This is a genomic window from Kitasatospora sp. NPDC001547, assembly GCF_042894165.1.
Classification (GTDB): Bacteria; Actinomycetota; Actinomycetes; order Streptomycetales; family Streptomycetaceae; genus Kitasatospora.
On record NZ_JBIAVL010000037.1, the window covers coordinates 1 to 52,342 of the forward strand.

A 52,342-nucleotide genomic window follows, 5' to 3' on the forward strand; every position below is an offset into this window, starting at 1 on the left:
GCCCTGCCGTCCTCCCCCACCCCGCCCCCCCCCCCGGGCCCGCCCGGCGGCCGCGGCGGCCCCGCCCCCCCCCCCCCGCCCCGCCGCCCCCCCCCCGGGGGGGGGGCCCCCCCGGGGGGGGGCCCCCCCGCCGCCGTCGTCGTTCCGTCGGCTCCTAGAAGGGCCGCAGCGCCGGCTCCTTGCGCCCGCCGCCCAGCAGCCGCTCCAGCGCCCCCTCCACGTCGCCCCGCCAGGAGAGCGTGGTCCTGGCCTCCAGCCGCAGCCGCGGATAGCGCGGGTGCGGCCGGACGGTCTTGAAGCCGACCGCGAGCAGGTGGTCGGCCGGCAGCACGCAGCCGGTCGGCACCCGCCCGGCCGAGCCGAAGGCCTCGATCGCCCGCACCCCGCGCCCGATCAGGTCCTTGGCCACGGTCTGCACCAGCACCCGGCCGAGCCCCTGGCGCTGGTAGCCCGGCAGCACCCGGCTGACCATCAGCTGGACGGCGTCCGGCGAGACCGGGCTGGTCGGGAAGGACTGCGAGCGGGGGACGTAGGCGGGCGGCGCGTACAGCACGCACCCGGCGGGCCGGTCGTCCACGTAGACGATCCGGCCGCAGGAGCCCCACTCCAGCAGCACCGTGGAGATCCACCCCTCCTTCTCCAGCTCCGGCTTGCCCGACTCCACCGCCTCCTTCGCGCTCACCGGGTCCAGCTCCCAGAACACGCAGGAACGACAGCCGGTCGGCAGGTCCCCGAGGTTGTCCAGCGTCAGCGGAGCGATCCGCCGTCCCATGGCCGCACCTCCTCCTCCCTCTCACGGTCGAGCATTCCCCCACGAACGCCGAAGGGTGCATGTTTCACGTGAAACAGCGCTCACGTGGAACACGCACCCTCGGGTCGTCGCCCTCGGCCGCGCCGGTCCGGCTCAGCCCTGCGACAGCCGCAGACCGTCCTCGCCGGGCGCCATGCTGTCCAGGATCCGGTTCAGGTCCTCCACCGAACCGAACTCCAGCACCACCTTGCCCTTGCCCAGCTTGCCGCCGCGCTGCGACACCTCGACCTTGACCCGGGTGTCGAAGCGGTCGGACAGCCGGCTCGCCAGGTCGGTGAAGGCCGGGGAGTTCAGCTTGCCCGCCTTGGGCGCCTGGCGCCTGGGCTTCTCCTCCAGCTTCATCACCTTGACGATCTCCTCGATGTTGCGCACCGTGAGACCCTCCGCGATGATCCGCTTGGCCAGCCGCTCCTGCTCGTCGGCGTCCGGCACCCCGAGCAGCGCCCGCGCGTGGCCGGCCATCAGCGTTCCGGCCACCAGCCGGCGCTGGACGGACGGCGTGAGCTTCATCAGCCGCAGGGTGTTGGAGACGTACTCGCGCGAGCGGCCGATCCGGTCGGCCAGCTCCTCGTGGGTGCAGGAGAAGTCGCGCAGCAGCTGGTCGTAGGCGGCCGCCTCCTCCAGCGGGTTCAGCGCGGCGCGGTGCAGGTTCTCCAGGAGGGCGTCCAGCAGCAGCTTGTCGTCCTCGGTGGCCCGGACGATCGCCGGGATCCGCTCCAGCCCGGCCTCCCGGGAGGCGCGCCAGCGGCGCTCACCCATGATCAGCTCGAAGCTGTCGATGCCGACCTGGCGCACCACGATCGGCTGGAGCAGACCGACCTCCTTGATGGAGGTGACCAGCTCGGCCAGCTTGTCCTCGTCGAAGACCTCACGCGGCTGGCGCGGGTTGGGCGTGATCGCGTCCAGCGGCAGTTCCGCGAACCGCGCACCGGTGCCCTCGACCGCCTCGGCCGCGCGGGACGCCCGGGCGGCGACCGTCCCCCGTCCGTTCGGCAGCACCGGTACCGCGGTCGGCGAGACCGCGCCGGTCGTCACCACCGAGGCCGGTGCGGGCGCGGCCGTCGCGGGCTGCGCCGCCGCCCCGCCGACCGTCGGCGGGGCCGACGGGAGCAGTGCCCCGAGCCCCTTCCCCAGACCCCTGCGACCACTCACTGATGACCCTCCGTCGTGCCGTGCTGTGCCGCCTGGGCGCCGTGCCCCTGCTGGCCGTCCCGCTGCTGACCCACCAGCGATCCGTTCTGGCCCACCGCGCGCAGCGCGAGCTCGCGGGCGGCCTCCAGGTAGGAGAGCGCCCCGGTCGAACCCGGGTCGTAGGTGAGCACCGTCTGCCCGTAACTGGGCGCCTCCGAGATGCGCACCGAGCGCGGGATCGCCGTGCTCAGCACCTCTTGCTGGAAGTGGGTCCGGACCTCCTCGGCGACCTGGGCGGCCAGCCTGGTCCGGGCGTCGTACATGGTGAGCAGGATGGTCGACACGTGCAGCTCGGGGTTGAGGTGCGCACGCACCAGCTCGACGTTGCGCAGCAGCTGGCCGAGGCCCTCCAGCGCGTAGTACTCGCACTGGATCGGGATCAGCACCTCCCGGCCGGCGACCAGGGCGTTGACCGTCAGCAGGCCCAGCGAGGGCGGACAGTCGATCAGGATGTAGTCGAGCGGCTGCTCGTAGGCGGCGATGGCGCGCTGGAGCCGGCTCTCCCGGGCCACCAGGGAGACCAGCTCGATCTCGGCGCCGGCCAGGTCGATGGTGGCGGGGACGCAGAACAGCCCCTCGACGTCGCGCACCGGCTGCACCACGTCGGCCAGCGGCTTGCCCTCCACCAGGACGTCGTAGACGGACGGCACCTCGGCGTGGTGGTCGATGCCGAGCGCGGTGGAGGCGTTGCCCTGGGGGTCGAGGTCGACGACCAGGACGCGCAGGCCGTGCATGGCGAGCGAGGCGGCCATGTTGACGGTGGTGGTGGTCTTGCCGACCCCACCCTTCTGGTTGGCGACCACGATCACCCGGGCGGCGGCCGGCCGGGGCAGTCCCTCACCCGCTCGGCCGATCGCCCGGACCGCGGCCTGGGCAGCCCGTGCGATGGGCGTGTCGTCGATCTGGTCGACGGTCTCCGAGTCCTGCATGGGGGTCAGTGTTTCACGTGAAACCGGAGCGGCAACAGTCACCGCCCGGTCGCGGCGGAGGATGCCCGGGAGCAATGAGCGACGTTTCACGTGAAACACCATGCCCGCTATGTCGGAAATCTGACGTTGCGACACTCCGGTGTCCCCCCGTCGGCCCGGCCGTCACCTGAACGACAGCGGGCGGACGCTCCTCCCGTTCAGGAGGCCCGTCCGCCCGTCGTCGTCAGGTATCCGGCGTCACCCGGGATCAGCGGCTACGGCGCCGCCCGCCCCGGCCGCGCTCGCCGTTGCGGACGGTCGCGTTGCGGCCCGCCCGGGCCGCCTTGGCGCGCCGGGTGGCCGCCTTCACCCCGCCGGGGCTCTCCCCCGCCTTCACTTGGACCACCCGGGTCGAGGTCTCCAGGGTGCCCTCGCCGACGGCGATGACGGTCCACTCGACCGCGCCCAGCTTGGTCAGTCCGGCCCGCGAGTCGGCCAGCTCCTGCTCGGCGCTGTCCCCCTTGAGCGCCAGCATCTGCCCGTGCGGGCGCAGCAGCGGCATGCCCCAGCCCGCCAGCCGGTCCAGCGGCGCCACCGCCCGGGCGGTCACCACGTCCACCGCGAGCTTGCCGACCATCTCCTCGGCGCGGCCGCGCAGCACCGTGACGTTGTCCAGCCCCAGCTCCCGGACGACCTCCTCCAGGAAGGTGGTCCGGCGCAGCAGCGGCTCCAGCAGCGTCACCGAGACGTCCGGACGGGCCAGCGCCACCGGGATGCCCGGCAGGCCGGCCCCGGAGCCGACGTCGCACAGGGTGGTCCCGGCGGGCAGCAGCTCGGCCAGCACCGCGCAGTTCAGCACGTGGCGGTCCCAGAGCCGGGGCACCTCGCGGGGCCCGATCAGCCCGCGCTGCACGCCCGCCGAGGCCAGCAGCTCGGTGTAGCGGACCGCTGCGTCGTAGCGCTCCCCGAAGACCTCCCGGGCGACCGCCGGCGCCTCGGGCAGCTGCCCCAGCTCGCCGGCCCGCCCCTCAGCGGCCGGGTCCACGTCCGCCCCCGGCCGGCCGGCAGCCGCGTTCTCCGTGTCCATCTCGACCTCTCCGATCCCCGGATCCACCGACCCGCTCAACGCACTGTTTCACGTGAAACAACCCAGAAGGGACGACGACCCCGCCCGCACGAGGCGGACGGGGTCGCGTCCGGTGAAGCTCTCCGGCCGCCGCGGCGACCGGTCGTCGGCCTGTCGGCCTCAGACCGGCAGCACGACCACGAACCGCTGGGGCTCTTCGCCCTCGGACTCACTGCGCAGACCGGCCGCGGCGACCGCGTCGTGGACCACCTTGCGCTCGAAGGGCGTCATCGGCCGCAGCTTGACCTGCTCGCCGGTGCTCCTGGCCTGCTCGGCGGCCTTGGCACCGAGCACCGCCAGTTCCTCGCGCTTGCGGGCCCGGAAGCCGGCAATGTCCAGCATGAGGCGGCTGCGCTCGCCGGTCTCCCGGTGGACAGCCAACCGGGTCAGCTCCTGGAGCGCCTCCAGCACCTCGCCGTCCTGGCCGACCAGGCGCTGGAGCGCGCGGTCGTTGCCGTCACTGACGATGGAGACCAGGGCACGGTCGCCCTCGACGTCCATGTCGATGTCACCGTCGAGGTCCGCGATGTCGAGCAGACCCTCCAGGTAGTCCGCCGCGATGTCGCCCTCCTGCTCCAGGCGGGAGATGAGGCTCTCGTCGGCGCTGGCGGCGACCTCGGCCTCGACGGCGGAGGTGGTGCCTTCCGTCACTGATGGACTCCTTCGGAGATGGGCCCGTCTGTCGGGCCGGGGACGAAGCTCTTCGCGGCTGTCACAACGGGCTCGGGACCGGTCAGGACTTCTTCTTCGGCCGCTGGCCACCGCGCTTCGGCTGCTGCCTGGTGCCCTGGCGGGTGGCGGCGGGCTTGGCCGCGGCCTGCTTGGCGGCCGGCCGGCCCGTGGACTCGGCGGGGGCGGAGTCGGCCGGAGCGGTGTCGGCGGGCTCCTCGGCCGGGGCCCCGTCCTTGCTCAGCTCGGTCGGCTGACCGGCACCGCCCTGCTGACGCTGCGACTTGCTCTGCCGACGGGGCTGCTGGCGGCGCGTCTGCACCGACTCCTCGACCACCGCGGCGGCGCTGGCAGCATCGCTGACGGCCGTCTTGGACGGGGGCAGCATGCCCCAGAGCGCGCCCTTGATCTCCGTACCGTCCGGACGCAGCCGACCGGCCTTCTTCAGGCGGGCCTGCCGCTCCTCGAAGGCCTTGCTGCCCGGGGTCGGGTTGTTGTGGATGACGATCAGCTGCTGGCCCATCGACCAGACGTTGGTGGTCAGCCAGTAGACCAGGACACCGACCGGGAAGTTGATGCCCATCACGGCGAACATGATCGGGAAGACGTACATCAGCATCTTCTGCTGCTGCATGAACGGCGTCTTCACCGTGAGGTCGACGTTCTTGGTCATCAGCTGGCGCTGGGTGATGAACTGCGACAGCGACATCAGGATGATCATCACCGCGGTGACGATCTTGACGCTGGTCTCGGGGCTGCCGACGAAGGTCGCGGAGAGCGGGGCACCGAAGATGTGCGCCTTGCCGGCGCTCACCAGCAGGTCGCCGTGGATGACGCCGATGTCCTCGCCCTTGGCGACCTTGGCGAGCACGCCGTAGAGGGCGGTGAAGAACGGCGCCTGCACGAGGATGGGAAGGCAGCTGGAGAACGGGTTGGTGCCCGCCTCCTTGTACAGCTTCATCATCTCTTCGGACTGGCGCTGCCGGTCGTTCTTGTAGCGCTCCTGGATGGCCTTCATCTTCGGCTGGATCGCCTGCATGGCCCGGGTCGCCTTGATCTGCTTCACGAAGAGCGGGATCAGGCAGATCCGGATGACGACCACCATCGAGGCGATGGCGAGACCCCAGGCCCAGCCACCGTCCGGGTCGAAGATGTTGCTGTACAGCGAGTGGAACTGGACGATGATCCAGGACACCGCTGTGTACAGGGGATTCAGGAAGGAGAAGGTCACCGGTCAGGCTCCTTGGACAGGTGGATCGGCCGCACGGGGCCAATGGTCGCCGGGCCCTCGGGGTCCGGACCGGCGGAAGTGGCGGTCACCGGGTCTCCGGTGGCGGACCGGCTCTTCAGCCAGTCTCGCAACCGCCGGTGCCATACCGGATGCTTGCGCGGCGGGACGTGATCGACCCCGCCGGGCGTCCACGGATTGCAGCGCAGGATTCGCCACGCGGTCAGTCCGCCGCCCTTGACCGCCCCGTGCACCTTCACGGCCTCGTAGCCGTAGTGCGAGCAGGAGGGGTAATAACGGCAGACCGGACCGAGCAGTGGGCTGATCGTCCACTGGTAGACCCTGATCAGGCCCATCAGCAGGTACTTCATCGCCCTGCTCCCGTCGGCGCCGTGGCGGCGGGCTCCGTCCTCAGCAACCGTTTCAGTGCCGCGTCCAGGTCACGTTCGAGGTCCTGGTACGAGGCGGTCGCGGCCTGGGGCAGCGCACGCACCACTATCAGGCTACCGGCGGGCAGCCTGGACAGACGATCACGAACGAGGTGGCGCAACCGGCGCTTGACCAGGTTGCGGACGACCGCCGGGCCAACGGCCTTGCTCACGACGAAACCCGCACGCGCCGAAGGAGTCCCCTCGGCGACGTGCGGGCGGAAGTCGCTGGTCCCGTCGGTCTGCCCCTGCGGGTCACCGTCTCTGCTGAGATGGACGACCAGAAGGGGCCGGCCGGCCCGGCGACCGCGTTTCACCGCGGTCGCGAAGTCCTGGCGCCGCCGCAGCCGATTCTCGGAGGGCAGCACAACAGACTCTGGCGCGGATCAGGCGGACAGGCTGGCGCGGCCCTTGCCACGGCGGGCGGCCAGGATGGCGCGGCCGGCGCGGGTACGCATACGCAGCCGGAAGCCGTGGGTCTTCGCGCGACGACGGTTGTTCGGCTGGAAGGTGCGCTTGCTCACTCGGGGGCTCCTGAGGTGAATCGTAGGATGACGGGGGGTCGCTTGGCCGTCACCGTGCGTCCGCGTGATCTCCCCTGATTCGGAAATCCGGCCCATCGCCCCAGTTCGGCTGGGGTCTGAGGCAATCCACGGCGCCCGTGCTGCGCGCCTTATGGAGCGGGTGGACCCGCGGACATGCGGCAGCGGCCATCGACAACTCGACCTGGTTACGGTACGCGGGACGGGGCGCGAGGGTCAAACCAGCCCCTCCCGGCCCCCGGTTGCCCACAGCCTGTGGACAACGACTTGATCCGGCTCTGTTCGCTGACTACCGTTGCAGAACTTGTCTGGTTTGTTCTTGGAAAGCGTGCACCAGTGGCTGATGTCAACAGCGACCTCGTCCCGGTCTGGGCCAGGGTCGTCGAGCGGCTGGTCAGCGACCCCGATGTCGGGGAGATGGACAAGCAGTGGGTGCAGCGCACCCAGCCGATGTGGATGATGCACGACACCGCCCTGCTGGCGACCCCGAACGAGCGGGCCAAGCAGGTGCTGGAGGGCCGGCTGCTGCCACAGCTGACCGACGCCCTCAGCCGTGAACTCAGCCGCCCGGTGCGGATCGCCGTGATGGTCGACGCCAACGCGGTGCCGACCACCCCCGCGGCCGCCGCCCAGGCCCCCGCCGAGCCCTACCCCGGCCCGGCCGAGGAGGACGCCCCCGACTACGGCGGCCAGGGCTACCAGCAGCCGTACGAGCACGGCCGGCCCTACGAGCAGGACTACGAGCGCCCCCGCTACGACACCGGCGGCTACGAGCAGCGCCAGGCCCCGTACGGCGGCCCCGGCGGCGGACCGGGCTGGCCGGGCTACCAGGAACAGGGCGGGTACCAGGAGCAGAGCGGGTACCAGGAGCAGAGCGGGTACCAGGAGCAGCCGCCCGGCTACCGCGATCCGGAGGAGGCCGCGCCCCGTCCGGCGCCGCGGCCCGTCCCCGGCCCGCCCGCGACCACCCAGGGTGACCTCTTCGGCGGCGCCTACGGCCCCGGCCCGAACGAGCAGCCCCGCGCCGGTGCCGGCCGCCGGACCGGCGGCTCCCGCCCCTCCGGCGGCCGACCCGCGGAGAAGTCGGCCCCGGAGCGCTCCGCCGAACGCCCCGGCGTCCCCGGGGTGCCGGCCCCGCCCGGCGCTCCCCCGGCCGGCGGCTCCCGCAAGGACGAGCCGGCCGCCCGGCTGAACCCCAAGTACCTGTTCGACACCTTCGTCATCGGCGCCAGCAACCGCTTCGCGCACGCGGCGGCGGTGGCGGTCGCCGAGGCCCCGGCCAAGGCGTACAACCCGCTCTTCATCTACGGCGAGTCCGGGCTGGGCAAGACCCACCTGCTGCACGCCATCGGGCACTACTCGCGCAGCCTCTTCCCGGGCACCCGGGTGCGCTACGTGTCCTCCGAGGAGTTCACCAACGAGTTCATCAACTCGATCCGGGACGGCAAGGCGGACACCTTCCGCCGCCGCTACCGGGACATGGACATCCTGCTCGTGGACGACGTCCAGTTCCTCGCGAGCAAGGAGTCCACCCAGGAGGAGTTCTTCCACACCTTCAACACCCTGCACAACGCGAACAAGCAGATCGTCCTCTCCTCGGACCGGCCGCCCAAGCTGCTGACCACGCTGGAGGACCGGCTGCGCAACCGCTTCGAGTGGGGTCTGATCACCGACGTCACCCCGCCGGAGCTGGAGACCCGGATCGCGATCCTGCGCAAGAAGGCGATCCAGGAGCAACTGAACGCTCCCGCCGACGTGTTGGAGTTCATCGCGTCCCGGATCACCCGCAACATCCGGGAGCTGGAGGGCGCGCTGATCCGGGTCACCGCCTTCGCCAACCTCAACCGGGCCCCGGTGGACCTGGAGTTGGCCGGGATCGTCCTCAAGGACCTGATCCCGGGCGGGGACGAGGACGCCGGCCCGGAGATCACCGCGCAGGTCATCATGCAGCAGACCGCCGCGTACTTCGGCCTGGGCGTGGACGACCTCTGCGGATCCTCGCGCAGCCGGGTGCTGGTGACGGCCCGGCAGATCGCGATGTACCTCTGCCGGGAGCTCACCGACCTCTCGCTGCCGAAGATCGGCGCGCAGTTCGGCGGCCGCGACCACACCACGGTGATGCACGCGGACCGCAAGATCCGCTCGCTGATGGCCGAGCGGCGATCGATCTACAACCAGGTCACCGAACTCACCAACCGCATCAAGAGCTAGCGGCACCGCGCGGACCGCGTCGAGCCCGCGGCACCGCACAGCGCGGCCCCGGGGCAGGCCCTTCAGGGCGTCAGGAGCGATCCTGACGCCCTTTTCGCGTCTCCACAGGTGTGCGGCGCGCGCCGGCTGGGCAGGGATGCCGTCGACGGACGGACCGCCAGTCCACAACCCGCGCCGAACAACTGACCGGTGATTCGAAACCCGGGGGCGCGCAAGGCCGTTGTCCACAGGACCGGCACCTTCTCCACCGTCCACAGGGTGGGGAGTGCGGAGTTATCCAGAATTCGTCCACAGGCCCGTCACCGCTACGCTCTTCGGCGCAGGTCAGGTGCCTGTGGACTTGTGCACAACGGTTATCCACAGGGTGTGGACAATTGACGGGCCGCCACTGGGCCGTCCGGGTTGTCCACCGGTTGTCCCCAGGCGGAGGGCGGTTATCCCCAGGTTGTCCACAGCGGCATCCACAGTTCGACAACCGTGGGCTGGCGTTCATACCCTGGTGTGAAAGGCGTCACGAAAAGTTGACCGGCGCCCGTGGATAACCGGGCCCGGATCTGGGGACAGCCCTGGGGATAACCTGTGGATACCCTGCGTGCCCTGTGGGTAACGCTCGGCTGTCCACAGCGCGGCCTGCCCGTCCACAGCCGCCGTCCACAGTCCCTGTGGACAAAATTCGGGCTCTGACCTGCGGAAACGGGGTTATCCACGGTTTCCACAGGCCCTACTACTACCACTACACATTTAGACCCGGGACTTGCTTTCAAAGTGGGTGGGCCCCGAATCTGTGGACAACCGGTCTCCGACAACCGTTCGAGTCGCTTCCGCCCGTCTGCCCCGTCTGTCGGCGGAGTACGTCAGACTGTCCTTGCGACTGGAAGCGGAGCGACCCAGCTCGGCGGACAGCCCGAACCGACGATCAAGACCAGACGAACCAGAGTGCGAGCGGGAGCGCTCGATCCAGGAGGCGGTTACCGGTGAAGTTCCGGGTGGAGCGTGACGTCCTCGCGGAGGCGGTGGCCTGGGCTGCCCGCAGCCTCCCGGCACGGCCGCCGGTGCCGGTGCTGGCCGGCCTGCTGCTGACCGCGCAGGAGGGCAGCCTGGCGCTGTCCGGCTTCGACTACGAGGTCTCGGCCCGGGTCGAGCTGGAGGCGGACGTCGAGGAGGCCGGCACCGTCCTGGTCTCCGGCCGGCTGCTGAACGACATCTCCCGCAACCTCCCCAACCGCCCGGTGGAGATCTCCACCGACGGCCAGCGGGTCAGCGTGGTCTGCGGCAGCTCCCGCTTCACCCTCCCCACCCTCCCGGTGGACGAGTACCCCGCGCTCCCCCAGATGCCGACCGCCACCGGCACCGTCGCCGGCGACGTCTTCGCCTCGGCCGTCAGCCAGGCCGCGGTCGCCGCCGGCCGCGACGACACTCTCCCGGTGCTCACCGGCGTCCGGGTCGAGATCGAGGGCGACCGGATCACCCTGGCCGCCACCGACCGCTACCGCTTCGCCGTCCGCGAGCTGCTGTGGAAGCCCGAGCAGTCGGACATCTCCGCCGTCGCGCTGGTCCCGGCCAAGACCCTCCAGGACATCGCCAAGTCCCTGGGCAGCGGCGACACCGTCTCCATCGCGCTCTCCTCGGGCGGCGCGGGCGAGGGCCTGATCGGTTTCGAGGGCGCCGGCCGCCGGACGACCACCCGGCTGCTGGAGGGCGAGTTCCCCAAGTTCCGCAGCCTGTTCCCGACCGAGTTCAACGCGGTCGCCGCGATCCAGACCCAGCCCTTCCTGGAGGCGCTCAAGCGCGTCTCGCTGGTCGCCGAGCGCAACACCCCGGTCCGCCTGAACTTCGAGGAGGGCGTGCTCACCCTGGAGGCCGGCTCGGGCGACGACGCCCAGGCCACCGAGCGGATCGAGGCCTCCCTGGAGGGCGACGCCATCTCGATCGCCTTCAACCCGGGCTACCTGGAGGAGGGCCTCAAGGCCATCGACTCCCCCTACGCCCAGCTCAGCTTCACCACCCCGACCAAGCCGGCGCTGCTCAGCGGCAAGGTCTCGGTGGACGCCGAGGAGGACAAGGCCTACCAGTACCTGATCATGCCGGTCCGCCTCTCCGGCTGATCCCCCGGATCCGACCGTCCACAGGCTGTGCACACCCGCTGTGCACAGCCTGTGGACGTCTCCCCCGTCCGGCCCGACCGCCGACGGGTGGGCCCGCTCCAGCGCGTAGGCTCAAGGAGCGCGGCAACGGCGCCGCCGGCAGGCACGTCACCACAGGTAAGGACTTGGTCATGGAGCTCGGCCTCATCGGTCTCGGCAAGATGGGCGGCAACATGCGCGAGCGGATCCGCCGCGCCGGCCACACCGTCATCGGCTACGACCGCAACCCGGACATCTCCGACGTCGAGAGCCTCCAGGAGCTCGTCACCAAGCTCCAGGGCCCGCGCGTGGTCTGGGTCATGGTGCCGGCGGGCGCCGCCACCCAGGCGACCGTCGACGAGCTCGCCGAGCTGCTCTCCCCCGGCGACGTGGTGGTCGACGGCGGCAACTCCCGCTGGACCGACGACATCAAGCACGCCGAGGCGCTGGCCGCCAAGAACATCGGCTTCGTGGACTGCGGCGTCTCGGGCGGCGTCTGGGGCCTGGAGAACGGCTACGCGCTGATGTACGGCGGCGACGCCGAGCACGTCGCGAAGGTCCAGCCGGTCTTCGACGCCCTCAAGCCCGAGGGCGACTTCGGCTCGGTGCACGCGGGCGCGGTGGGCGCCGGCCACTTCGCCAAGATGGTCCACAACGGCATCGAGTACGCGATGATGCAGGCCTTCGCCGAGGGCTGGGAGCTGCTGGAGGCCGCCCCCGAGGTCACCGACGTGCGCGAGGTCTTCCGCAGCTGGCAGGAGGGCACCGTCATCCGCTCCTGGCTGCTGGACCTGGCCGTCCGCGCCCTGGACGAGGACGAGCACCTGGCCAAGCTGCGCGGCTGGGCCGCCGACTCCGGCGAGGGCCGCTGGACCGTCGAGGCCGCGATCGACCACGCCGTGCCGCTGCCGGCGATCACCGCCTCGCTGTTCGCCCGCTTCGCGTCCCGCCAGGACGACTCGCCGCAGATGAAGATGATCGCCGCGCTGCGCAACCAGTTCGGCGGCCACGCGGTCGAGTCCAAGTAACCAGCAGGTCCTCCACAAGAAGGCGGGCGCAGTCCACAGCCATGCACGTCGCGCATCTGTCGCTCGCCGACTTCCGGTCGTACGCCCGGGCCGAGGTTCCCCTCGACCCGGGCGTGACGGCGTTCGTGGGGCCCAACGGCCAGGGCAAGACCAACCTGGTCGAGGCGATCGGCTACGTCGCCACCCTGGGCAGCCACCGGGTCGCCACCGACGCCCCGCTGATCCGGCTGGGCGCCGAGCGGGCCGTGGTCCGCACCTCGGTGGTGGACCGCGGCCGCTCCACCCTGGTCGAGCTGGAGCTCACCCCGGGCAAGGCCAACCGGGCCCGGATCAACCGCTCCGACAACGTCCGCCCGCGCGACGTGCTGGGCCTGCTGCGCACCGTGCTGTTCGCCCCCGAGGACCTCAGCCTGGTCAAGGGCGACCCGGGTGAGCGGCGGCGCTTCCTGGACGAGCTGCTGACCGCCCGGGCACCCCGGCTGGCCGGGGTCCGGCAGGACTACGAGCGGGTGCTCAAGCAGCGCAACGCCCTGCTGAAGACCGCCGCGATGGCCCGCCGGGCCGGCGGCGGCAAGGGCGCCGACCTCTCCACCCTGGAGGTCTGGGACGGCCATCTGGCGCGCGCCGGAGCCGAGTTGACGGCCTTCCGGATCCAGCTGGTGGCCGCCCTGCAGCCGCTGGTGGCGGCCGCGTACGGGCAGCTGGCCCCTGGTGGCGGCGAGACCGCCCTGGAGTACCGCAGCTCCTTCGAGGGCGAGCTGCCGACCAGCCGCGAGCAGGCCGAGGAGCAGCTGCTGAACGCGCTGCAGGCGGTCCGCAAGCAGGAGGTCGATCGCGGCGTCACCCTGGTCGGCCCGCACCGCGACGAGCTGGTGCTCAAGCTCGGCCCGCTGCCCGCCAAGGGCTACGCCAGCCACGGCGAGTCCTGGTCGTTCGCGCTGGCGCTGCGGCTGGCCTCGTACGAGCTGCTGCGCGCCGACGGCGGCGAACCGGTGCTGATCCTGGACGACGTGTTCGCCGAGCTGGACGCCGCCCGCCGGGACCGGCTGGCCGAGCTGGTGGCCGGCGGCGAGCAGGTGCTGGTGACCGCGGCGGTCGCCGAGGACGTGCCGAAGGCGCTGGCCGGAGCCCGGTTCTCGGTCTCCGACGGCGTGGTGCGCCGGACCGACGTCTGACCCCCTCCTTACTTCCTCCCGCCGGGGCCGGTCGCACCGCACCCGGCCGTCCGCCGTCCGCGCCCTCCCGTACGCTGGATCGCTCAGCGTTGTCCACAGGCTGGGGAAAGGAGATCGCCGTGAGCGAGCCGGCGGAGAACTCCCCCCAGCCCGGTGCCCCCGCGCCGACCGGCGCCGACCTCGCCCGCTCCGCGCTGCGGGCGGCCCGGGCCCAGGCCCGCCAGCGCGGCGAGCAGGTCCGGGAGAAGCGCGAGGCGAAGCGGCACGGCCTGCGCAGCGGCGCCCGCTCGGACGGCCGCGACCCCGTCCCGCTGGGAGCGGCGCTCAACCGGCTGCTGACCGAGCGCGGCTGGGAGTCCTCGGCCGCGGTCGGCGGGGTGATGGGCCGCTGGCCGCAGATCGTCGGCCCGGACATCGCCGCGCACTGCCACCCCTCTTCCTACGACGAGGCCGCCGCGGTGCTCACCGTGCAGTGCGACTCCACCGCCTGGGCCACCCAACTGCGCTGGCTGGCACGGCAGTTGGTGGCACGTCTGAACCACGAGCTGGGGCACGGGACGGTCCGGACCATCAAGGTGCTCGGCCCGGCGGCGCCCGCCCGCGGCTACGGCCGGCTGCGCGCCCCGGGGAGCAAGGGGCCGGGCGACACCTGGGGCTGACCGGGACGCCGGACCGCCGCCGGAGGCGCGGATCGGATGGCGATCTTCCGGAACCCCTGACAGCCCTTCCAGGCGCCCTGGGCCCCCGGGTCGAGTATCGGGACATGTGCAGAGGGGATTCAGGGCGGCGTATCTGCCCTCAAGGGCTGCCAAACGCCCATCTCTGTCAGTCGTACCGGTAGACTGAAAGCCAAACACTGTTGCTAGTGGCAACCGAGTCGAAACGCTGTGGTCGCACGCCCGCCCGCCCGGGGTGGGCATGCGGCCCGTGCTGTGCCAGAGAGGGCGCTTCGTGGCCGATTCCGGCAACCCCAGCCAGACCCCAGACCAGTCCGACCAGGCTTCCTACACCGGTAGCAACATCCAGGTGCTGGAAGGCCTCGACGCCGTCCGCAAGCGCCCCGGCATGTACATCGGTTCGACGGGCGAGCGCGGCCTGCACCACCTGGTGCAGGAGGTCGTGGACAACTCCGTCGACGAGGCGATGGCCGGGTACGCCGACACCATCGACGTCACGATCCTGGCGGACGGAGCGATCCGCTGCGTCGACAACGGCCGAGGCATCCCGGTGGACATCGTCCCCGGCCAGGACAAGCCGGCCGTCGAGGTCGTGCTCACCGTCCTGCACGCCGGCGGCAAGTTCGGCGGCGGCGGCTACGCCGTCTCCGGCGGTCTGCACGGCGTCGGCGTCTCCGTGGTGAACGCGCTGTCCACCAGGCTCTCCGTGGAGATCCACAAGGACGGCCACATCTGGACGCAGGACTACAAGATGGGCGCCCCGACGGCCGCCCTGGTGAAGGGCGCGGAGACCGACCGCACCGGCACCACGGTGACCTTCTGGGCCGACCCGGACATCTTCGAGACCACCGTCTACTCCTTCGAGACGCTCTCCCGGCGCTTCCAGGAGATGGCCTTCCTCAACAAGGGCCTGTCCATCTCGCTGACCGACGAGCGCCCCGAGCACGTGGACGAGGAGGGCAAGCCGCTCACCGTCACGTACAAGTACGACGGCGGCATCGCGGACTTCGTCGCCCACCTCAACTCCCGCAAGGGCGAGGTCATCCACCCCTCGGTGATCGACTTCGAGGCGGAGGACAAGGACAAGGCGATCTCGGTGGAGATCGCGATGCAGTGGAACTCCTCCTACACCGAGGGGGTCTACAGCTTCGCCAACACCATCCACACCCACGGCGGCGGCACCCACGAGGAGGGCTTCCGCGCCGCGCTGACCGGGCTGGTCAACCGCTACGCGCGGGACAAGAAGCTGCTCCGCGAGAAGGACGACAACCTCTCCGGCGAGGACATCCGCGAGGGTCTGACCGCGATCATCTCGGTCAAGCTCGGCGAGCCGCAGTTCGAGGGCCAGACCAAGGACAAGCTCGGCAACACCGAGGCCAAGACCTTCGTCCAGAAGGTCGTCCACGAGCAGCTCAACGACTGGCTGGACCGCAACCCCAACGAGGCCGCGGACATCATCCGCAAGTCCATCCAGGCCGCCACCGCGCGCGTCGCCGCCCGCAAGGCCCGCGACCTGACCCGCCGCAAGGGCCTGCTGGAGTCCGCCTCGCTGCCGGGCAAGCTGTCGGACTGCCAGTCCAAGGACCCGTCCGAGTGCGAGATCTTCATCGTCGAGGGTGACTCCGCCGGCGGCTCGGCCAAGCAGGGCCGCGACCCGCGCACCCAGGCCATCCTGCCGATCCGCGGCAAGATCCTGAACGTCGAGAAGGCCCGGATCGACAAGGTCCTCCAGAACACCGAGGTCCAGGCGCTCATCTCGGCCTTCGGCTGCGGCATCCAGGAGGACTACGACGAGTCCAAGCTGCGGTACCACAAGATCGTCCTGATGGCCGACGCCGACGTCGACGGACAGCACATCCGCACCCTGCTGCTCACCCTGCTGTTCCGCTTCATGCGGCCGCTGGTCGAGTCCGGGTACGTCTACCTCGCCATGCCCCCGCTGTACAAGATCAAGTGGGGCAAGGACGACTTCGAGTACGCCTACTCCGACCGCGAGCGCGACGCGCTGATCGCCGCCGGGGTCGAGGCCGGGCGCCGGCTGCCCAAGGACGACGCGATCCAGCGCTTCAAGGGTCTCGGCGAGATGAACGCCGAGGAGCTCCGGGTCACCACCATGGACGCCGAGCACCGCCTGCTGCTGCAGGTCACCCTGGAGGACGCCGCCCGTGCCGACGAGCTGTTCTCCGTGCTGATGGGCGAGGACGTCGAGGCCCGCCGCTCCTTCATCCAGCGCAACGCCAAGGACGTCCGCTTCCTGGACGTGTGACGCCTGCACCCCAGGCCCCGCACGTTCCAGTCCGCGTGAAAGGAAACTGACCACCAGTGGTCGACGACAACCGTCCCGAAGGCGACCAGCCCGAGACCCCCGAGGCCGCCGAGGCCACCGCCCAGGCGACGATGCGGATCGAGCCGGTCGAGCTCGAGACCGAGATGCAGCGCTCGTACCTCGACTACGCGATGAGCGTGATCGTCAGCCGTGCGCTGCCCGAGGTCCGCGACGGCCTCAAGCCGGTGCACCGCCGCGTGCTCTACGCGATGTACGACGGCGGGTACCGCCCCGAGAAGGGCTACTACAAGTGCGCCCGCGTCGTCGGCGACGTCATGGGCAACTACCACCCGCACGGCGACACCTCGATCTACGACACCGTGGTCCGCCTGGCCCAGCCGTGGTCGCTGCGGATGCCGCTGGTGGACGGCAACGGCAACTTCGGCTCCCCGGGCAACGACCCGGCGGCGGCCATGCGCTACACCGAGTGCAAGCTGATGCCGCTGGCCATGGAGATGATGCGCGACATCGACGAGGAGACCGTCGACTTCGCGCCCAACTACGACGGCCGCTCCCAGGAGCCGACCGTCCTGCCGGCCCGCTTCCCCAACCTGCTGGTCAACGGCGCCACCGGCATCGCGGTCGGCATGGCCACCAACATCCCGCCGCACAACCTCCGCGAGGTCGCCTCCGGCGCGCTCTGGTACCTGGAGAACCCGGAGGCCTCCGCCGAGGAGCTGCTGGACGCCCTGATCGAGCGGATCAAGGGCCCCGACTTCCCCACCGGTGCGCTGATCGTCGGCCGCCGCGGCATCGACGACTACTACCGCACCGGCCGCGGCTCGGTCACCATGCGCGCCGTCGTCGAGGTCGAGGAGATCCAGGGCCGCCAGTGCCTGGTGATCACCGAGCTGCCGTTCCAGGTCAACCCGGACAACCTCGCGCTGAAGATCGCCGACCTGGTCAAGGACGGCAAGATCGCCGGCATCGCCGACGTCCGCGACGAGTCCTCGTCGCGCACCGGCACCCGCCTGGTCGTGGTGCTCAAGCGCGACGCGGTCGCCAAGGTCGTGCTCAACAACCTGTACAAGCACACCGAGCTGCAGACCAACTTCGGCGCCAACATGCTGGCCCTGGTCGACGGCGTGCCGCGCACCCTGTCGCTGGACTCCTTCATCCGGCACTGGGTCAACCACCAGGTCGAGGTCATCGTCCGGCGCACCACCTTCCGCCTGCGCAAGGCCGAGGAGCGCGCCCACATCCTGCGCGCCCTGCTCAAGGCCCTGGACCTGATCGACGAGGTCATCGCGCTGATCCGGGCCTCGGCCAGTGCCGACGCCGCCCGCACCGGCCTGATGGGCCTGCTCGACATCGACGAGCTCCAGGCCAACGCCATCCTGGAGATGCAGCTGCGCCGCCTGGCCGCCCTGGAGCGCCAGCGGATCATGGACGAGCACGACGAGCTCCAGCGCAAGATCGACGAGTACAACGCGATCCTGGCCTCGCCGACCCGCCAGCGGGAGATCATCTCCGAGGAGCTCACCGCGCTCGTCGAGAAGTACGGCGACGACCGGCGCTCCACGCTGATCCCGTCCGACGGCGACCTCTCCATCGAGGACCTCATCGCCGAGGAGGACATCGTCGTCACGATCACCCGTGGCGGCTACGTCAAGCGGACCCGCTCCGACCTCTACCGCTCGCAGAAGCGCGGCGGCAAGGGCGTGCGCGGCGCCCAGCTGAAGCAGGACGACATCGTCGACCACTTCTTCGTGACGACGACCCACAACTGGATCCTGTTCTTCACCAACAAGGGCCGGGTCTACCGCGCCAAGGGCTACGAGCTGCCGGACGCCGGGCGCGACGCCCGCGGCCAGCACGTCGCCAACCTGCTGGCCTTCCAGCCGGACGAGCACATCGCCCAGGTGATGGCCGTCCGCACGTACGAGGACAAGCCGTACCTGGTCCTCGCCACCCGGGCCGGCCTGGTGAAGAAGTCCCCGCTGAAGGACTACGACTCCCCGCGCTCCGGCGGCCTGATCGCGATCAACCTGCGCCAGGACGAGGAGGGCCGGGACGACGAGCTGATCGGCGCCGAGCTGGTCTCCCCCGAGGACGACCTGCTGCTGGTCTCCAAGAAGGCCCAGTCGATCCGGTTCACCGCGACCGACGACGCCCTGCGCTCCACCGGCCGCGCCACCTCCGGCGTCAAGGGCATGGCCTTCCGCGAGGACGACGAGCTGCTCTCGATGAACGTCGTCCGTCCGGGCACGTACGTCTTCACCGCCACGGACGGCGGGTACGCCAAGCGAACCGGTGTGGACGAGTACCGTGTGCAGGGACGCGGCGGCTACGGCACCAAGGCGGCGAAGATCGTCGAGGGCCGGGGTTCGCTGGTCGGCGCGCTCGTGGTCGACGAATCCGACGAGATCATGGCGATCACCCTCTCGGGTGGGGTGATCCGCACGAGGGTTTCCGAGGTTCGTGAAACCGGACGTGACACCATGGGCGTCCAACTGATCAACCTCGGAAAGCGCGACGCGGTCGTGGGCATGGCCCGCAACGCGGAGGCCGAGGACGAGGAGACGGCGGAGGACGAGGTGGCGGGTACCGAGTCCACCGAGACGGCCGAGGGTGCGGCGACGGTGGTCGACGGAGACGTCGAGGCCTGAGCCGAACCGCAGACCGGTGCCGCCGCGTTCCGACCGAAGGACGCGGCGGCTCCGGGCGCCGACCAGTTCCGGGCAATCCCGCCGGGCGCTGGATGACGAGTGACAGGCAGGGCGGCGCCGCCGTCCTGGTGGGAAGTGCGGGAGGACCAGGTGAGTGGAGCCACGGGTGCTGCGGGAGGAACCTCCGGCGGCCGTCCGGGCGCGCAGGGCGGGGGTTCGTACGGTGTGCCGCAGCCGCCGAACGAGCACTCGGCCGCGTCCACCTCGCTGATGCCACCGGCCGGCGGAGCGGGCCAGAGCGGTGCGACCTACGGCGGGCAGCCGCCCGTGCCGCCGAGCAGCCCGGCCCCCGGCTCGGGCGGCTTCTCGCAGCCGACCACGTACGCCAAGGGGCAGCCGACCCCGGCCCGGGGCACCCGGACCGGCGGCAACACCCCGCCCGGCGGGACCCCGGTCGGCGGCGCCCCGGCCGCCGGGGCGGCGCGCCGCCCCGCGCCGGCCCCGGCCGCGGTGGCCGGCGGCCCCGGACTCGGCCGGACCCGCAAGGCCCGGCTGCGGGTGACCAAGGTCGACCCGTGGTCCGTGATGAAGGTCAGCTTCCTGCTGTCGCTGGCCGTCGGCATCATCATCATCGTGGCCGCGGCCGTGCTGTGGATGACGCTGGACTCGCTCGGGGTCTTCGACTCGCTGACCAAGACCCTCAAGGACGTCACCGGCTCGGACAGCAGCGGCGGCCTCAACCTGATGGACTACGTCGGCTTCGGCAAGGTGATGACCTTCACCACGCTGATCGCCGTGGTCGACGTCGTCCTGCTGACCGCCCTGTCCACGCTCTCCGCGTTCATCTACAACGCGGCGGCCGGCTTCACCGGCGGCGTCGAGCTCACCCTGGCCGAGGAGGACTGATCCCGGCCGGATCCTGACCCTCGGTCAGCTTCCCGTCCGCGGACGGAATGTGCGGGCCCCACCGGCTGTTGCAGCCGGTGGGGCCCGTCGGCATTTCGGGTGACAGCCGGCCGCCCGCGGCGCGCCGCCCGGAAACCGGGCGGCCGCGGTGGGCTTAGCTGGGTGCCGCCCGTCCCGCGCCTGGGAGTGCCGCAGGCCGCCCCCGGTCCGCCCGACCGGGTCAGCTGAGGTTTCCGCAGGACGACTGGACGGAGGCGCGCGGTGGCGAAGCTCGCAGGTCAACTGGTCGAGGCCCTGGAAGGGCTGTTGGGGGTCCCGGTACCGCTGCGGGTGCAGGCCTGGGACGGCAGCGTCGCCGGGCCGCCGGGCGCGCCCACCCTGGTCCTGCGCAACCGCCGGGCGCTGCGCCGGCTGATCTGGCAGCCGGACGAGCTGGGCCTGGCCCGGGCCTACGTCGCGGGGGACCTCGAACTCGCCCCCGGCACCGACCTGTACGAGACGCTCTCCGCCGTCGCCCGCTTCGCCGAGCGGCCGGACATCCGCGCCCTGGCCCTCGGGCCGCGCGACGCGCTCGGCCCCAAGGGCCGCCGGGTGCTCGCCGCCGCGGTGCGGGCCGGAGCGGTCGGCCTCGAACCCGAACCGCCGCGCGAGGAGGTCCGCAGGGCCGCCGGGCGGCTGCACAGCCGCAGCCGGGACCGCGCGGCCATCAGCCACCACTACGACGTCGGGAACGACTTCTACCGGCTCGTGCTGGGCTCCTCGATGGTCTACTCGTGCGCCTACTGGACGCCGGAGGCGAAGAGCCTGGAGGCCGCCCAGGAGGCCAAGCTCGACCTCATCTGCCGCAAGCTCGGCCTGCGCCCCGGGATGCGCCTGCTGGACGTCGGCTGCGGCTGGGGATCACTGCTGCTGCACGCCGCGAAGCACTACGGCGTCACCGCGGTCGGCGTCTCCATCTCCCGGGAGCAGGTCGCGCTGGCCCGCGCCCGGGTCGAGGAGGCCGGGCTGTCCGACCGGGTCGAGATCCGGCTCCAGGACTACCGGGAGATCGCCGACGGGCCCTTCGACGCGATCTCCAGCGTCGGCATGGCCGAGCACGTCGGCTCCGAGCAGTACCGGGTGTACGCCGAGGGCCTGTACCGGCTGCTGGTGCCCGGCGGCCGGCTGCTCAACCACCAGATCGCCCGCCGCCCCGACCTCCCCGGCGAGCAGCACCGCACCAGCCCCTTCATCGACCGCTACGTCTTCCCGGACGGCGAGCTCTCCCCGGTCGGTTCCACCGTGGCCCGGCTGGAGGAGGCCGGCTTCGAGGTCCGGGACGTCGAGTCGCTGCGCGAGCACTACGGGCTGACCCTGCGCGAGTGGGTGGCCAACCTGGAGGCGCACTGGACGGAGGCGGTCCGGCTGGTCGGCCGCGGCCGGGCCCGGGTCTGGCGGCTGTACATGGCGGCCTCCGCGCTGGCCTTCGAGCAGAACCGGATCGGGATTAACCAGGTGCTCGCCGTCCGCAGCACCGAGGAGGGCACGGCGGGCCTCCCGCCGACCCGCGAGGAGTGGCTGCTGCGCCCCGCCACGGGTGCGGCGCGGCTGGTCGCCGGGGGCGCCGCCGCGGCCCCGGGGGATCCGGATTTGGGAGAACGGCCGTCGGTCCGCTAATCTTTCAGTGCGGCAAGGGCCTATAGCTCAGACGGTTAGAGCGCTTCCCTGATAAGGAAGAGGCCACAGGTTCAAGTCCTGTTAGGCCCACCACCGCGAAGGGCCCGGAGTGATCCACTCCGGGCCCTTCGACACGTCCTGGGATCGGACGGGGCCGCGGGCCGGCCGGAATCCGGTACGATCTCTTCTCGGTGAGGGCCTATAGCTCAGACGGTTAGAGCGCTTCCCTGATAAGGAAGAGGCCACAGGTTCAAGTCCTGTTAGGCCCACCTCCCCGAAGGGCCCGGAGTGATCCACTCCGGGCCCTTCGGCGTTTCCCGCTCCGTTTCCCGCCACGCTTCCGGCGTGTCTCCCTCCGCCGGGCCGGGAACCGGCCGCCGGTCCCGGCTGTTCTCCGGGGAGAGGTGGTGGAGGGTTGGTGACACGGCATGGCGATGTTGTGGGCGATGAGCATCCCCGGACTGGTCTGCGCCCTGGTGGTGCTGGCGGCGCTCGATCAGCTGGCACTGCGGGCGGGCCGCGCCCGGTGGGTGCCCTGGCGGGGGACCGGGCGGGAGGGGCAGATCTCGGCCACCGGGTTCGAACAGCTGCACGCGCAGTTCGCCGCGGGCAAGCAGCACGAGCTCGACGAACGCGGCAGCACCCTGATGCTGCGGGACGAGGAGGGCGAGGGGGCGCCGCCCCGGACCAGCGTGGACCTGGCGGGCGGCAGGGCCGTGGTGGTGGTGCCGGGCAGCCCGGCGGACGGACCCGTGGACGGCCCGGCGGGCCGCGCCTGACCGGGTGGCGGCCGGGGCGGTCCGGGGCCGGCCGGACCGCCCGCCAGGAGGTGCGGCGTCAATCCTGGGACCGGACCGCCGGGTTGGCCGCACCGGTGGCTGGTCACGATTGGGACACCGGTGTGTATCATCGGCCGCAAGGGCAGTCTGGCACCCGGCCGCCCTTTCGCGAGCGAAACACAACTGGACTCGTCGGCCCGGTCAGTCCGGCCGGATCCGGCTCTTGAGTCCACCAACGCAAGAAGGACGAGGTCCCGCGGTGAAGAAGCTTCTCCTGGTCGCCCTGGTCGCCCTCGGCGGCTTCTTTGTCTACCGTCAGGTCCAGGCGGACCGCGCCGAGCAGGACCTGTGGACCGAGGCCACCGACCCGGTCCCGGCCGGTCGCTGAGCACCCGGCGATCTGACGACCGACGAACTCCGGAGGCGCCCGTCGGCGCCTCGCGGGCCGGCCGGCCCGGTCGACGCACCGGACCGGCCGACCCTCTGGAACGGCACTGCCGCAGGGGGACGGCGCTGGGAATCGCGCCGGAAACCGGTACGCTAGTGCCCGTTGGCACGCGCGCGGTGCCGTCGAGGGGCATTAGCTCAGTTGGTAGAGCGCTGCCTTTGCAAGGCAGATGTCAGGAGTTCGAGTCTCCTATGCTCCACAGTTCACAGCAGTAACCGACCGGCCGCCGCCCTGGAATCCAGGGCGGCGGCCGATCGGCGTTTCCGGGGGCGCCGTGCGGTCAGCGCGGCTGCGGTCCGTCCTCGGGGGCCGGGCCGCCGTTCTCGGCGGACGGGACGCCGTCCGTGGACTCGCCGGGGAAGTCCGGGCCGGAGCCGTTCACCGGGGCGGAGGCGGCGTGCGCACCGGCCGGCCGGGGCTCCTGCGGGGCGGGGGGCTCGACCAGCCACTCCGGGTTGCTGTGCCGGCGCCACCACTGCCAGGCCACGATGCCGCCGCCGATCGCCAGCAGGCCGGCCACGGCGAGGCCGGTGGCGGTCCGGTTGCAGTGCGCCTTCCGGGCGTTCCGGGCGGCCAGCTCGCTGATCTCGGCCGAGCTGACGTTGCCCTGGAGGGCGGTCAGCGCGGCCGCGCCGCGGGCCTGGGCCTCCTGGGCGACCGGGCCGACGGTCGCGCGGGCCTCCTCGACCGCCTGGGCGACCCTGGGACCCACGGTGGCCCGGGCCTGGTCCGCGGCCCGGGTGGCGGACAGGCGGGCCGCCAGGGCGGCCTCCTGGGCCCGGTGGAGGGCCTTCAGGGCATTCTGCTGGGCGTCCGGCGGCAGGCTGGCGAAGGCGTGGCCGAACTGCGGGGCTAGGTGCCGGTCGTACTGGCTGCGGAGGTTGTGGGCGGCCAGCGCGGCCTTCGGACCGAAGGCGTCCAAGGCGGGGCCGAGGCGCTGCTTGGCGCCGTCCGCGACCTGTGCGGCGGTGTCCCGGGTCCTGGTGGCTGTTTCTCGGGCCGAATCCGAAAAGCTCACGAGTCTCTCCTCCTGGGTGGCGTCCTTTATGCACATATCCACCTGAATGCTGATCATGCCTCCTGATTTGTCCGAAGGCACTTCGGATGGGCCGTACGCGGGGCCCCTGCGGGGCGGGCAGGGGGCGGGGGCGGCACACTGGGCGGGCCGTACGAGCGGGGGCGTAGGGGCGGACCGGGTGGCTGTGGGGGAGTAGGTCCGGGAGCGGGGGTGCGGCAGTAGGCTGGCGGTTTCGGAGGTCGTGTACGGGAAGGGGACCCCGCTGATGCTCCCGGACGAGCCGCGGTCGTCGGCCGATCGGTCCCCGGAGGCCGGGCCGCCCGGCTGCTACCGGCACCCGCAGACCCCCACCGGGGTCTCCTGCACCCGCTGCGAGCGGCCGATCTGCCCCCGCTGCATGGTGGCCGCCTCGGTGGGCTTCCAGTGCCCGGAGTGCGTCGGCGACGGCCACGCCGGGTCGCGGCAGGCGACCACCCGGTTCGGCGGCGCCCTGGCCGCCGACGGCGGGCTGGTCACCCGGGTGCTGATCGGGGTCAACGTCGTGGTCTGGGTGCTGGCGGCCTACGTGCTCGCCCCGCGGCTGGGCCAGACCTGGTCGCTGTTCAGCGCCGGGCGGGACATCCTCGGCGGCCCGGCGGGCATCGCCGACGGCCCGGGCCAGTGGTACCGGCTGCTGACCGCCGCCTTCCTCCACCTGGAGTGGTGGCACGTCGGGATGAACATGCTGGTGCTGTTCTGGCTCGGCCCGCCGCTGGAGGAGGCGCTCGGCCGGCTGCGCTTCCTGGCCCTCTACCTGGTCTCCGCCCTGGGCGGCAGCACCTTCGCCTTCGTGGTGGCCGGCGACTGGATGAACTCGGTGGGCGCCTCGGGGGCGGTCTTCGGGCTGATCGGCGCCACGATCGTGCTGCAGCTGCGCAACCGTGGCCCGCTCGGCCCGGCGATGGCGTTCCTGGTCTTCAACCTGATCGTCACCTTCTCCCGCCCCGGCATCGACTGGCGGGCGCACGTCGGCGGCCTGCTGCTCGGCTCGCTGACCGCGGCCGGCCTGATGTACGCCCCGCGCGAGCGCCGCGGCCCGGTGCAGGCGCTGGCGGTGGCCGGCGCGGTGACGGTCGAGGCGGGGATGCTGCTGGCCGGGATGGCCCTCTACGGGAGCTGACGGGCCCGCCCCTTCGGACGTTTGTCCACAGCGGGTGCGGGGTTGTGCACAGCCTGTGCGTCCACGCGGTTGTGGACTGCTGTTCTACGCGTGTCCTGCTGTGCGGTTTCCTGATTCCCGGGGAGTTGTGCACAGCTGTGGACGGCCGCGCCCGGAAAGGTTATCCACAGGCTGGGGAGACTTTTCCCCAGTGTGGATAACCATGTGGATAAGCGGGTGGTCGGATGGTGGGAACAACCGGCCGGATCCCCACCCGGCTCCGGGCACGCCTGACCGCCGCCCCGGGACGAGCGATCCGGAGCGGCGGGAGAACGGCTCGGGGCCGAGCCTCAGGACGGGCGGACCGTCACTTCCACTGGGTGGAGACGCCGAACCCGGCGGCGATGAAGCCGAAGCCGACCAGGATGTTCCAGTTGCGCCAGCTCTCGACCGGGTAGGTGCCGCTGGTCACGTAGTAGGTGACGATCCACACCAGGCCGATCAGGAACAGTGCCAGCATCAGCGGGGCGACCCAACCACGGCCCGAGCTGATCTTCACCGCGGCCGTGGTCGGCGGGGTGTAGTCGGACTTCTTGCGGAGTCGAGACTTCGGCACGAGGAGCTCTCCTGTCGATGCGCTGTGAGACCGCGCGGGGTGCAACGGGTGGAATCGGCCGGGCCGGCCGTGGAGAACGTCCTGGGGACCGCTCCGCCACATGCCACCGGCGTCCGTTAGCGTAGTGGCTCTGCGGGTCTTGAGGAGATAAGGGTACGGTGACTAATTTGTCGATTCCCCCCGAGCCGGCCCGTATCCGCCGCTCCGGCACCCGAATTGTCGGCCGTGCCCTGACCTGCGCCGTCTTCGCGCTCGCCGGTCTGCTCTTCTACATCAGCGCGCAGACCGCCCGCGGCACCGACCTGCGGACCGACAACTCGCTGCTGAGCCTCGGCGACGTGGTCCGCCAGCGCAGCGCGCAGAACCAGCAGGCGCAGTCCCAGCTCGCCGACCTCCAGGCCCGCGCCCAGCAGCTCACCGAGCAGCAGGGCCACGACCCCGCCGACGCCGTGCGGCTGGACGGCCTGCGCACCGGCGCCGCGCTGGAGCCGCTCCAGGGCGGCGGCCTGACCGTCACCCTCAACGACGCCCCGCCGAACGCCACCGCGCGCATCCCCGGGGTGCCCGAGCCCGGCGTCAACGACCTGGTGATCCACCAGCAGGACATCCAGGCCGTGGTCAACGCGCTGTGGCGGGGCGGCGCCGAGGGCGTGCAGGTGATGGACCAGCGGCTGATCTCCACCAGCGCCGTCCGCTGCGTCGGCAACACCCTGCTGCTCCAGGGCCGGGTCTACTCCCCGCCGTACGTGGTCAAGGCGGTCGGGCGGACCGACGCCCTGCGCTCGGCCGTCGAGGCGGACCCGACGATCCGCAACTACCTCCAGTACGTCCAGGCGTACGGGCTGGGCTGGAAGGTCCAGGAGAGCGGCGAGCTGACCCTGCCCGGCTACTCCGGCACCACCGAACTGCGGTCGGCGGGCGGGCAGCAGTAGCGGACCTGCCCCGCGGCCGTGGACGGCGGGTCTACTCTTTAACCCAGTCCGCTGCGTCGAGGGAGCACCATGTACGGCTGGATCTGGCGTCACCTCCCGGGGAACACCCTGGTCCGGTCCGTCATCTCGCTGCTCCTCGTCCTGGGGATCGTCTACCTCCTCTTCACCTACGTCTTCCCGTGGGCGGAACCGCTGCTCCCCTTCGGCGACGTCACAGTGGACGGCGGCGACGGCGCCGCGACCGGCTGAGCCGGCGGGCCCGGCACTCCCTTCCAGCACCGCATCCCACGGAGACCACGCGCGCATGACGACCCGGCCGACGACCCCGCCCCGCATCCTGGTGGTGGACAACTACGACAGCTTCGTCTTCAACCTGGTCCAGTACCTGTACCAGCTCGGCGCCACCTGCGAGGTGGTGCGCAACGACGAGGTGACCGTCGAGCACGCCGTCCGCCGCTCCGGCGCGGAGGGTTTCGACGGGGTGCTGCTCTCCCCCGGGCCCGGCGCCCCGGAGGAGGCCGGGGTCTGCATCGAGATGGTGCACCACTGCGCCCGGATCGGGCTGCCGGTGTTCGGCGTCTGCCTGGGCCTCCAGTCGATCGCGGCCGCGTACGGCGCGGTGGTCGGCCGGGCGCCCGAGCTGCTGCACGGCAAGACCTCGCCGGTCGAGCACGAGGACGGCGGGGTCTTCGAGGGCCTGCCCTCGCCGCTGACCGCGACCCGCTACCACTCGCTCGCGGTCGAACCGGCCACCGTGCCGGCCGAGCTGGTGGTCACCGCACGCACCGCGAGCGGCGTGATCATGGGCCTGAGGCACCGTGAACTGCCGGTCGAGGGCGTGCAGTTCCACCCCGAGTCGGTGCTCACCGAGGGCGGTCACCGGATGCTCGCCAACTGGCTCGCGGAGTGCGGCTTCCCGCAGGCGGTCGACCGGTCGGCCGGGCTCGCCCCGGTGATCGGCCGGGGCTGACCGGCGTGACCGCGCTGCGTCCGGAGGGGCGCTTCCAGCCGGAGGCGGACCGGTACGGCACCGTGCAGCAGTACGGCGGGCCCGGGTACCAGGGACGGGACGAGGGCACCGGCGGAGCGCCGTACCAGCAGGACTACCCGGCGCAGACCGCGCCCGAGGACGCCTGGGGCGTGTACGAGCAGGCCCAGGAGCCCATCGTGGACGGGCCCGAGTACCCCTGGCTGCCCGACCAGACCCTCCAGCTGCGACTGCCCGCCGACCTCGGCGGGCCGGCCGCCGAACCGGCGCCGACTGGCGGCCGGGCCGAGCGCCGCCGCGCCGCCCAGGGCCGCACCTCGCTGCGCTCCGGCAGCGGCCGGCGCCGGGCGGGCGGCCGGGCCGCCGGACGGGTGCGCCCCAAGGAGTCCCTGCTGGTGGTGGCCGCCAGGGGCGTCGGCGAGCTGTGCATCTCACTCGGCGTGGTGATGCTGCTCTTCGTCGCGTACCAGCTCTGGTGGACCAACGTGCAGGCCGACGCGGCCGCCGACGGCGCCCGCAACCAGCTGGAGCAGCAGTTCGACGCGGTCGCGCCGCCCGTCCAGCCGGGACAGCCCGGGCCGCCGGCCCCGGACCCGAACAAGCCCGAGGTGTTCGAGCCCAACAAGGGCTTCGCCATCATCCACCTGCCCAAGCTGGGGCTGAAGTTCCCGATCGCCGAGGGCACCTCCAAGTCGGCGGTGCTCGACAAGGGCCTGGTCGGCCACTACGCCGGCACCGGGATGCCGGGCGACAAGGCGGGCAACTTCGCGCTGGCCGCCCACCGCAACACCCACGGCGAGCCGTTCCGGTACATCAACCAGCTCGGCAAGGGCGACAAGATCGTGGTGGAGACGGCCGCCGGCTACTACACCTACGAGGTCACCGGAAGCATCCCGGAGACCTCCCCCAACAACGTGAGCGTGATCAAGCCGGTGCCGAACGGAGCCGGGTACGCCGGCCCCGGCCGCTACATCACGCTGACGACCTGTACCCCGGAATTCACCTCGAAGTTCCGTCTCATCGTCTTTGGCAAGATGATCGAGGAACGGCCGCGTGCCCAGGGCAAGCCGGCCGCGATCACGGGCGGGTAGCCGCCCGGCCCGGAGGGGGAGCACGCAGATGCAGGACGAGACCGCGCAGTCGGCCGAACCGGCGCGGGAGGCCTCTTTGCCGCCGGAGCGGACGGCCGGGCGGGGACGGAGCGGGGCGCTGGCCGCGCTCGGGGTCTTCGGCGAGCTGCTGATCACCCTGGGCCTGGTGCTCGGCCTGTTCGTGGCCTACTCGCTGTGGTGGACCAACGTCCAGGCGGACCGCTCCGCCTCGGCCGCCGCCGACCGGCTGCGCAGCAGCTGGGCCGCGGGCCCGGCCCCCGGCTCCCCGGCCGCGCCCGGCGCCGCCCCGGCCCCCGGCGCGTCCGGCACCCCCGGTGCTCCCGGAACCGGAACCGCCGGTGCGTCCGGTGCCTCCGGCGCCGTGCCCGCGCCCGGGCAGTTCGCGGTGGGGGCCGACGTGGGCTTCCTGCACGTCCCGGCGATGGGCCGGAACAACCAGGTGCTGATCCGGATGGGCACCTCCGCCGAGGTGCTGGACGACGGCGTGGCGGGCGTCTACGAGCAGCCGTACCGGGCCGCCATGCCCTGGGACCAGGAGGGCAACTTCGCGCTGGCCGCCCACCGGGACGGCCACGGCGCGAAGTTCCACGACCTGGACGCCGTCCACAAGGGCGACGCGGTCGTGGTGGAGACCAAGGACAAGTGGTACGTCTACAAGGTCGACAGCACCCTGGCGGAGACGTCCAAGTACGACACCGGCATCGTGGCGCCCGTCCCGGCCCGATCCGGCTACGCCGGCCCCGGCCGCTACATCACCCTGACCACCTGCACCCCGGTGTACACCTCGCGCTACCGGATGGCCGTCTGGGGCAGCCTGGTGCGGGTGGACGACATGGACGCCAAGCGCACCCCGCCGCCGGAGCTGCGGCGCTCCTGAAGCCGCCGCACGGCCCTCCCGACGGGTCGGGGCGAGGAAATGCCCGAGGGCCCGCCGCTGGTGTCGCGGCGGGCCCTCGGGCGTGCTCCGGACTGCTTCTCCTCCGGCTCAGTCGAACCAGGGGAATATCGGAGGCTTAGTGGTCCCCTTTGGGGGGTGTGGTGGTGGGGTCGCCCCCTTTGGTCGGCTCGGCCGCCTTGGTGTAGAGCTGGATCTGGGTGTTCGGGTCGACCATGGTGCCGGCCGGCGGGTTGCTCTGCTGGACGGTCGCGTTCGGGTCCGGCGGACCGCTGGCCACGGTGTAGCCCAGGCCGAGCTTCGACAGCGTGCTGATGGCGTCCGACAGCTTGACGTTCGCCAGCGGCGGGACCTGGACCTTGTCCGGCGCCTTGTAGATGGTCAGCGAGATCTTGGTGTTGGCCGGGGCCTTGGTGTTGGCCGGGACCGACTGCGAGGCGACCGTGTTGACCTTGCTCGGGTCGGGGGCCGCCACGGTCTTCGTGGCGTCCACCTGGAAGCCGAGGCCCTGGAGGGTGGTCTGCGCGTCCTCCTTCTGGGAGCCGACCACGTTCGGGACGTTCACCTTGGCCTTGCCCTGCGACACGGTCAGCTTGATCGCGGTGCTCGGGTCGACGGCCGCGTTGGCCGCCGGGTCCTGGCCGGTGACGGTTTCCTGCGGGGCGTTGTCGTCGTCCTTGTACTCGGTGGTGACGTTGGCGAAGCCGGCGTCCGCGAGCAGCTTGACGGCCTGGTCCTTGGTCTTGCCGGTCACGCCGGGGACCGGCGCCTTGGCCGGGCCGGAGGAGACCTGCACCGTGATGGTGGCGTTCTCGGCGACCTGCAGGCCCGCCCCCGGGTTCTGGGTGCAGACCTGGTCCTTCTTGACGTTGGCGTCCGGGCAGGCGACCTTCTCGCCCTCGGCCACCACGAGCTTCGAACCGGCCGCGGCGGCGGCCGTCTTGGCCTCGGCCAGGGTCTTGCCGACCAGGTTCGGCGCGGTGACCTTCGCGGCGTCCTTGCCGCCCTTGTCGCCGAACATCGCCTGGGCGACGAAGAAGGTGCCCACCAGGACCAGCACGGCGGCCACCGCCAGCACGATCCACGAGGTGTTGCTCTTCTTCGGCTGGTCCTCGCCCCGTCGGCCGCCGCCGCGGCCGTAGCCGTCGTCGTAGCCGTCGTTGCCGCCGCCCGCGGCGCCGGCGTAGGTCTGGCCGTAGCCGTCGTCCTGGTAGCCGCCCTGCTGCCCGTAGCCGGGCTGCCCGGAGGCCTGCGGCAGGACGGTGGTCGGGCCGCCGCCGGGCTGCTGCGGCAGCACGTTGGTCTGGCCGTACGGGTCGTGCTGCTGCGGGTAGCCGTTCTGGTCGTAGCCGTAGCCGGCCGCGCCCATGCCGTACGCGGCCTGCTGGGCGGCGGCCACCGGCAGGCCGTCGAGGAAGCGCTCGATGTCGTCGCGCATCTCGTCGGCGCTCTGGTAGCGGTAGTCGCGCTCCTTGGCGAGCGCCTTCAGCACGATGGCGTCGATCTCGGGGCGCACCTCGGGGTCGAAGACCGACGGCGGCTGCGGCTCCTCCCGGACGTGCTGGTAGGCCACCGCGACCGGCGAGTCGCCGACGAACGGCGGGCGGACGGTCAGCAGCTCGTAGAGCAGGCAGCCGGTGGAGTAGAGGTCGGAGCGGGCGTCGACCTGCTCGCCCTTGGCCTGCTCCGGGGAGAGGTACTGGGCGGTGCCGATGACGGCCGAGGTCTGCGTCATGGTCATCCCGGCGTCACCCATCGCACGGGCGATGCCGAAGTCCATGACCTTGACGTTGCCCTGCCGGGTCAGCATCACGTTGGCCGGCTTGATGTCGCGGTGCACGATGCCGGCCCGGTGCGAGTACTCCAGGGCCTGGAGGATGCCGATGGTCATCTCCAGCGCGCGCTCGGGCAGCAGCCGGCGGCCGGAGTGCAGCAGCTCGCGCAGCGTGGACCCCTCGACGTACTCCATCACGATGTACGGGATGGAGATGCCGTCGATGTAGTCCTCGCCCGTGTCGTACACGGCGACGATCGCGGGGTGGTTCAGGGACGCCGCCGACTGTGCCTCGCGGCGGAAGCGGGCCTGGAACGACGGATCCCGGGCCATGTCGGCCCGGAGCGTCTTCACTGCGACGGAGCGGCCGAGCCGGGTGTCATGGGCGAGGTACACCTCGGCCATGCCGCCGCGCCCGAGGACGCCGCCGAGCTCGTACCTGCCGCCGAGGCGACGAGGCTCTTCCATAGATCCGACCCTCTCCCTCACCCGCCGGTGAGGTTGTGACGTAGGTGTCCCCGCACGCTCTGGGTGACGCCGCGCGGTCCGCGACCGGTTCTCCGGCCGGGCCGTGCGGTGCCTCGCGGGCGGCAACGGGCACACCCGCTGCTGGCGGATACGCTACCGGTCGTACCGCATCGGGCCGGAGTCAGCCGTCGGCCGATATCAGACCGGTATCCGGACGGGGCTGTCGATCGTGACATTCCCCTCACCCCGGATCGCGCTCCTACTTGCCGAGTGCGGCCTGCATCACCGCCTTGGCGATCGGGGCCGCGAGCCGGCCGCCGCTGATGCCGTCGCGGTTCTGGGAACCGTCCTCGACCACCACGGCGACCGCGACCGACTGGCCGTCCGAGGTCTTGGCCCAGGACGTGAACCAGGCGAACGGCAGCCCGGCGTTGTCCTCGCCGTGCTGGGCGGTGCCGGTCTTGCCGCCGACCTGGAGGCCGGGGATCTGGGCGTTCTTGCCGGTGCCGTTCTCGACCACCGAGACCATCAGGTCCTGCATCTTCTGCGCGGTGGCCGGGCTCATCGGCTGGGAGAACTGCTTCTCGGTGTGCTTGGAGATGGTGGTCAGCGAGGCCGAGCGCTCCTGGTCCACCAGGTACGGCTGCATCAGGCTGCCGTTGTTGGCGATCGCGGCGGAGACCATGGCCATCTGGAGCGGGGTGGCGCGGGTGTCGTGCTGGCCGATCGAGTCCTGGGCGGTGCCGTCCAGGCTGGGGCTGTCCGGGAAGACGCTCTTCTCGGACCGGATCGGGGTGTCGATCGTGCTGTTGAAGCCGAACTTCTCGGCCTGCGCGCGCATCCGCTCCTTGCCCAGGTCGGCGCCCATCTTGGCGAAGACCGTGTTGCAGGACTGGTCCATCCCGGACTTGACGGTGGCGTTCTCGCAGCGCTCGTTGGGGCTCTCGTTCTTCAGCTGGGTGGTGGTGTACGGCAGGATGTACGGCTCCGGCGTGTCCGTCGCGTCGTCGATGCCCTGGTACCGGCCGTTCTCGAACGCCGCGGTCGCGGTGACCAGCTTGAAGGTCGAGCCGGGCGGATAGGTCTCCTTCAGCGCCCGGTTGAGCATCGGCTTGTTCGGGTCCGCGTTGAGGTCCGTCCAGGCCTTGGTGTCGGCGTCGTCGCCGCCGGCGAAGGTGCCCGGGTCGTAGGAGGGCGTGGAGACCAGCCCCAGGATCGCGCCGGTCTTCGGGTCGAGGGCGACCACCGCGCCCTTCTTGTTGCCCATGGCGTCGAAGGCGGCCTTCTGGACCTTGGCGTTGATCGTGGTGACGACGTCGCCGCCGCGCTTCTGCTCGCCGGTCAGCATGTCCAGGGTGTTGCGGAAGAACAGCCGGTCGTCGGTGCCGGAGAGGATGCCGTCCTCCAGGTTCTCCAGCTGGTTGGAGCCGTAGGCCTGGGAGGAGTAGCCGGTCACCGGGGCGTACATCGGGCCGTCGACCCAGGCCCGCTTGTACTTGTAGCGCAGGCCGTTGACGTAGTCGGACTTCGTGACCGGCTGGCCGCTGACGATGATGTTGCCGCGCGGGTGGGCGTACCGGTCGTACAGCTGGCGCTTGTTGTTCTTGTTGGTCGCCCAGGACTCGGCCTGGACGCCCTGCACCCAGTTGGTGCGCACCATCAGGGCCAGGATCAGGACGAGGCAGAAGATCGAGACCCGGCGGATCGGCTTGTTCATCGGGCGGGTCCTCCCTGGCCCTCGGGGGCCGGGGCCGGTTCGGCCCCGGGGCGGCGGGCGCTGTCGCTGATCTTCAGCAGGATCGCGACCAGCGCCCAGTTGGCGACCACGGACGAACCGCCCTGCGCGAGGAACGGCATGGTCATACCGGTGAGCGGGATCAGCCCGGTGACACCGCCGGCCACGACGAACACCTGGATCGCCATCGCCGAGGAGAGGCCGACGGCGAACAGCTTGCCGAACGGGTCGCGGGCGGCGAGCGCGGTACGCAGACCGCGCTGGACCAGCAGCGCGTACAGCAGGAAGATCGCCATCAGGCCGGTCAGCCCGAGCTCCTCGCCGAAGGAGCCCAGGATGAAGTCGCTCTTGGCGGCGAACGCGATCAGCCAGGAGCGGCCCTGGCCGAGACCGGAGCCGGTGACCCCGCCGGAGCCGAGCGCCATCAGCGACTGGCCGATCTGCTCGGTGGCGCCCTTCGGCGGGTGCGGGCCGAAGGCGGCCATCGGGTCGAGCCAGGCGTTGATGCGGACCTTCACGTGGCTGGCCGTCGAGGCGACCGCGACCGCGCCGCCGACCGACATCAGCAGGCCGAACAGGATCCAGCTGGTCCGCTCGGTGGCGACGTAGAGCATCACCACGAACAGGCCGAAGAACAGGAAGGACGTGCCCAGGTCGTTCTCGAAGATCAGGATCAGCAGGCTGAGCAGCCAGATCACGATGATCGGGCCGAGGTCGCGGCCGCGCGGCAGGTACAGGCCCATGAACCGGCGGCTGGCCAGCGCCAGGGCGTCCCGCTTGACCATCAGGTAGCCGGCGAAGAACACCGTCAGGACGATCTTGGCGAACTCGCCGGGCTGGATGGAGAAGCTGCCCAGCCGGATCCAGATCTTGGCGCCGAAGTCCTCCGCCCGGGACGGGAAGAAGGCCGGTGCCGCGAGCAGCACCAGGGCCACCACCATCGAGATGTAGGTGTAGCGCTGGAGCACCCGGTGGTCCTTCAGCAGCACCATCACCGCGATGAAGCCGGCGATCCCGAGGCCCGACCACATCAGCTGGTTCTCGGCCGCAGGGTAGTTGCCCCTGAGCAGCTTGCCCGCCTTGTCGAGCCGCCAGATCATCACCACCCCCAGCCCGTTGAGCAGGGTGGCGATCGGCAGCATCAGCGGGTCCGCGTACGGCGCGAAGCGGCGCACCAGCAGGTGCGCGACCACCGCCAGGGCGCCCATGCCGAGGCCGTAGCCGAGCATGCCGACGGGCAGCTTGCCGTCCATCGCGAGGCCGACGTTGGCGTACGCGAGGACCGGCAGCACCACCGCGAAGACCAGCATGGCCAGCTCGGTGTTGCGCCGGTTGGGCGCCTCCTGGGGGGAGATCGTGGTGTTGCCCCGCCGGCGGGGGACGGCTCGGTCGGCCGCCGCCCGGCGCCGGCCGGGCCGGGTGGACTCTTCGCTCAGGTCGTAGCTGCTCACGTGGTGACCGCTCCCTGACGGCCGGCAAGCCCGCTCGGGGCGGGCCCATGGCTGATCACGGACGTCACTGCTTCGGGCAGGAGTTGGCCCGGCTGAGTTCCTCTTCGGACAGCGGGGCCTGGTCGCCCTGCGCGCCGGCCGCCGGAGGTGTGGCGTTCGGCGCCGGGGCGGGTGCCGCCGGCGCGGTCGGCGTCGGCGTCGGGGTGGCCGCGGGTGCGGTGGTCGGCGCCGCCGCGGCCGGGCCGCGGTTCTTCTCGGTCGGGGTGGGTGTGGCGGCCGGGTACACGGCCTGCACCGCCTGCACCGCCTGCACCGCCGGCGTGGCCGGCGGGGTGGCCGGGGTGGTCGCCTTCGCGGCCCGCTGGCAGAGCTGGACCCAGCCGTCGAGGTCGTTGACCGTCGACTGGGCGTCCTTCATGCTGCCGACCGAGATGGTCTTCCGCACGTGGGCCTGCTGGTCCTCGGGCAGCCACTTCAGCTGGATCCGGCTGTACGAGGAGTGCACCGAGGACAGGCTCAGACCGGCCAGGTTCTGGTTGATGCCCTGGTAGATCGCGACGTGGTCGTCCTGGGTGCCGACGTAGTACTGGTCCTGGGTCCACCGGTAGCCGAACCAGCCGGCGCCGCCGAGCAGCCCGAGCGTGACCAGGGCGGCCAGCGAGACCGTCAGGCCCTTGCGCCCGCGCTTGGCGGGGCGCTCCGCGCCGGCCTCCTCGGTGCCGTACACCGAGGGCTCGCCGGAGCCGTACTCGCCCTCGTAGCCCTCGGCGGGGCCGAAGCCGCCCTGGGCGGCGCCGTAGCCCTCCTCGTAGCCCTCGGCCGGGCCGAAGGCGCCCTGCGGGCCGCGGCCGAGGCCGGCGGCGCGGCCGGCCGGGGTGTCCGCGATCGAGCGGTCGGCGGCGGCCGAGGACGGCGGGGCGTCGGCGACCGCGCCGACCACCACCGGGACGTCGTTGAACTGACCGCTCATGGTGTCCGTGGCGCCGACGTCGATGACGTCCGCCACGATGCAGGTGATGTTGTCCGGACCGCCGCCGCGCAGGGCGAGCTGGATCAGCTCCTGCACGGTCTGCTCGGGCGAGTAGTAGCTGCCGAGGGTGTCCTGGAGGGTCTGGTGGCTGACCGGGCCGGAGAGGCCGTCGGAGCAGATCAGGTAGCGGTCGCCGGCCCGGACCTCGCGGATCGACAGGTCGGGCTCGACCTGGCCGCGGCCGTCCAGCGCCCGCATCAGCAGCGAGCGCTGCGGGTGGGTCTCGGCCTCCTCGGGCGTGATCCGGCCCTCGTCGACCAGGCGCTGCACCCAGGTGTGGTCCTGGGTGATCTGCACCAGGGACCCGTCGCGCAGCAGGTAGGCGCGGGAGTCGCCGACGTGCACCAGGCCCATCCGCTGGCCCGTCCACAGCATGGCGGTCAGGGTGCAGCCCATGCCCTCCAGCTGCGGGTCCTCCTCGACCATCTGCCGGAGCCGGTCGTTGGCGCCCTGGACGGCGTCGCCCAGCAGGGTCAGCAGGTCGGCGCCCGGCACGTCCTCGTCCAGCCGGACGATCGAGCCGAGCACCTCGGAGGAAGCGACCTCGCCGGCCGCGGCGCCGCCCATGCCGTCGGCCACGGCCAGCAGCCGCGGCCCGGCGTAGCCGGAGTCCTCGTTCCCCTCCCGGATCAGTCCCTTGTGGGAGCCGGCGGCGAAGCGCAGCACCAGGGTCATGCGACCTGTGCCCCCCTCTGGGTCATGGACGGGATGCTGTCCCTCATGCGCTACTACTTCCGCAGTTCGATGACGGTCCTGCCGATACGGATCGGCATGCCCGGCTGGAGCGGGGTGGGCGCGGTCAGGCGCTGCCGGTCCAGATAGGTGCCGTTGGTGGAGCCTAGATCCTCGACCGTCCACTGCCCAGTCTGATCCGGATAGATCCTGGCATGCCGGGAGGACGCGTAGTCGTCGTCCAGCACGATGGTGGAGTCGTGCGCGCGGCCGAGCGTGATGGTCTGGCCCTGGAGCGCCACCGTGGTGCCGGCCAGCGAGCCCTGCACCACGACGAGCTGGGTCGGGCCGCCGCGGCGGCGCCCGCCGCCGCCCTGGGTCTGGCCCGCCGCGGGGGCGGCCTGCGGGGGTGCCGCGGCGCGTGCGGCGGCCACGGTGGCCGCGCCGGCGCCCGTCGTGGCGCTCGCGCCGCGACGGGAGGACCGCGGGTTCACCTTGGTGCCGAACAGGTCGCTGCGGATCACCTGGACCGCGACGATGACGAACAGCCACAACACGGCCAGGAAGCCCAGCCGCATGACCGTGAGGGTCAGTTCTGACATGACCGTCCCGCCAGTCGGTGAGCGAGGCGCGCGAACAATTCGGACACTACCCTTCGACCTGCCGGTAGACGATGGTGGTGGAGCCCACGACGATTCGCGAGCCGTCGCGGAGCGTAGCGCGCTGGGTGTGCTGTCCGTCCACCACGATGCCGTTGGTGGACCCCAGGTCGAGCACCATCGAAGGGGTGCCGGGCCGGATCTCGGCGTGCTTGCGGGAGACCCCGGGGTCGTCGATCCGCACGTCCGCCTCGGTCGACCGGCCGAGCACGCAGGCCGAGCCGGTGATCTGGTGCCGGGCGCCGTTCACCTCGACCCAGCGGCGCATCCCGGCGCCGCCGTGGCCCGCGCCGGGGAAGGCGCGGACGTTGCCGCCGGCGGGCGCGGGCGGGCCGGGGGGCATCGCGGGGGGCGCGGCCGGCGGCGGGGGCGCGTTGTACTGGCCGGCGCCGGTCTGCTGCCACGGTGCGCCGGGGGCCTGGGCGGCCGGCGGCCGGTCGTAGCCGGGCTGCTGCGGCGCGTACTGCTGCTGCTGGGGCTCCTCGGCGGCCAGGGTGCGGCTGCGCACCCGGTACAGCCCGGTGTCCAGGTCGTCGGCCTTCTCCAGGTTCACCTGGAGCGGGCCCATGAAGGTGTACCGCTGGGCCTCCGCGTACTCGCGGACCATGCCGGCCAGCTCGGTGCCCAGCTGCCCGGAGTAGGGGCTGAGCCGCTCGTGGTCGTGCGGGCTCAGCTCGACGATGAAGTCGTTCGGCACGACGGTGCGGTCGCGGTTCCAGATGCTCGCGTTGTTGTCGCACTCGCGCTGCAGCGCTCCGGCGATCTCCACGGGCTGGACCTCGGACTTGAACACCTTGGCGAAGGTGCCGTTGACGAGACCCTCGAGCCGCTGCTCGAACTTCTTCAGCACTCCCATGGGGCACCCCCTTCCAGGGTTCGTTCGCCTGCCTGCCGGCCGGATCCCGCCCGGGACCCGGTCGCGCCTCCTACTTGCGGTACTTCCGTACTGATCGTATCCACGCCGGGCCCTTCCGTACGGTTCCCGGACCGTGTGGTGCCCGGGGGTGGGCTCGGACACACAGGGTGACGCATTTCGGGTACGGCACGCCAGGTGTGCCCGTCGGAGCACCCTTCCGATGGTCGTACGGGTGTTCGTCGGGCATCGGTTCGGATGCCGTCGGCGTCCCCGGACAACGGATTCGGAGCAGCCCCCCAGGTCGTGCTAATGTTTTCCACGTCGGAAGGGCCGCCCGGAAGGGAGGCCGGACCAAGGAAGTGCGAAGTACCGATGGTACCGAGCAGTTCGGAGGAACGGTCGGCAACGAGGACAACACCCATGCGCGGGTGGCGGAATAGGCAGACGCGCTGGATTCAGGTTCCAGTGCCCGAAAGGGCGTGGGGGTTCAACTCCCCCCTCGCGCACAGCGAAGCCCCGCAGATCTACGGATCTGCGGGGCTTTCTCGTTGTCCGCTCCCGGTGGGTGCCGGGGCGGCCGGGCCGCCGGTTCGCCGCCGGGCCGGGGCAGCCCCGGTCAGCCGCGGTCGGCGGGGAGTTCGGCGCGGACCGCGAAGCCGCCGTCCGGGGTCGGCCCGGCGGTGAGGGTGCCGCCCAGCAGCTGGGCGCGCTCGCGCAGGCCGACCAGGCCGTGGCCGCCGCCCGGCAGGATCTCCTCCGGGTGCCCCGGCGGGGCGTCGTTGCGGACCTCGACCCGCAGCCGGCGGCCCTTCGCCCGGACCCGCACGTGCACCGTCGCCTCCGGGGCGTACTTGGTGATGTTGGTGAGCGCCTCCTGGACGGTGCGGTAGGCGGCCCGCTCGACCGCCTCCGGCCACGGGCGGTCGCCGGGGACCAGCTCGGTGTCGGCGGCCAGCCCGCTCTCCTCGATCAGCCGGGGCAGGTCGGCCAGCCGGGGCTGGGGGGCGAGCGGGGCGTCCGGCAGCCCGCCGGTGCCGCGCAGCACCCCGACCATCTGGCGCAGCTCGTCCAGGGTCCGTACGGACAGTTCGCGGATGGTGCGGGCGGCGGTCACCGCGGCCGGGTCGCTGCTGCTCACCTGGAGCGCGCCGGCCTGGATGCTGATCAGGCTGACCTGGTGCGAGACCACGTCGTGCATCTCCCGGGCCAGCCGGCCGCGCTCGCTGATCAGCACCCGCTCGGCCAGCAGCCGGCTCTCCCGCTCCTGGCCCCGGGTCAGCTGGTCCAGGCGGGCGGCCAGCTCCCGCCGGGTGCGGGCGAGCAGACCGGTGGCGGCCGGGCCGGCCGCCAGCATCACGGCCTGGATGGCGTCCAGCGCGGTGGCGCGGCTGAGGTCGAGGACGCCCTCGGGCAGCGGCCAGTGGAAGAACTCGACCAGGGCGAACAGGATGCCGCCGGGGACCACGACCCGGGGGCGGGGGCGCTCGGCGGCCACCGAGTAGACGGCCGTTATCGGGGCCAGCCAGATCGCGTCCACCCAGCTGCCCGGCATGGTGAGCAGCAGGACCGTCACCGGGAAGCGGCGGCGCCAGAACAGCGCGACGGCGGCCAGCGTGGACAGCGCCACCTGCCACCAGGCGGCCTCCCGGGCCACCAGGGCGGCGTCCAGCAGGGAGTAGAGGACGGGCAGCAGCAGCATCAGCCAGGGGGCGGTGCACCAGGCCGGCAGCCGTCTGGACGGCAGTTGGTCGACGATGGTCATGCCCCGTCGCCGGGCTTGGGCCGGACCAGACCGGCCCGGTGGGCCAGGACGGCGGCCTGGACCCGGTTGGCGGCGCCGAGCTTGCCGAGGATCGCGCTGATGTGGTCCTTGACCGTGCCGGTGCCGAGGAAGAGCCGGTCGGCGATCTCGGCGTTGGACAGGCCCTCGCCGAGCAGCGAGAGCACGTCGAGCTCGCGGCCGGTGAGGGTGCGGGCCAGCGCGGTGGCCTCGGCGTCCGGGCCGCCGCCGTCCACGTAGCCGCCGATCACCGTGCGGGTGACGGTCGGGGAGAGGATGTTGCCGCCGGCCGCGAGCACCCGGACGGCGTGCACCAGCTGCTCGGGGGCGGTGTCCTTGAGCAGGAAGCCGGCCGCGCCGGCCCGCAGCGCGGTGCCGATGTACTCGTCGGTGTCGAAGGTGGTGAGCATCGCCACGGCGGGCGGGTCGGGCAGGGCGCGCAGGCGGCGCAGCACCGAGATGCCGTCGAGGTCGGGCATCCGGATGTCGAGCAGCACCACGTGCGGGCGCAGCCGCTGGACGTGCTCCTCGGCCTGACCGCCGGAGCAGTCGCCGACCACCTCCAGGTCGGTGGCGGAGCCGACGATCAGGCCCAGGCCGGAGCGGACCAGGATCTCGTCGTCGACGATCAGCACGCGGGTGGTGGTGATGGTGGCTCCTCGGTTCGGGCGGCCGGGTCGAGGCGGTCCGCGTGGGTCGTTTCGAGAGTAGGGCCTGCGGCCCGGGTCCGGTCGGATCGGGACGCGGCGCCGGGGGCGTCCACCCCCGCCGTTCGGCGGGGGTCGGAATCCGCTACCCGGTTCACGCAAATCTCAGGTTCGGTGGGGAAACATGGAGTTGGCTGACCCTTTTCCGGCCGCTTATCCACCTCGGGCGGTCGGCCGGGTGAGGTCGCCGACCAGGCCGTCGGGCCCGAGCGGGCGCCCCGCGGCGGCCCTCTCGCGGATGCGCCCCACCACCTGATCGTTTGGAATTGAGCTGTGTCGTCCACTGTGAAGTCGGAGCCGTCCGCCACGTCCCCCGGCCCCCGGCTCGGTGACGCGCTCGACCGCTGGCGTCCGAGGGCCGCCGCGGCCTCCGTCTGGTACCTGCGGCTGATCGCCCTGCTGAACGTGGCGACGGTGCTGCTGGTGCCCTTCCGCGACCAGGTCTACGAGCACAACGAGGGTGAGTACTTCACCCCGTACCTGATGACCGCCGGCCTCGCCAGCGCGGTGCTCTCGGTGTTCCTGGCGATCGCGATGCGGCGGCGCAAGCGGGCCGCGTGGATCTTCAACACGGCGCTCGGCGGCATGTTCGCGCTGCTGTACCTGACGGCCATGGTGGTGCCGGGCGAGAGCTTCGACACCCACCCGCTCAACTACGTCTCCACCGTCCTGACCTGCCTGTTCGTGCTGGCGCTGCTGATCGGGCGCCGGGAGTTCACGTCCAAGGGCGACAGCTCCAACCCGAAGACCGCGGCGGCCACCTTCGTCGGCGGGCTGGCGTTCGGCGGCGGCGTCGGCGCGCTGCTGGTCTGGCTGACCAACGAGCTGTCCGGGGCCGGCTTCTGGGACCTGTTCCGGTACTCCGTCGGCCGGATGATCACGATCACCCCGTCCGAGCACCTGCGCTCGGTGATCTCCGCGCCGACCTGGGTGAACGCCGCGATCAACTTCATGGGCGCGGTGCTCTTCCTGCTGGTGCTGTACGTGGCCTTCCGCAGCCCCCGCGGCAAGGAACTGCTCACCGCCGAGGACGAGGCCAGGCTGCGGGGCCTGCTGGACAAGCAGGGCGAGCGGGACTCGCTGGGGTACTTCGCGCTGCGCCGGGACAAGGCGGTGGTCTTCTCCCCCAGCGGCAAGGCGGCGGTCACCTACCGGGTGATCGGCGGGGTGTCGCTGGCCTCGGGCGACCCGATCGGCGACCCGGAGGCCTGGCCGGGCGCGATCGACGCCTGGCTGTCCGAGGCCCGGGAGCACGCCTGGGCGCCGGCCGTGATGGGCGCCTCGGAGGAGGCCGGGGTGATCTACGCCCGGCACGGGCTGGACGCGCTGGAGCTGGGCGACGAGGCGATCGTCGAGCTGGACGAGTTCTCGTTGGACGGCCGGGCGATGCGGGTGGTCCGGCAGGCGTACAACCGGGTCAAGCGGGCCGGGTACACGGTGCGGATCCGCCGCCACGAGGACATCTCGGAGGCGGAGATGGCCGAGCTGGTGGCCAAGGCCGACGAGTGGCGCGACGGGGCGACCGAGCGCGGCTTCTCGATGGCGCTGGGCCGGCTCGGGGACCCGGGCGACGGCCGCTGCGTGATGCTGGAGTGCCACGACGGCGACGGTGAGCTCAAGGCGCTGCTGAGCTTCGTGCCGTGGGGCCCGGACGGGCTGTCGCTGGACCTGATGCGCCGGGCCCGGGACACCGAGAACGGCCTGATGGAGTTCATGGTGATCGAGCTGCTGCAGCGTGCCGAGGAGGTCGGGCTGAAGCGGGTGTCGCTGAACTTCGCGATGTTCCGCTCGGTCTTCGAGCGCGGTTCGCGGCTCGGTGCCGGTCCGGTGCTGCGGCTGTGGCGCTCGATCCTGGGATTCTTCTCGCGCTGGTGGCAGATCGAGTCGCTGTACCGCGCGAACGCCAAGTACCGGCCGATCTGGGAACCGCGTTACCTGCTCTTCGAGAAGAGCAGCGAGATTCCGAGGATCGGCATCGCGAGCGCCCGCGCCGAGGGTTTCATCGTCGCGCCCAGCCTGCCCGCCCTGTTCCGCCGCCGGCACGCCCGGGCCGCCGTGGTGGCGCCCCGGGTCCCGGTGGCGGCCCGGGACGGGAAGGGGTAGCCCTCCGCCGGGGGGCGGAGGGGGCCGGGCGGTCGAAATGGGGGGCTGATGGGGGGACCGCCTCCCCCCAGAGGATGACCCGGCTCCACATCCGTGCCGATGTGGCTTTGTCAAGAGGCTTCTAATGTCGGAGTGTCGAGAGTTCGGGGATTCGGAGAAACGGCTGTGATGAACAGGACCCACGCGGGGGGCGTGCGAAAGGGGCCGCTGGCAATCGCCGGATCGGCCGCTGTCGCCGAGTGGGGAACGTTGTTCGCGACGGTCCGGGACGCGGTGGTGCGCAAGAAGTTCGCCGCCGTTCCGCTGGCCACGGCGGCGACTTTTCTGATCCTGCTGTTCAGCATCGTCCAGCACCTGCCGGGCGGCGAGCGTTTCGTCAACAACATCGGGGTGGTGCGGGCGGCGCTGCCGCTGGAGGTCTCGCTGCTTCGGACCCCGCTCTCCCTGTACGTGCCGGCGCTGGACCTTCCGGTCTGGGGTGCGCTGGCCCAGGTGTTCGTGGTCTTCGCGATCGCCGAGATCGTGCTCGGCCGGCGGATGACCCTGGTGGTCGCCTACACCTGCACCCTGGCGGGCACGCTGTTCGCTCGGGTCGGCGTGGCGATCGGGCCGCACCACCTGTTCGGCTTCCCGAAGTGGGTCGCCTACGTGCGGGACACCGGGCCTTCGGCCGCGGTGGTGGCCCTGGCGATCTGCATCGCCTTCCGCTGCCGGGCCTGGTTCACCGGCGGCCTGGTGGTGGCGGTGATGATCGGCGAGGCGGTCGTGCTGCCGAACCTGGCCGGTCTGGAGCACGTGGTCGCGGTGGTCACCGCACTGCTGATCGCCGTCTCGGTCGAGGTCTTCGGGGACTTCTGGCCGAGGGTGCTGGCCGGGGTCGGCGCCGCCGCCTCGGTGGCCGCGGCCGCCTCGATGGAGGTCGCGGTGGAGGCCGGGCGGCGCCGCCGGGCGGGGGCCGTCATCCCCTGACGGGTGTCGATCGTTCCGCCGGCCGCGTACGGGTGCCCGTACGCGGCCTTCCGGTCTCCGGGGGCGGCCGTCAGGAGTGCGGGAACGGGAGCTCGAACCAGACGACCTTGCCCACCGCCTTGCGGGCGGTGCCCCAGCGTTCGGCGAGCTTGGTGACCAGGGTGAGGCCGCGGCCGGTCTCGCCGAGCTGCTCGGCCGGTTCCAGCGAGGGCAGGTTGTGGTTGTCGTCGCTGACCTCGACCAGCAGCTTGTCCACCCGGATCAGCTGGAGCTTCACGGTGTCCCGGGCGACCCGCACCGCGTTCGTCACCAGCTCGCTGACCAGCAGTTCGGTGGTGTCGCTGAGCGCCTCCAGGTGCCAGCCGGCCAGCTGCTCGCGGACCAGCGAGCGGGCCCGGCGGACCTCGCGGTGGTCCACGGTGAGGTCCCAGGTGGCCACCTCGGACGGGGCGACCCCGTCGAAGCGGGCCACCAGCAGGGCGACGTCGTCCTTGCGGTCGTCCGAGTGCAGCCGCCGCAGCACCTCGTCGCAGGCCTGCTCGGGGCTCTGCCGGGGGTCGATCAGGTTGCCGCAGAGCGCGGCCAGGCCGGCTCCTATGTCCCCGCCCCGGACCTCGACCAGGCCGTCGGTGCAGAGCACCAGCATCGAGCCGTCCGAGACGTCGATGGTCTTGGCGACGAACGGCACCCCGCCGACGCCGATCGGGGCGCCGGCCGGGATCTCCAGCAGCTCGCCGGTGCCGTCCGGGTGCACCAGGACGGGCGGGACGTGGCCGGCGCTGGCCAGCTCGCAGGTCCGGTTGATCGGGTCGTACACCGCGTACAGGCAGGTCGCGAGGTGGTCGTCGCCGAGCTTGTGGGCCAGGTTGTCCAGGTGGCGCAGCAGCTGGCCGGGCGGCAGGTCCAGGGCGGCGAGGGTCTGCATGGCGGTGCGGAAGCGGCCCATCGCGGCCGCCGAGTGCAGGCCGTGCCCCATCACGTCGCCGACCACCAGGGCGACCCTGCTGCCGGGCAGCTGGATCGCGTCGAACCAGTCGCCGCCGACCTCGGCCTTGGGGTCGCCGGGCAGGTAGCGGTGGGCGATCTGCACGCCGGGGATCTGCGGCGGGCGGGTCGGGATCATCGAGCGCTGCAGGGTGGTGGCGACCCGGGCCTCGGCGCGGTGCAGCCGGGCGTTGTCCAGCGACAGCGCGGCGCGGACGGCCAGCTCCTTGAGGGTCGCGGCGTCGCTCTCGTCGAAGGGGGCGCGGTCCGGCAGCCGGAGCAGCTTGAGGATGCCCAGCACGGTGCCGCGGGCGGAGAGCGGGACGACCAGCATCGAGCGGCCGGAGACCACCGGGGCCAGCCGGGCGCCGCCGAGCGCGATCGCGTAGTCCACCGCGACGTCCGCGCTGATCACCGGGACCAGCACCGGCTGGTTCAGCTGCAGGGCCATCCCGGGCGGGGTGCGGCGGGGCATGCTGACCAGCGAGCCCTCGGAGAGCACGTGGTCCCAGGCGCCGCCGGTCTCGTTGTAGACCAGCGCGACCCGGCGCAGCATGGTGTCGTCGTCCGGGCGGACGGCCGGCAGCTCGGAGTCCGAGATCAGCCCGTCCACCAGGTCCACGCAGGCGAAGTCGGCGACCCGGGGGACCAGCACCTGGCACAGCTCGTGGGCGGTGAAGCCGAGGTCCAGTGTGGTGCCGACCTTGCCGCCGACCTCGTTCAGCAGGGCCAGCTGCTCGCCGGCCTGCCCGTTGGTGAGGAACGGGCTGAGCCGTCCGCCGGGCAGGCCCTCGCCGGTGGCCGGCGCGGGCACCGGGACCGGGACGGGGACGACGGTGGTCGGGGTCCGGTCGGCGGGCAGTGGCGGGTGGCCGTCGGCGGACGGCTCGACGGCGGTGCGTTCGATGGCGGCAGCTCCTCCGGTGGGCGGGGGCGCCTCCCGGCCGGAGGCGGGGGGAAGGCCGGACGGGCCGCCGACCGCGGCACCGCCGACGGCGGCCACCGGCCGGACGGCGGACGGGACGGGGAACGGGACGGCGGTCGGGACGGGGAACGGGGCGGCGGGACGCTCGGCGGCCTCGCGCTGGACGGGCAGCGGGCCGGGCGGCCGGCGACCGGGCGCGCCCGGCTCGGACTGCGCCGGGCCGACCCGGGCGGCGCGCTGCTGGGGCGTCGGGTAGCGGCGGCCGAGGCCGGCGGCCGCGTGCGCCGTACCGGTCTGCGCGTCGGCGGGCAGCACCGGCAGCACGGTGGCCGGGTCCAGCCGCAGGGCGGGCAGCCCGCCCCGGTCCAGCGCGGCCAGCAGGGCCGGGCGGTGGGCGACCGGCAGCAGCCGGGCCAGCGGCTCGGGCACCGGTCGGCCGGCCGGGGTGAGCGCCGCGGCCAGGGCGTGGAAGCCGCCCCGGGTGCCGGGTGCGGCGGCGAAGGGCAGCAGCCGCTCGCCGAGCGCGAGCCGCGGCCCGCCGGCGCGCAGCGGCCGGGCGTCGGCGGCCAGCGCCAGCAGCCCGCCGGACGGGCCGGGTAGCGGGTAGGCCCACCAGAACACGTCGCGCTGGTGCTCCTCGCGGTCGGTCACGGTCAGCCGGCCGACCCAGGGCCGGCCGTCGGCGGTCCGCTCGGCGAGCGTGTCGAACGCGTCGCAGGGGCGGCGGACGGAGCGGCGTTCGAGCACCCGCGACTCCAGGGCGGGCAGCAGGCCGGAGGCCGGGCGGTCGTGGGCGACGTCGGCGCGGTGGCCGAACAGCTCCTCGGCGGCCCGGTCCCACCGGGCGATCCGGCCGGCCCGGTCGACCAGGACGGGGGCGAGCCGGACCAGGGCGGCCACCCCCGCCGGGTGGTCGCCCGGCGCGGTTCCGTCACCCGCCGGCCGCGGTGTGGAGTTGGAATGGGCCACCATGGATTCGCTCTGCTCCCGCCTGGCCGCCGCGCCCGGGGGCGGCCGTGTCTTCCGAGGAGGGCACGCTGTGCGGATACCAGCGAAGCACGGACCGGGCCGGGCCCGTCACCGAAACGGGGAGATTGCCCAGGATCGGTTGTGTGTCGTGCACCGCACGCCGGTCCGTACCCCCGGTTCACCCGGACGGGGCCCGCGACCACGGCGGTAGGCTGGCAGGCCGGACCGCCCTCGCGGGTGGCCCGCAGGACGCAGCCGGCCGGACGAGACAGAGGCGAGAAGTGAGCGCGCAGAGCCCCGCCCGCTGGACGGACCCGGAGCAGCAGGAGCTGGAGGAGCGGGTCGCCGCCGCCGAGCTCGCCTGGCTCAGCATGGACGTGGACGTGCAGACGCTGCGGGTCGAGATCGACAACTTCGCGCTGATCCACCACCAGCTGCTCGGCCCGCTCTACGCCCGGCTGGACGAGCTTGACGCGCTGGTCGCCGAGGCCGTGGCGGCCCGCACCGGCCGGCCGGAGGACCTGCGCCGGGCCGCCGAGGCGCGCCGACAGGTCGAGGAACTGCCGGACCTGGACGCCCTGTTCGACTCGGTGCGGGAGCAGTCCGGCCCGGACGGGGAGGCGGCCCCGCCGCCGCCCGCCGCGCCGGAGCGGGTGCGGCCCGGCAAGGACGCCCAGCGGATCTACCGCGAACTGGTCCGCCGCGCTCACCCCGACCTGACCACCGACCCGGCCGAGCAGCAGCGCCGGGCCGCCTTCCTGGTCCGGGTCAACGAGGCCTACGCGTACGGGGACGCGGCCGCGCTGGGCGCGCTGGCCGCCGAGTGGTCCACCGCGCCGGAGGCCGCGCCCGCCGTCGACGCCCCCGACCGCGGGGACTGGCTGCGCCGCCGGCTGGACTGGCTGACCGCCAAGATCACCGAGACCGCCACCGAGCAGGTCCGGCTGGAGCAGACCCCGATGGGCCAGCTGCTCGCCCTCGCCCCGCAGGACCCGGACCGGCTGCTGGAGCAGCTCGCCGAGGAGCTGCTGGCCAAGGCCGCCGAGCGGCAGGCCGAGCTGCAGCGCCTGCTCGGCGGCCCGGCCCCGGCGGACGGCCCGTCCTCCGGTGCCCACGGCCCCGCGCCGGTGGGCGACAATGGCACGCACCCGAGCGAATCCCAGGAGAGCCACACGATGTTCCCGCAGATCCCCTCCGCCGACGCCGCCGCCGTGCCCGCCGACGCCGCCCTGCTGGACGTGCGCGAGCAGGACGAGTGGGACGCCGGCCACGTGGACGGCGCGCTGCACATCCCGATCGGCGAGGTGATCGCCCGCCTCGGCGAGCTGCCGGACGAGAAGCTGTACGTGCTCTGCCGGGTCGGCGGCCGCTCCGCGCAGGTCGTCCAGTACCTGGTGCAGCAGGGCCGGGACGCGGTGAACGTCGACGGCGGGATGCACGCCTGGCAGGGTGCCGGCCGTCCGATGGTGAGCAGCACCGGCCAGGAGGCCTTCGTCCTCTGACGGCCCGGCAGCCGCCCGGCCGTAGGGCAGGATGGGCGCGCGAGCGCGCCGGCACCGGGCCGGCGGCGCCCGCCGACCGGGCGGGGAGGCCATGACCGAGACCACGGACCGGCCGGCTGCCGGGCGGGCCTGGTCCAGGCCCGCGCAGCTGGTCCTCGGTTTCGCCGGGGCGGTGCTGACCGGGGGCACCGGGCTGTTCCTCGCCGCGGTGTTCCTGCACGTGGCGCCCGCCAACTCGGTGTCCCGGCAGTACCGGGAGGCGGTCGACGGCGTGGTGTACCCGGAGTTCGAGCAGAACTGGAAGCTGTTCGCGCCCAACCCGCTCCAGCAGAACGTGAGCGTGGACGCCCGGGTCCGCACCGCCGCCCCCGGCGGGGCCGCCCGCACCCACGACTGGATCGGGCTGACCGCTCAGGACCTCGCCGCGATCCGGGGCAACCCGGCACCCAGCCACGTCGAGCAGAACCTGCTGCGCCGGGCCTGGGACTTCTACGACGGCACGCACAGCCCGCAGGACGAGACCCCGGCCTCCCCGCGCGGCAGGCTCGCCGAGCAGTACCTCAAGCGGATCGCCCTGCAGCGGATCGGCCGGACGGCGGACGGCGAACGGGTCCTGGAGATCCAGTTCCGGTCGACCGCGGCCACCGTCCCGCCGCCGTCCTGGAGCGGCGAGCCCGCGCCGCCCGCGCCCCGGGTGCGGGAGCTGCCGTGGTGGCCGGTGGCGGACGAGGACTACCGGGGACTGCTCGGATGAACGAGGTGACGGTGCGGGCCGGGCACCCGGACGGGACGGTGCCGCCGGAGGGGGCCGTGCCGCGGCAGGGCGGGACCGGGCGGCCGGTGGAGTCCGGGGCGGCGCCGCCGGCACGCGGACCGCGGACGCCGCTCGGGCGGGCGGCGGAGGCCTTCACCGGGCGGGCGCTCGGCCGGCACCAGGCCGCGGTGGTGCGGATCGGCTTCGGACTGGTCTGGCTCGCCCACCTGCTGCGCGAGTGGCCGCACCGGCGGGTGCTGTACGGCGACCGCTCCCCCTGGTCGGCGGAGCTCGCCGAGCGGCTGCTGGCCGACAACGGGGCGTTCACCGTGCTGCCCTGGTCCGGCGGACGGCTCTGGTTCGAGCTGGTCTACCACCTGGCGGTGCTGGCCGCGCTGGCCGTGCTGCTGGGCTGGCGGACCAGGGCGAGCACGGTGCTGTTCCTGGTCACCGTGCTGTCCCTGCAGAACCGCGACGTCTTCCTCGGCGACGGCGGCGACAACGTCGTCCACCTGATGGCGGTCTACCTGGTCTTCACCCGCTGCGCCGAGGTCTGGTCGCTGGACGCCCGGCGCCGGCGGGCCGGACCGGCCGGTCCGGCCGGGGTGGTGCTCTGGGCGGCGCTCGGCGCCGCCCTGGCGGCCTGTCAGTTCGGCGGCTTCGCCGGGGACAGCCTGACCTGGACCGACCGGGCCTTCCCGTACCTCGGCTGGTCGCCGCTGTTCTGGGGGCTCTGGACGGTGGCCGGACTCTGGTGGACGCTCGGGCGGCTACGGCCGGACGGCGAGCCGCGGGCGGTGCTGGACGCGCTGGCGAACATGGTGCACAACTGCGCGATGCTGGTGATCGCCGTCGAGGTGGTGCTGATCTACGCCACGGCCGGCTGGTACAAGGTGCAGGGCTCGCGCTGGCAGGACGGCACCGCGCTGTACTACCCGCTGCACCTGGACTACTTCACCCCCTGGCCCGGGCTGTCCGCCCTGGTCGGCTCGGCGCTGCTGCCGGTCTTCCTGATCTCGTACGGCACCGTGGTCCTCCAGGTGGCGTTCCCGTTCACGCTGCTCAACCGGCGGGTCAAGAACGTCCTGCTGGCCGTCATGGTGCTGGAGCACGTGGGGATCGCGGTGGTGCTCGGGCTGCCGGTCTTCTCGCTGGCGATGATCGCGGCGGACACGGTGTTCCTGCCGACCGGGGCACTGCTGTGGGCGGCGGCGCGGCTGAGCCGGATCGGACGGAGGTCCGCGCCCCCGGGGCCCTAGGATGTCGCTATGTCCTGGTTCGCCGCACTTCGTGACACCGCGCGGACCGGGCTCACCCTGGACCGGGCGCTCACCGACCCCAAGCGGGCGCTGCGCGGGGCGGTCGCGGTGGCGCTGGTGCTCTTCCCCATCCTCGCGCTCGGCGGGGTCGCGCTCGCCACCTCGGCCGCGATGGGCGCGTTCATCGCCGGCGCGGCCACCTTCCAGCGCAGCTTCCGGCCCCGGGCCAGCCTCGCCGTCGCGGCCGGGGCCGGACTCGGCATCAGCACCTTCCTCGGCTACCTCGCGGCCGGCGTCCCCGGGCTGTTCCCGGTGCTGCTCGCGGTGTGGGCCTTCGGCGCCGGACTGGCCTGGGCGATCGGGCCCACCGCCGGGGTGGTCACCACCAACACCGTCTCGGTGATGCTGATCGTCGTCCAGCTCCCGGTCAGCGCGATCACCGCGCTCGGCCACGGGCTGGTCGCCGCCCTCGGCGGGGTCGTCCAGGCCACCGTCATCACCGTCTGGCCGATCGGCAGCTGGACCGCCCAGCGCGAGGCCCTCGCCGACACCTACGCCGAACTCGCCGACTACGCGCGGCGGTTGCGGCAGGACCCGACCGCGCACGTGGACCCGGAACCGTTCATGACGGCCCGCCACGCGGCTGCCCTCACCCCCTGGCAGGACCGCCACCGGCCGCCCGAACTGCGCGGCCTGCGTGGCATCGCCGAACGCATCCGGCCCACCCTCGCCGCACTCGCCGATCCCAAGGTGGGCGCCCCCGAGGAGGGGCCGGAGCGGGACCGCGCCCGGGAGGTGCTGGCGGCCGCCGCCGAGGTCATGGACGCCCTCGCCCGGGCGGTCCGCACCGGCGACCCGGTCCGGCTCCCCCGCTCCGCGCCCTCGCTCACCCTGGTCGGCTCGGACGACGGGCCGCGGCTCCAGGGGGCGGCCCGGCGCTCCGCCCGGAGGCTCGGCGGGCTGCTGCGGAAGGCCGCCGACACCCTGGACCGCAACGACGAGGACACCATCACCACGCCCGTGGTCGGGGCGGGCGGATCGCTGCGCAAGCCGACCATCGCCCGGATGCTGCCGGTCGCGGCGAGGGCCGTCCGGCGGCAGCTGCAGCCGCGCTCGGCGATCTTCCAGCACGCCGTCCGGCTCGCCGGGGTGGTCACCGTCGCCTACCTGCTGGCCCGGCTCGCCGGGTTCCACCACGGGTACTGGGCGCCGATGACCGCCGCGATGGTGATGCGGCCGGACTTCGCCCAGACCTACAGCCGGGGCGTCGCCCGGCTGGCCGGGACGGTCGTCGGGGTCGCCGTCTCGACCCTGGTGGTGCAGCTCGCCCACCCCGGGGAATGGGTGCTGGCCGCGCTGGCGGTGGTCTGCATCGGCGGGTCGTACCTGGCGTTCCGGACCGGGTACGCGCTCACCACCGTCGGGATCTCCACGTACGTGGTGTTCCTGCTCGGGCTGCAGGAGGGGAACCCGCTGGTGACGGCCGTCGAACGGGTCGGGCTGACGCTGCTCGGCGGGTCGATCGCGCTCGTCACGTACGCGCTGTTCCCGACCTGGCAGACCGCCCGGCTCGGCGAACGGCTCGCCGAGTGGCTGGCGGCGGCCGGACGGTACGCGGGGGCCGTCATCGCCTGCTACGAGGAACCGGCGGGGACCGGCGGGCGGGCGGTGCGGAGCGCCCTGCTGGACTCGCGGGAGGCGCGCTCCGAACTGATCCAGGCGATGCAGCGGGCCGACGCCGAACCGGGGCGGCACGAGTCCGGGCTGGCCGGGGTGAGCCGGCGCCAGATCGACCGGGCCCGGGCGGCGGTCGGGGCGCTCGGGCGGGCGGCGGTGCTGCTGGAGGCCCATCTGCCGGCCGGCGACGCGGAGCCCGTACCGGGGACCGGGGAGTACGCGGAGGAGCTGCGGCTGGCGACGGCGCTGGCGGCGGGGGCGCTGCTGACCGGGCAGGCGGTGGAGTTCGGGGCGGTGCGGGTGGCGCAGGCGCGGTTGGAGGAGGCGTTGGCGGGGGCGCCGGCGGGGGTGCAGCGGGATGTGGTGCGGGCGGGGACTCGGTTGGTGGGGCAGGCTTTGCGGGATTTGGAGCGGGCTTTGCGGGGGTCTTCGGGGGAGGGTGGCTTTCGGGAGGGTGGGGGGCCGGGGGCGGCTCCGGGGGTGGGTGCTGCGGGGGCTGGAGCGTATTGTGACTGCGGGAGCTGGGGT

Annotated in this window: 43 protein-coding genes and 4 tRNA genes; 27 read left to right on the forward strand and 20 right to left on the reverse strand. The window is 72.6% G+C overall.

Annotation, left to right across the window (positions count from 1 at the left end; genetic code table 11):
- Positions 1-154 precede the first annotated feature (154 nt).
- The 9 genes from ACFY0X_RS35295 to rpmH form a co-directional block, all read right to left on the reverse strand.
- On the reverse strand, positions 155-772 hold the full coding sequence (locus ACFY0X_RS35295; protein ID WP_387760614.1) for a GNAT family N-acetyltransferase: 618 nt from the start codon (positions 770-772) through the stop codon (positions 155-157).
- A 132-nt stretch (positions 773-904) separates the two neighbouring features.
- Entirely contained in the window at positions 905-1,963 is a 1,059-nt protein-coding gene (locus tag ACFY0X_RS35300; RefSeq protein WP_387760615.1) for a ParB/RepB/Spo0J family partition protein, read from the reverse strand.
- On the reverse strand, positions 1,960-3,033 hold the full coding sequence (locus ACFY0X_RS35305) for a ParA family protein (protein ID WP_387760616.1): 1,074 nt from the start codon (positions 3,031-3,033) through the stop codon (positions 1,960-1,962). The genes ACFY0X_RS35300 and ACFY0X_RS35305 overlap by 4 nt, the downstream gene beginning before the upstream one ends.
- A gap of 145 nt (positions 3,034-3,178) precedes the next feature.
- A complete protein-coding gene (gene rsmG, locus ACFY0X_RS35310) occupies positions 3,179-3,997 on the reverse strand; it encodes a 16S rRNA (guanine(527)-N(7))-methyltransferase RsmG (protein ID WP_387760617.1) in 819 nt (272 codons plus the stop codon).
- Positions 3,998-4,156: 159 nt separating this feature from the next.
- Positions 4,157-4,687, reverse strand: coding sequence for a protein jag (locus ACFY0X_RS35315; protein ID WP_387760618.1), 531 nt, complete (start codon positions 4,685-4,687; stop codon positions 4,157-4,159).
- 82 nt (positions 4,688-4,769) lie between these two features.
- Positions 4,770-5,936 carry a membrane protein insertase YidC gene (yidC, locus tag ACFY0X_RS35320; RefSeq protein WP_387760619.1) on the reverse strand — a complete coding sequence of 389 codons (1,167 nt, stop codon included), beginning with the start codon at positions 5,934-5,936 and terminating at the stop codon, positions 4,770-4,772.
- Complete coding sequence (gene yidD, locus ACFY0X_RS35325) at positions 5,933-6,304, reverse strand: membrane protein insertion efficiency factor YidD (RefSeq protein ID WP_387760620.1); 372 nt, start codon at positions 6,302-6,304, stop codon at positions 5,933-5,935. The genes yidC and yidD overlap by 4 nt, the downstream gene beginning before the upstream one ends.
- Positions 6,301-6,729, reverse strand: coding sequence for a ribonuclease P protein component (gene rnpA / locus ACFY0X_RS35330; protein WP_387760621.1), 429 nt, complete (start codon positions 6,727-6,729; stop codon positions 6,301-6,303). The genes yidD and rnpA overlap by 4 nt, the downstream gene beginning before the upstream one ends.
- Before the next feature lie 18 nt (positions 6,730-6,747).
- The gene (gene rpmH, locus ACFY0X_RS35335; RefSeq protein WP_030059672.1) at positions 6,748-6,885 is read right to left on the reverse strand and encodes a 50S ribosomal protein L34; all 138 of its coding nucleotides are present in this window, start codon (positions 6,883-6,885) and stop codon (positions 6,748-6,750) included.
- A 354-nt stretch (positions 6,886-7,239) separates the two neighbouring features.
- Here rpmH and dnaA point away from each other — a divergent pair, with 354 nt between their 5' ends.
- The 14 genes from dnaA (at position 7,240) to ACFY0X_RS35405 (ending at position 23,040) form a co-directional block, all read left to right on the forward strand.
- On the forward strand, positions 7,240-9,114 hold the full coding sequence (gene dnaA, locus ACFY0X_RS35340; RefSeq protein ID WP_387760622.1) for a chromosomal replication initiator protein DnaA: 1,875 nt from the start codon (positions 7,240-7,242) through the stop codon (positions 9,112-9,114).
- Between the two features lie 974 nt (positions 9,115-10,088).
- The gene (dnaN, locus tag ACFY0X_RS35345; RefSeq protein ID WP_387760623.1) at positions 10,089-11,219 is read left to right on the forward strand and encodes a DNA polymerase III subunit beta; all 1,131 of its coding nucleotides are present in this window, start codon (positions 10,089-10,091) and stop codon (positions 11,217-11,219) included.
- A 170-nt stretch (positions 11,220-11,389) separates the two neighbouring features.
- The gene (gene gnd, locus ACFY0X_RS35350; RefSeq protein ID WP_387760624.1) at positions 11,390-12,265 is read left to right on the forward strand and encodes a phosphogluconate dehydrogenase (NAD(+)-dependent, decarboxylating); all 876 of its coding nucleotides are present in this window, start codon (positions 11,390-11,392) and stop codon (positions 12,263-12,265) included.
- A 41-nt stretch (positions 12,266-12,306) separates the two neighbouring features.
- On the forward strand, positions 12,307-13,440 hold the full coding sequence (gene recF / locus ACFY0X_RS35355) for a DNA replication/repair protein RecF (RefSeq protein WP_387760625.1): 1,134 nt from the start codon (positions 12,307-12,309) through the stop codon (positions 13,438-13,440).
- Between the two features lie 119 nt (positions 13,441-13,559).
- Positions 13,560-14,099 carry a DUF721 domain-containing protein gene (locus tag ACFY0X_RS35360; RefSeq protein WP_387760626.1) on the forward strand — a complete coding sequence of 180 codons (540 nt, stop codon included), beginning with the start codon at positions 13,560-13,562 and terminating at the stop codon, positions 14,097-14,099.
- Between the two features lie 268 nt (positions 14,100-14,367).
- Positions 14,368-16,383, forward strand: coding sequence for a DNA topoisomerase (ATP-hydrolyzing) subunit B (gene gyrB, locus ACFY0X_RS35365; protein ID WP_387760627.1), 2,016 nt, complete (start codon positions 14,368-14,370; stop codon positions 16,381-16,383).
- Positions 16,384-16,514: 131 nt separating this feature from the next.
- The gene (gyrA, locus tag ACFY0X_RS35370) at positions 16,515-19,052 is read left to right on the forward strand and encodes a DNA gyrase subunit A (RefSeq protein ID WP_387760651.1); all 2,538 of its coding nucleotides are present in this window, start codon (positions 16,515-16,517) and stop codon (positions 19,050-19,052) included.
- 150 nt (positions 19,053-19,202) lie between these two features.
- Positions 19,203-19,958, forward strand: coding sequence for a DUF3566 domain-containing protein (locus ACFY0X_RS35375; protein WP_387760628.1), 756 nt, complete (start codon positions 19,203-19,205; stop codon positions 19,956-19,958).
- A gap of 261 nt (positions 19,959-20,219) precedes the next feature.
- Positions 20,220-21,614 carry a class I SAM-dependent methyltransferase gene (locus ACFY0X_RS35380; RefSeq protein ID WP_387760629.1) on the forward strand — a complete coding sequence of 465 codons (1,395 nt, stop codon included), beginning with the start codon at positions 20,220-20,222 and terminating at the stop codon, positions 21,612-21,614.
- 16 nt (positions 21,615-21,630) lie between these two features.
- A tRNA-Ile gene (locus tag ACFY0X_RS35385) sits at positions 21,631-21,707 on the forward strand.
- A 102-nt stretch (positions 21,708-21,809) separates the two neighbouring features.
- Positions 21,810-21,883 (forward strand) — tRNA-Ile (locus ACFY0X_RS35390).
- A 177-nt stretch (positions 21,884-22,060) separates the two neighbouring features.
- The gene (locus ACFY0X_RS35395) at positions 22,061-22,393 is read left to right on the forward strand and encodes a DUF6191 domain-containing protein (protein ID WP_387760630.1); all 333 of its coding nucleotides are present in this window, start codon (positions 22,061-22,063) and stop codon (positions 22,391-22,393) included.
- A 259-nt stretch (positions 22,394-22,652) separates the two neighbouring features.
- Positions 22,653-22,781, forward strand: coding sequence for a DLW-39 family protein (locus ACFY0X_RS35400; RefSeq protein ID WP_014137031.1), 129 nt, complete (start codon positions 22,653-22,655; stop codon positions 22,779-22,781).
- A 186-nt stretch (positions 22,782-22,967) separates the two neighbouring features.
- A tRNA-Ala gene (locus ACFY0X_RS35405) sits at positions 22,968-23,040 on the forward strand.
- An 81-nt stretch (positions 23,041-23,121) separates the two neighbouring features.
- Here the strand turns inward: ACFY0X_RS35405 and ACFY0X_RS35410 are convergent.
- Positions 23,122-23,859, reverse strand: coding sequence for a DUF5324 family protein (locus ACFY0X_RS35410; protein ID WP_387760631.1), 738 nt, complete (start codon positions 23,857-23,859; stop codon positions 23,122-23,124).
- Between the two features lie 265 nt (positions 23,860-24,124).
- Between ACFY0X_RS35410 and ACFY0X_RS35415 the strand changes: the two genes are divergently transcribed.
- The gene (locus tag ACFY0X_RS35415) at positions 24,125-25,018 is read left to right on the forward strand and encodes a rhomboid family intramembrane serine protease (RefSeq protein WP_387760632.1); all 894 of its coding nucleotides are present in this window, start codon (positions 24,125-24,127) and stop codon (positions 25,016-25,018) included.
- 346 nt (positions 25,019-25,364) lie between these two features.
- On the opposite strand, the gene crgA is transcribed toward ACFY0X_RS35415, so the two are convergent.
- The gene (gene crgA, locus ACFY0X_RS35420) at positions 25,365-25,613 is read right to left on the reverse strand and encodes a cell division protein CrgA (protein ID WP_049656797.1); all 249 of its coding nucleotides are present in this window, start codon (positions 25,611-25,613) and stop codon (positions 25,365-25,367) included.
- Positions 25,614-25,780: 167 nt separating this feature from the next.
- Between crgA and ACFY0X_RS35425 the strand changes: the two genes are divergently transcribed.
- The 5 genes from ACFY0X_RS35425 to ACFY0X_RS35445 all read left to right on the forward strand — a co-directional run bounded on the left by ACFY0X_RS35425 (position 25,781) and on the right by ACFY0X_RS35445 (position 29,522).
- Positions 25,781-26,545: a DUF881 domain-containing protein gene (locus ACFY0X_RS35425; protein ID WP_387760633.1), complete on the forward strand. Its 765-nt coding sequence runs from the start codon at positions 25,781-25,783 to the stop codon at positions 26,543-26,545.
- A 69-nt stretch (positions 26,546-26,614) separates the two neighbouring features.
- Complete coding sequence (locus ACFY0X_RS35430) at positions 26,615-26,794, forward strand: hypothetical protein (RefSeq protein WP_387760634.1); 180 nt, start codon at positions 26,615-26,617, stop codon at positions 26,792-26,794.
- A 55-nt stretch (positions 26,795-26,849) separates the two neighbouring features.
- Positions 26,850-27,515 carry an aminodeoxychorismate/anthranilate synthase component II gene (locus ACFY0X_RS35435; protein WP_387760635.1) on the forward strand — a complete coding sequence of 222 codons (666 nt, stop codon included), beginning with the start codon at positions 26,850-26,852 and terminating at the stop codon, positions 27,513-27,515.
- A gap of 5 nt (positions 27,516-27,520) precedes the next feature.
- Entirely contained in the window at positions 27,521-28,624 is a 1,104-nt protein-coding gene (locus tag ACFY0X_RS35440; protein ID WP_387760636.1) for a class E sortase, read from the forward strand.
- Positions 28,625-28,652: 28 nt separating this feature from the next.
- The gene (locus ACFY0X_RS35445) at positions 28,653-29,522 is read left to right on the forward strand and encodes a class E sortase (protein ID WP_387760637.1); all 870 of its coding nucleotides are present in this window, start codon (positions 28,653-28,655) and stop codon (positions 29,520-29,522) included.
- A 136-nt stretch (positions 29,523-29,658) separates the two neighbouring features.
- Here the strand turns inward: ACFY0X_RS35445 and pknB are convergent, their stop codons facing one another.
- The 6 genes from pknB to ACFY0X_RS35475 form a co-directional block, all read right to left on the reverse strand.
- Entirely contained in the window at positions 29,659-31,782 is a 2,124-nt protein-coding gene (gene pknB / locus ACFY0X_RS35450; protein ID WP_387760638.1) for a Stk1 family PASTA domain-containing Ser/Thr kinase, read from the reverse strand.
- Positions 31,783-32,041: 259 nt separating this feature from the next.
- A complete protein-coding gene (locus ACFY0X_RS35455; RefSeq protein WP_387760639.1) occupies positions 32,042-33,499 on the reverse strand; it encodes a peptidoglycan D,D-transpeptidase FtsI family protein in 1,458 nt (485 codons plus the stop codon).
- Entirely contained in the window at positions 33,496-34,872 is a 1,377-nt protein-coding gene (locus ACFY0X_RS35460) for an FtsW/RodA/SpoVE family cell cycle protein (protein WP_387760652.1), read from the reverse strand. Before ACFY0X_RS35460 ends, ACFY0X_RS35455 begins: the two co-directional genes overlap by 4 nt.
- Before the next feature lie 160 nt (positions 34,873-35,032).
- The gene (locus ACFY0X_RS35465) at positions 35,033-36,673 is read right to left on the reverse strand and encodes a PP2C family protein-serine/threonine phosphatase (protein ID WP_387760640.1); all 1,641 of its coding nucleotides are present in this window, start codon (positions 36,671-36,673) and stop codon (positions 35,033-35,035) included.
- A 53-nt stretch (positions 36,674-36,726) separates the two neighbouring features.
- The gene (locus ACFY0X_RS35470; protein WP_387760641.1) at positions 36,727-37,272 is read right to left on the reverse strand and encodes an FHA domain-containing protein; all 546 of its coding nucleotides are present in this window, start codon (positions 37,270-37,272) and stop codon (positions 36,727-36,729) included.
- A gap of 46 nt (positions 37,273-37,318) precedes the next feature.
- On the reverse strand, positions 37,319-38,185 hold the full coding sequence (locus ACFY0X_RS35475; RefSeq protein ID WP_387760642.1) for an FhaA domain-containing protein: 867 nt from the start codon (positions 38,183-38,185) through the stop codon (positions 37,319-37,321).
- A 422-nt stretch (positions 38,186-38,607) separates the two neighbouring features.
- Here ACFY0X_RS35475 and ACFY0X_RS35480 point away from each other — a divergent pair.
- Positions 38,608-38,691, forward strand: a tRNA-Leu gene (locus ACFY0X_RS35480).
- A gap of 110 nt (positions 38,692-38,801) precedes the next feature.
- On the opposite strand, the gene ACFY0X_RS35485 is transcribed toward ACFY0X_RS35480, so the two are convergent.
- Positions 38,802-39,947: a sensor histidine kinase gene (locus ACFY0X_RS35485; RefSeq protein ID WP_387760643.1), complete on the reverse strand. Its 1,146-nt coding sequence runs from the start codon at positions 39,945-39,947 to the stop codon at positions 38,802-38,804.
- Positions 39,944-40,597 (reverse strand): response regulator, encoded by a 654-nt coding sequence (locus ACFY0X_RS35490; protein WP_387760653.1) that lies wholly within the window; start codon positions 40,595-40,597, stop codon positions 39,944-39,946. Before ACFY0X_RS35490 ends, ACFY0X_RS35485 begins: the two co-directional genes overlap by 4 nt.
- Positions 40,598-40,945: 348 nt before the next feature.
- Between ACFY0X_RS35490 and ACFY0X_RS35495 the strand changes: the two genes are divergently transcribed.
- Together ACFY0X_RS35495 and ACFY0X_RS35500 are read left to right on the forward strand one after the other, a co-directional pair.
- Positions 40,946-42,775 carry a phosphatidylglycerol lysyltransferase domain-containing protein gene (locus ACFY0X_RS35495; protein ID WP_387760644.1) on the forward strand — a complete coding sequence of 610 codons (1,830 nt, stop codon included), beginning with the start codon at positions 40,946-40,948 and terminating at the stop codon, positions 42,773-42,775.
- Between the two features lie 249 nt (positions 42,776-43,024).
- Positions 43,025-43,744 (forward strand): hypothetical protein, encoded by a 720-nt coding sequence (locus tag ACFY0X_RS35500; protein WP_387760645.1) that lies wholly within the window; start codon positions 43,025-43,027, stop codon positions 43,742-43,744.
- Between the two features lie 70 nt (positions 43,745-43,814).
- On the opposite strand, the gene ACFY0X_RS35505 is transcribed toward ACFY0X_RS35500, so the two are convergent.
- Entirely contained in the window at positions 43,815-46,625 is a 2,811-nt protein-coding gene (locus ACFY0X_RS35505; RefSeq protein WP_387760646.1) for a SpoIIE family protein phosphatase, read from the reverse strand.
- A gap of 278 nt (positions 46,626-46,903) precedes the next feature.
- Here ACFY0X_RS35505 and ACFY0X_RS35510 point away from each other — a divergent pair, with 278 nt between their 5' ends.
- From ACFY0X_RS35510 to ACFY0X_RS35525, 4 genes are all read left to right on the forward strand, one after another.
- Positions 46,904-48,124: a rhodanese-like domain-containing protein gene (locus ACFY0X_RS35510; protein ID WP_387760647.1), complete on the forward strand. Its 1,221-nt coding sequence runs from the start codon at positions 46,904-46,906 to the stop codon at positions 48,122-48,124.
- Between the two features lie 91 nt (positions 48,125-48,215).
- Positions 48,216-48,878: a DUF5819 family protein gene (locus ACFY0X_RS35515; RefSeq protein ID WP_387760648.1), complete on the forward strand. Its 663-nt coding sequence runs from the start codon at positions 48,216-48,218 to the stop codon at positions 48,876-48,878.
- Positions 48,875-50,137 (forward strand): HTTM domain-containing protein, encoded by a 1,263-nt coding sequence (locus tag ACFY0X_RS35520; protein WP_387760649.1) that lies wholly within the window; start codon positions 48,875-48,877, stop codon positions 50,135-50,137. Before ACFY0X_RS35515 ends, ACFY0X_RS35520 begins: the two co-directional genes overlap by 4 nt.
- 9 nt (positions 50,138-50,146) lie before the next feature.
- Positions 50,147-52,342, forward strand: a 2,196-nt coding sequence (locus tag ACFY0X_RS35525; protein WP_387760650.1) for an FUSC family protein, incomplete at its 3' end; no start/stop codon positions are given.

Bases quoted from the DNA above. Each gene is read 5' to 3' on its own strand.
- rsmG (WP_387760617.1), bottom strand. From the start codon at position 3,997: ATGGACACGGAGAACGCGGCTGCCGGCCGGCCGGGGGCGGACGTGGAC.
- ACFY0X_RS35295 (WP_387760614.1), bottom strand. From the start codon at position 772: ATGGGACGGCGGATCGCTCCGCTGACGCTGGACAACCTCGGGGACCTG.
- gyrA (WP_387760651.1), top strand. From the start codon at position 16,515: ATGCGGATCGAGCCGGTCGAGCTCGAGACCGAGATGCAGCGCTCGTAC.
- recF (WP_387760625.1), top strand. From the start codon at position 12,307: ATGCACGTCGCGCATCTGTCGCTCGCCGACTTCCGGTCGTACGCCCGG.
- ACFY0X_RS35470 (WP_387760641.1), bottom strand. From the start codon at position 37,272: ATGTCAGAACTGACCCTCACGGTCATGCGGCTGGGCTTCCTGGCCGTG.
- ACFY0X_RS35430 (WP_387760634.1), top strand. From the start codon at position 26,615: ATGTACGGCTGGATCTGGCGTCACCTCCCGGGGAACACCCTGGTCCGG.
- yidD (WP_387760620.1), bottom strand. From the start codon at position 6,304: ATGAAGTACCTGCTGATGGGCCTGATCAGGGTCTACCAGTGGACGATC.
- gnd (WP_387760624.1), top strand. From the start codon at position 11,390: ATGGAGCTCGGCCTCATCGGTCTCGGCAAGATGGGCGGCAACATGCGC.
- ACFY0X_RS35505 (WP_387760646.1), bottom strand. From the start codon at position 46,625: ATGGTGGCCCATTCCAACTCCACACCGCGGCCGGCGGGTGACGGAACC.
- ACFY0X_RS35415 (WP_387760632.1), top strand. From the start codon at position 24,125: ATGCTCCCGGACGAGCCGCGGTCGTCGGCCGATCGGTCCCCGGAGGCC.
- ACFY0X_RS35465 (WP_387760640.1), bottom strand. From the start codon at position 36,673: ATGACCCTGGTGCTGCGCTTCGCCGCCGGCTCCCACAAGGGACTGATC.
- ACFY0X_RS35455 (WP_387760639.1), bottom strand. From the start codon at position 33,499: ATGAACAAGCCGATCCGCCGGGTCTCGATCTTCTGCCTCGTCCTGATC.
- ACFY0X_RS35395 (WP_387760630.1), top strand. From the start codon at position 22,061: ATGAGCATCCCCGGACTGGTCTGCGCCCTGGTGGTGCTGGCGGCGCTC.
- ACFY0X_RS35475 (WP_387760642.1), bottom strand. From the start codon at position 38,185: ATGGGAGTGCTGAAGAAGTTCGAGCAGCGGCTCGAGGGTCTCGTCAAC.
- ACFY0X_RS35305 (WP_387760616.1), bottom strand. From the start codon at position 3,033: ATGGTGTTTCACGTGAAACGTCGCTCATTGCTCCCGGGCATCCTCCGC.
- ACFY0X_RS35485 (WP_387760643.1), bottom strand. From the start codon at position 39,947: ATGACCATCGTCGACCAACTGCCGTCCAGACGGCTGCCGGCCTGGTGC.
- ACFY0X_RS35435 (WP_387760635.1), top strand. From the start codon at position 26,850: ATGACGACCCGGCCGACGACCCCGCCCCGCATCCTGGTGGTGGACAAC.
- ACFY0X_RS35520 (WP_387760649.1), top strand. From the start codon at position 48,875: ATGAACGAGGTGACGGTGCGGGCCGGGCACCCGGACGGGACGGTGCCG.
- pknB (WP_387760638.1), bottom strand. From the start codon at position 31,782: ATGGAAGAGCCTCGTCGCCTCGGCGGCAGGTACGAGCTCGGCGGCGTC.
- ACFY0X_RS35515 (WP_387760648.1), top strand. From the start codon at position 48,216: ATGACCGAGACCACGGACCGGCCGGCTGCCGGGCGGGCCTGGTCCAGG.
- ACFY0X_RS35445 (WP_387760637.1), top strand. From the start codon at position 28,653: ATGCAGGACGAGACCGCGCAGTCGGCCGAACCGGCGCGGGAGGCCTCT.